This is a genomic window from Paraeggerthella sp. (genome assembly GCF_048427265.1).
GTDB classification, from domain to species: Bacteria; Actinomycetota; Coriobacteriia; order Coriobacteriales; family Eggerthellaceae; genus Paraeggerthella; species Paraeggerthella hominis.
In genome coordinates this window covers 1-45,771 of sequence record NZ_DBFOSR010000117.1, presented here as the reverse complement: position 1 = coordinate 45,771, position 45,771 = coordinate 1, and the positions used below count along the sequence as shown (strand labels likewise).

Here is a 45,771-nt window from a genome sequence, read left to right as displayed (position 1 = left end):
GTGTCGTACAGGCAGTACTCGCCCCGTCGCGCCACGATGCGCAGCTTGCGGGCGCTGACCATGTTGTTGATCTCGTCGGAGAACACGCCGGCAGCGTTCACCACCGCGCGCGCTGCCATCGTCAGCCCGCCAGCGGTGCTCACGCGGTACCGATACGGAGCAGCGCTTCGGCGCACCTGCCCGCGCCGCTCGGCAACGCGCTCCGCCGCTGCTTGCTCCTCAGCGGTCAAGCGATCGAGGCCCGTCACGCTCTGCTCGAACAGAAAGGCAGCGCCATGCAGAGCCGCCTGCTCGGCAGCGAACAGCGCCACCTCGTAGGGATCGCATATAGCGCCCGTTTCGGCAAGCAAGCCGCCGCGAACCTGCGACGAGACGGAGGGCTCGAGCGCGCGCACGGCAGCCGCATCGAGCTCGCGCACCCCTTCGATGCCGTTTCGGGCAGCCCGCTCAACCAGCTGACGCACCGCGGCCAGTTCCTCGTCGGAGAACGCGAGCACCATCGACCCGTTCCGACGATACGAAAATCCCAATTCATCGGCCCAGCGGGAGAACAGTTGCGAACCCCGTGCATTGAACCGCGCCTTGAGCGTACCGGGAGCAGGATCGTAGCCGGCATGCACGATCCCCGAATTCGCGCGCGTTGCACCGCACGCCACATCGTTTCCCGCTTCGAGAACCGTGACGCGAACCCGCCAGCGAACAAGTTCGCGCGCCACGCAAGCGCCCGCCACGCCCGCACCGATAATCGCAACGTCCGTTGTGAGAAAAGATTCAGTATCCATGTCGTTCAGCTTACTATTTATCCCCGTTGGGCGAAAGAGCGAACTTGGCTTGCGCGAATAACGGTATCGTAGGCGCAACGAATCGAAGAAAGGAACGAGATGCGCATAGCCGTGGCTAGCGAAGGCCTGAAGGTATCTCCCGTGTTCGGGAAGTGTGCCAGCTTCACCTGCTACAGAATCGAGCGCGGCGTCATCGTTGAATGTCAGAACATGCCGAACCCACTCTTTCCCCCGAACCGTCTTGCCTCCCTTCTGCACGAGCTTGACGTCCGGGTGCTCATAACCGGAACGATCGAGCGCGAAGCCGCGGAAGCGCTGCGCGCCGTCGACATCGAAGTGGTGCCCAACAGGGGCGGTACCGCGCGCCATGCGGCCGAAGTCTACCTGGCGCGCACCTTGATCGGCTCGGACGAAAGCGATGAAGAGGAACTTGACGTCGTAGAGGCGTAAACCGCGCAAGGCGACCGCAAGGGTCGACCCCGTTGCAGCTTCGCACCCCGTCTCAGGCATGCTGTTCGACACGGGAACGGAAAGACCCGCACGGTTTCCCTTTATCCTCGAAACGAACGAAAGGCCCCGCTCCGGGGCCTTTCGTTCGTGCAGGGCGCAAGCGCACCTCATCGGTTGCGGCGCTAGAACACAAGAAGCCCCCGAGCGATCGGGGGCTTCTCAGCATTAAGCCGTTTCGCCGACCGGTAGGTCGGCGAAACTAAAAGCTACAGGGCCTTCTTGGCAACCTCGACCACGGCGGCAAACGCCTCGGGATCGTTGATGGCCATATCGGAAAGCACCTTGCGGTCCAGCTGCACGCCAGCCTTCTTGAGGCCGTTCATCAGCACCGAGTAGCTCAGGCCGTTCAGGCGAGCGGCCGCGTTGATGCGGGTGATCCACAGACGACGGATCTCGCGCTTCTTGTTACGACGGTCGCGGTACATGTACTGCAGCGAATGCTGCACCTGTTCCTTCGCGGCACGATAAGAACGGGACTTTGCACCGTAATAGCCCTTGGCACGATTAAGGACGGTACGACGCTTCTTGTGGGCGCTGACTGCGCGCTTAACACGAGGCATGTTGTATCACTGCTCCTTTTAGACTAGCGAAGGCCGAGATTACGCGCGATAACCTTGTTATCGGCCTTGGCCACTTCGGTCTCATGACGGAAATTACGCTTACGCTTCTGGCTCTTCTTCGTCATGATGTGGCTCTTGAAAGCCTTGGAGCGCATGATCTTGCCGGAGCCGGTAACGCGGAAACGCTTCGCGGTGCCGCGATGGGTCTTCATCTTAGGCATTGCCTTCGTCCTTCCCTTCTTCTTTCTTCTCGTTCTCTTTCTTTTTCTTCGCCAACGTCGCTGCAGGCAACGGGGCGATGAGCATGTGCATGTTGCGGCCTTCCATCTTAGGCTGGGTCTCGATGACCGCTACGTCCTTCAGATCGTCGGCCAGCCGCTCCAGGATGGTGAGGCCCTGCTCCGGGTGCGCCATTTCGCGGCCGCGGAACATGATGGTGATCTTGACCTTGTTGCCGCCGTCGAGGAAGCGCAGAACGTGCTTCTTCTTCGTGGTGTAGTCGCCCACGTCGATCTTCGGGCGGAACTTCATTTCCTTGGTCTCGATCTTGCTCTGGTTCTTGCGAGCCTGCTTCGCCTTGATGGCCTGGTCGTACTTGAACTTGCCGTAATCCATGATGCGGCACACGGGCGGGTCGGCGTTCGGGGCGATCTCGACCAAGTCAAGGCCCTCGTTATCGGCGATTCGCTGGGCCTCAGATGTGACGTAAATACCCATCTGCGTCCCGTCGAACCCGATCAACCGGCACTCGCGCACGTTGATTTGTTCGTTGAGCCGAGGCTCCTGAGCAGCTATCGCGCTCACCTCCCTTTCTAGCGCGCTTTCGCGCGTCAATAAAAAACCCGCAGCTCCGAGAGCTTGCGGGTTTCGCTTTTCGATCAGGCTGTGAAGCCGAATATTCGAGCGACCCGTCAGCTGCCGAAGCGCCGAAACAGGTGGAGGGTTTCCCCTCGCTTGTGTAAACAGCCTGTATATAATAGCACAGCGCAAGCCAAATACAATATGCGACTTGCAACTTTTTTTGCGTATCCCCTTCTTCGTTCGGGACGACGCATTTCCCAGATCCTGGCCGACCGACAGAATAAAAGAAGCGCCCGAAAAACACCAGGAGATTCATAGAGGTTATGGACCCCTGGGGTAAAACCCCGTATGCGGCGCACGTCATGTTTGCTATACTCGCGGCATCGAATAAGCCTCCCGCCCTTTGGCGAGCACATCGTTCGACGGAAGGAACCCATGAGCCGCTTGACCCGAATCCTCATGCTCGCCGGAGCCTGGATCGCCTGCATCCTGGGTTGCGTCGGCGTGTTCATCCCCGTGCTTCCCACCACGCCCCTGCTTCTGCTGGCCACGTTCCTGTTCGCCAAGTCTTCTCCGCGCTGCCATGCGTGGATCGTTTCGACGAGGGTCTACAAATCCTATGTTGCGGCGTTCAAGGAAGCCGGCGGCATACCGGCCGCAACCAAGGTCCGCATCCTCACGGTATCGTTCGTCGTTATGGGCGCGAGCGCGCTTCTGGTTCAAAAGCCCCTCGTCTGGGGCATCCTGGGGTGCGTGGCGGCATTTCTGGTCTACCTCATGTTCGTGCGCATTCCCACCATATCGCTGGAAAGCGTGCAAACCGTCCGTCAGGCCGAAGAAGCCGAATAGCGAACCGCGCTCGGGCAGCGCGCTCCTTTTCGCGCCCCTCCCAAAAAAAGAAAAGCCCGGTCTTCGCTGCTGCGAGGACCGGGCTCGACGCTAGTTCTTATCTTCGTACAGCTCGATGACGGCGCCGTCCATCTCGACAAACGCAAGGCGAACCCCCGGACCCGCATCCATAGGCCCGCAGATAGCACGATCGGCCTGCTCGACGTAGCGGTCCAGATCGTCCACCGCGTAAGCAACGTGCCAGCGACGGTGCAGCTCTTCGGGGAAAGGCGTGCCCTCCTCGAACTTCAGGTACTCGATCTTCATGTCGTAATCGTCCACGTTGGACACCCAGAACTTCATGTCCTCGTTGTAGGTCATGTTCGGCTTTTTCTCCGTGATGGGAATGCCGATGTGCATATAGGTTGCAGTCATCCTGGTTTCCTCTCGTCTCGGGTCGTTCGCAGCGTCAGGCCGACGGAGCCATGGAGAACATGTCCATGGCGGCCTCGGCATCGGCTTGCATGGCCTTCGTTGCCGCATTGGCCAATGCATGGAAGTACTTGGGGTGCGATTCGGCGATGAGCGCCTCCACGGCACGCACGCCCGCATTGCTCATGTAGCTGAAATAGTTGATCTTGCGAATGCCGGCCGCAATGGCCGCGCGCGTGTCCTCGCGCGAAAGCCCGCTGCCGCCGTGCATGACGAGCGGGACGCCGCAGACGCGCTTGAGCTCGGCTATGCGATCGAGGTCAAGCTGCGGATCAGCCTGATAGAAGCCGTGCACGGTGCCTACGCTGGCAGCCAGCGCATCGATGCCCGTATCGGCCACGAAGCGAGCGGCCTGCGCAGGATCGGTGTACACGTTCTCGCGGTCGTCGTCGGCATCTTCAAGCCCTTCGTGGCCCGTGGTGAACCCGATCTCGGCCTCTACGTCGGCCCCGTACCGGCGCGCCAGTTCCACCGCCGCCCGCGTGAGCGCGACGTTTTCCTGGTACGGCAGCTGCGATCCATCGATCATGATGGCAGAAAATCCCAGATCGAGCGCACGTTTCACATAGTCGAGGTCTTCGCCGTGATCAAGCATGACGCACACGGGCACCCGCGCGGCCTTGGCGCGCGCAACCATAACGGGCCCGATCACGTCGATGGACGTCTCGTGCTCGTGCAGTTGAGCGTGCTGGATGATGACCGGCTCGTTGCGGGCCTCGGCAGCCGCGATGGCCGCCAGCAAAAGCTCGAGGTTCGGCGTGTCGAACGCCGCCGCCGCGCAACCGCGCTCCTCCGCCCAATCAAGGACGGCACTCATGGAAGTGAGCATACCGGCCCCTACTTCTTGAGGTACGGCGTGTTGCAGGGGGCGTTCCATAGACGCAGCAGCTCGTCGTCCATGCGGGCCATGAACATCTGGAAGCCGGCCTGCTCCTGAACGGTCAGCATCTCGCCGACGAAGTTCGCGACCACCTCGATATCCTGCTTCGCCAGCTCCTTGACCGCGGCGCGGTACACGATAAGCTGCTCCATGAGCGTCGTAGCGCCCGAGCCGTTGATGATCAGCATGACGCGCTCGCCCGGCTTGATGCCGATGTCGTTTACCAGCGCGTTCACCATGATGGCCGCGGTTTCGTCGGCGGACTTCATCGGCTGACGGCCGCCGCCTTCCTCGCCATGCTGACCCATGCCGATTTCCATCTCGTCGTCCTCGAGCTCGGCAAGCAGCGTTCCCGTCTGAGGATGGGTGGCACCGCGCACGGCCACCGCCAGCGTGGCCATGTTGTCGGCGAAGCGCTGCGCGACGGCGGCCACCTCTTCCAAGCTCATGCCCTCGGCGGCTGCGGCTCCTGCGATCTTGTACGTGGGGATGCATCCCACCAGGCCGCGGCGATCGTCGCCGTTTTCGCGCGGGGCGTTGGCGATGTCTTCCTGCGTGACCACCTTCACCACGTTCAAGCCCTGCTTCTTGCACTGCTTCATGGTCATGTTGCCCGTCAGCATGTCGCCCGCATGGTTGAGCACGATGTAGAGCACGCCCTTGCCCTTGTCGGCCAGCTTGATGGCGTCGACGCACGCCTGCGGGCCGGGCGCGGCGAAGATGTCGCCCACCACGTCGATGTCGACCATGCCCTCGCCCACGAAGCCCTCGATAGCCGGCTCGTGTCCGCTTCCGCCCTGCGTGACGATGGTCACGCGGTCGGCTTCGGCCAGCTTCTTGTTGATCACCATGTTATCCTCGCCCAGTTCGAGGATGTCGGAATTGGCCAAGGCCAGGCCTTCGAGCAGTTCCGCGGTAAGATCCTCGGGGTCGTTGATGAACTTCTTCATGCTCATAGTGCTCCTCCTTGCAAGATGGACGATGGAAAAGAAAGGCCCGCTGCGCTCGGCAGCAGGCCCGATTCCTGAATCAGTGCGACACGCCCCCGGCGAGACCGCGCAAGAACAACGAAGTTGAGACGGCGCCCGCGTCGGGCGTGCCGATAGTCTGATCACCGTAACTGCGCGCGCGACCGAATTTGGAAGCGAAGCCCTCGCTCGCCTTCGCGCCGGCCTCGGCCGCCTCGGCCGCCGCAGCGAACACCGCAGCCGGATCGTCCGAAGCGCACGTCTGCGCCGCCTCGACCGCAGGAATGAGCGCGTCCATCATGGTCTTGTCCCCCACCTGGGCATTCGTGATATCCTGCATCTCGGCCAAGCAGCCGGCGAACATTCGGCGCGCTGCATCCGCATCGATAGCGCTCTCGTCGTCGGCAAGATGGACGCCCAAGCCGCCGATCATCGTGCCGTAAAGCGGGCCGGCCGATCCCCCGCGCACCGCCATGGCGGCCATGCCCAGATCATCGAGGAAGTCTTTGATCGACTGGTCGGGATCCCACCCCGCAACCTGCTCTTGGACGAGCTTGGCTATCTTGGTGATGGTGATGCCGTGATCCCCGTCGCCGAATTTGGAATCGATGTCGCTTAGCACCTCGGCGTTCTCCAGCAGCAAGCGGGCGCTTTCGTCCAGCATGCGCCCAAACGCGTCGCGATCGATCATAGGACCCCTTTCCCGATGAAAGTCGATTGCCCTAACTCTAACGGTAAGCGTAGACGAAATCAATGAGAGAACGAAAAACGCCGCCTCGAAGCGGCGGCGTTTTCGCAGAGTCCGTCCTTGTCGTCGCAGGGCGAGTTCTTACGCGTTGATGTACACGTAGATGATGCGGATGGTGTCGGCCAAGTTGCCCGAGGTGTTCGCCGTCGAGTAGTTGTACAGAAGAACGCTCGACCACTGATGGGGCGCGCCGCCGAACTCCACGGTGCCCGAGAAGGAGCACGTTTCCTTCACGAGCGTCGTGCCGTCGCTGGCGTACTCGGAGTACGTCGACTTGTCGGACGGCAGCTCCACGGAACCCTCCGGCACGCTCACGCCGGCCTCCTGCAGCGTTTTCTCTACAATGTGCTCGTTTTTCACAGCATCGACGAAGCTCAGCGAGCCGTAGCCAAGCGATGCGGTGGCCGCCGAGTAGCCGGCTTGAATGACCTTGCCCTCTTCGTTCAGGCCCAGGTACACCGTAGGCGTGCCCGAACGCGTATCGGCAGGCTCGTCGGTAAGCGCCACCGTTACGTTGGTCTTGACGGGGTTGCCCTCCTCGTTGACCTCCTTGGAGCTGGTTTCGGTCGCGCCGCGCTTGAGCGCCGTCACGGCCTCGTCCTTCGTCATGCCAAGCAGCGACGTGAGCGAGGGGACCTGCGTCTTCTTCGCCACGGTGGTGCTGGCGTCCTTGGTTTCGCTCTGGCTTTGCTGCATAGCGCCGACTTCCTGGGCGCTTTGCTGCTCTTGAGCTTGCTGAGCGGCCACCAGCCTGCTCTCCTCGAACCACTGCCACACGAAAAAGCACAGCGCGCCCATGAGCAGGATCAGCAGGATGACAATGGCGATGAGAATCTTGCGCATGCGACGGGACTTGCGCTGATGGGGCGGAACGAAGGGCTTATCCTTCTTGCCGTGCTTGCCCTTGGCCGGTTCGGGCTGGACCGCAACGGGATCGTCCCCGAACAGCAAGGGAGGCGCCTCCACGGGCTCAAGGCTCTCGAAGGCGTCGGGGTATTCGTCGGCGTTGTCCCCGCGGTAGCTGAAGCCGCCTGCGTGGGCGCCGTCAGCCACGGGAGCGAACGCCTCGGTCAGGCCGATTCGCCCCTCTTCGTCAGAGCGGTCCTCTGTAGGATCGACCGCCGCGCTCACCGGGGAGAACGCCTCGGTCAGGCCGATCCGCTCATCGGAGGCGAAATCGTCTTTGTGGCTCGAAGTGCCGTTGGGTTCGTTTGCAGCGTGTTTGGGCATCGAAGCACCTTCCTACTGGGCGCAGGCGCATTCGCTAGCGCATAAAGAGTACATAGTACGCAATGAAGCCGACGATGGCCAGAAGCGCCACCGCGATGATGATCTTCTGCATCGCGGACATCGGTTCGACCTCAAGGTCTTCCGCGGTCGTCTCGCGGTAGCCCTTCTTCGAACTCTTCGAGCCTGCGCTCGAAGGCCTCGCGTCGTCGGCCGCCGACGCCTCCCGCTCGTCCTCGGTCGAAGAAGGCGCGTCGAAAGAGGGCTCGGACGGCACCGCGCCGTCCGTTTGGGCGGGCTCGGGGGCAGGCGCGGACGGGCGAAGGCCCGCCTGGATCACGAAATCGTCATCGTCGTCAGCGTTAACGGTGATATGGGAGAATTTGGTATCGCCAGAAGCCACGGAGCCGTCCTTTCACGTCAGCAAGATTATAGAGGATTATCGGGACGTATTCCCTTGTCCAAATAATATCCATCGGGCGCGAAACGCTTGCGATACGTGAGAAAGCAGGCCGAAACGATGGCCACCGTATTGGCCGCCGACAGCATGAGCATGACCACGATCTGGTATTTCGCCGCCGCCAGAGGATCGGCTCCCGCCAAAAGCTGGCCGGACATCATGCCGGGGATGGCAACGATCCCGGCGGCCGACATGGTGGCCAGCACCGGCGTCATGCCCGCGCCGATAGCGGCCTTGATCGACGGGAACGCCGCTTCTTTCGGCGTAGCGCCAAGCGCCACGAGCGCGAACATCTCGTTGGAGCGCGAATCCATGTCCGCGAACAGCCGGTCGATGGCAACCGCGATGGCCGACATCGCGTTTCCGATGATCATGCCCGCAATGGGAATGAGCTGCCGCGCGTTGTACCAAGGATCGGCGTGCATGACCCCTTCCACCACCACGAAGCCCACGGCGATCGACGACGAGAACAGCGACGCGAACACCGCCGCGCGAAGCCCCGGCACCGAGCTTTTCACGCGCGAGGTTGCAATCTGCGTGGCCGCCGTCACCATCACGGCCAGCGCCAAGAGGACGATCCACCAGGTCTGGTGCTCGAACAGGTACATGAGCACGAATCCCGCCGCCAGAAGCTGCGCGAACATGCGCGCGGCGGAAACGGCGATGCGCCGCGTCTGCCCCAGCTCGAGCTTCCACGACACCAGGCCCGCCACCAGCATGAGCGCGCTCGCGGCGAACAGCTCCACGTACCCGATATCCACCACGCCGCTCACGAACGACCCCCGCTTCCCGCCGCAACGTAGGACAGCGCGCCGTCCTCGAGCGTATAGGTTCCCGCAGCGTACCCGTCGGCCGACCGATGCCGAATGCGCAAGCACGTTGCATCGGAGCCGACGTAATCCCTTGTCAAACGACTGATCGCCTGCGAGGAAGCGGAATCGAGCGCCGCGTCCACCTCGTCGAGCAGAAAGACCTTCGGCTTCGTGGCGAACGAGCGCAGCAAGGCCACGCGCGCCTGCTGCCCGCCCGACAGGCGCGACGCGTCCCGCGAAAGCTCCACCTCTTCAAGGCCGGCAAGGCACAGCAAGCGAGCAAGCTCGCCGTCGCTCGGAGGCTGGGACGCGGCGTTCACCTTGAGGTGCCACGGCAACACGAGGTTGTCCCGCACCGTCCCCGCAACAAGAGCGGGTTGCTGCGGCACGAGGCACACCTGCCGCCGCCATTCCTGCGGCCCGAACCCGTCCGAAGACCGCCCCTGCAAGTACAGGCTGCCGGCGTCTCGGGCGATCATGAGCGCGCACGCGCGCAAAAGCGTGGACTTGCCCGACCCGGAAGCGCCCGTCAAGTCGTAGATGAGCCCGCCTTCCAAGCGCAAGCACGCATCGTGGAACAGCGGCACGGCCCGCCCGTCGCGAACATGGGAGACCGAGATATGGTCGGCATGAAAAAGAGTCATGCCGACCATGGTACCATCGAGCGGCCGCCAGCGCCACGGCGCGCGCTACAGCCCCTCGATGCGCGGTATGCTGGCGAAGCCGATGGCCAGCTCCTCGTCGGTGGGCTCGTAATCGCCCAGCACGCCCTTGTTGTAAGCGTCGTACGCCTTCATATCGAAGTAGCCGGTTCCGGTTAAGCAGAACAGGATGGTCTTCTCCTCGTTAGTCTCCCTGCACGCCTTCGCTTCCTCCATGGCCTGGTAGATGGCGTGCGCGCTCTCGGGCGCGGGCAGGATGGTCTCAAGCCGCGCGAACTCCACGGCAGCGGCGAACACATCGGTCTGCTTCACGGCGACCGCATCCAAAAAGCCGTCGTGCTTGAGCTTCGACACGATGGGGCTCATGCCGTGATAGCGCAGCCCTCCGGCGTGGTCGGGGCTGGGGAGGAATCCGTTTCCCAGCGTGTACATCTTCGCCATCGGGCAGGTGCGGCCCGTGTCGGCGAAGTCGTAGGCGAAGCGCCCGCGCGTCAAGCTGGGGCAGCTTGCAGGCTCTACGGCCACGAAACGCGTATCGGGCCTGCTTCCGCGCAGCTTGTCGCGCATGAACGGCGCGATCAGCCCGGCCAGGTTCGACCCGCCGCCCGCGCAGCCGACGACCACGTCCGGGTACTCCCCCAGCTCTTGAAGCGCAGCGTAGCTTTCCAGCCCGATGACGGATTGGTGCAGCGCAACCTGGTTGAGCACGCTTCCCAAAGTGTAGCGGCCCTTGTTCTGCGGAATGTTGAGCGCGCGCTCCACCGCCTCGGAAATGGCGGTGCCCAGCGAGCCGGACGAATCGGGGCGCTCGGAGAGCATCCTGCGGCCGATTTCGGTGGTGTCGGAAGGAGAGGGCGTCACGTTCGCGCCGAACGTCTCCATGATGTTGCGGCGAAACGGCTTCTGCTCGTAGGAGCACTTCACCATGAACACGTCGAGGTTCAGACCGAAATGCGCCGAGGCCTCCGCAAGCGCCGTGCCCCACTGCCCCGCGCCTGTTTCGGTGGTGATACCGTCGAGATCCTGAGCCTTCGCGTAGTACGCCTGCGCGATGGCGGAGTTCAGCTTGTGCGAGCCCGACGTGTTGTTGCCCTCGAACTTGTAGTAGATCTTCGCGGGCGTGCCCAACGCGCGCTCCAGGTTGTAGGCGCGGCACAGCGGCGAAGGCCGGTAGATGCGGTACATCTCCCGAACGGGATCGGGAATGTCGAAGCAAGGCGTGGCGTCGTCGAGCTCTTGGCGCACCAGCTCGTCGCAGAACACGGGCGCCAGGTCGGCGGCTTCGGCCACGCGACCGTCGGGCAGGCGCAAAGGCTCGGGCTTTTCCGGCATGTCGGCCCGCAGGTTGTACCATTGGGTCGGGATCTGGTCTTCGCGCAGGTACAGGCGGTAAGGGGCTTGCTCGGTCATGCTGGTTCCTTTCCTGGAATGGGTTCCTGCTCAAACGCCGCAGGGAAAACGAATGCTTGCTGGACGCGCAAAAAAGAGCCCCCGGATCTCCGAGGGCTCTTCTGATGACTGGTATGCGAGAACAGAAGCCTATGAGACCCGGGATCGATTTCTTCCGTTCCACCACCATGCGCAAGCGAACGCCGTCGCAGAAGCGACGGTGGCAAGAAGCGCGTTGCAAGCGGTCGTGGTCAAAAGACGCCTTTCGTGATAGGACGTTCCGGGTACGCGGCAAGTCTAACCCTCCCGGCGCGGTTTGTGAAGGGGGCAATCGCCGGCTGGCGCAGCAAGGCGAAACGCGCGGCGCGCACGGCGAAAGGAGCAGCGGACGGCTCGTCGGGCAGCGCAGGGGGGCCGCTCGGACGGCGGCGGGCGCGACAATTTGCGAAAGCGGTGAACGCGCCGCGCAAGCCGAACGCGCGCGAAGCGTTGTGCGACAATGTGAGGAAACCTTCAACGAAAGGCGGAAACGAGCCATGGACCTTGCCAAAGACCAGAAGCTGCACGGCTTCACCGTGCGCACGTGCGAACCGCTGCCGGAACTAGACGGCGACGCCTACACGCTCGTGCATGAAAAGAGCGGCGCGAAGCTGCTGTACCTGAAAAACGAGGACGCCAACAAGTCGTTCTCCATCGCGTTCAAGACCCCGCCCGCCGACGACACGGGCGTGTTCCACATTCTGGAGCACTCGGTGCTGTGCGGATCCGAGAAGTTCCCGGTGAAGGAACCGTTCGTCAACCTGCTGAAAAGCAGCATGCAAACGTTCCTGAACGCCATGACCTTCCCCGATAAGACCCTGTACCCCGTAGCCAGCACGAACGACCAGGATCTTCTGAACCTGGCCGACGTGTACTTGGACGCGGTGCTGCATCCGATGATCTACCGCAAGCGCGCCATCTTCGAACAGGAGGGCTGGCACTACGAGCTTGCCGGCGGCGCGGATCGAAACGGCGAAGCGACCGACCCCGTCGACGGCGCGCCCGAGCTTGCGCTCAACGGCGTGGTGTACAACGAGATGAAAGGCGCGCTGTCCGATCCGAACTCGGTGCTTTACGACGAGCTGCAAGCGGCGCTCTTCCCCGACACGGCCTATCGCTTCGAGTCGGGCGGCACGCCGCGCGCCATTCCCGACCTGACTTACGAGCAGTTCCTCGACGAGCACGCCCGCCACTACCGTCTGAGCAACAGCTACCTCACGCTGTACGGCAACCTCGACCTCGAGGCCATGCTGGCGTTTTTGGACGAGCGCTACCTCTCCCCCGTTGCCGACGAGGAAGCCGCCCGCGACGAGGCGCGCCTTTCGGCCGGCGATACGCCGCTCGAACCGCACGAACTGCGCGAACAGGCGCCCGTGGAAGCGCTCGGCATACGTCGCACGATGGCGACCGCGCCCGAAAACGCATGCATGGGGCTTGGATACGTGATCGGCAACGTCAGGGAACGCACGCGCATGGTGGCCGTGGACATCCTCATCGACGCCATCGCCGGCAGCAACGAAGCCCCGCTGAAGCGCGCGCTGCTCGACGCGGGCCTGGCCGACGACGTGCAGGCGTTCTTCGCCGATTCGCTGCTGCAGCCCTTCGCCGTGATCCAGCTCAAGGGGCTGGCGGACGACGCCCCCGCGCGCTTCAGGGCCGTTGCGGAAGGCGCGTTGCAGTCGCTGGCCGACGGGGGCTTGGATCGAAACCTGGTGGAAGCCTCGCTCTCGCGCGCCGAATTCGTCATGCGCGAGCGCGACTTCGGCATGGCCGACGGCGTGGCGCTGTCCATAGCCGCGCTGGCCGGCTGGCTCTACGACGACGAGCTGGCAACGTCGTACCTGCGATACGAGGACGACTTCGCGTTTTTGCGGACCGCCCTGAACGAAGGCTATTTCGAGCAGCTCATCCGCGACGTGTTCCTGGCCAACAACCACCGAGTCGAAGTGGAGATCGTGCCCGTCGACGAGAACGAGGACGCCTGCGAGGCCGAGCGCCTGGCAAACGTCGCCACGCGCATGGAGCCCGAGGACTTCGCCCGCGTAGCCGATGAAGAAGCGGAGCTTCGCCGCCTGCAGGAAGAGCCCGACTCCCCGGAGGCGCTGGCCACCTTGCCGCGCTTGTCCGTGTCCGACATCGGGGCCGCGCCGGACGAGCCGGCCTACGGCCTGGAGGAAGGCGCGCCTGTCCCGTGCCTTCGCCACCGCGCCGCCGCGCACGGCATCGCCTACGCCTACCGCTACTTCGACCTCAAGGGCGTGCGCTTCGAGGACCTTCCCTACGTGACCGTCCTGAGCATGGTGCTGGGAAAGCTGGACACGGCAACCCGCACCGCATCGCAGCTGGACACGCTCACGAACGGCAAGCTGGGCAACCTGTCCTTCTTCTCGGAAATCTACGAGGACGAGCACGACCCGCGCGCAATCCGCCCGATGTTCGTGGTAAGCGCAAGCTCGCTGTCCGAGAACGTGGAGCACCTGGCTGCCCTTCCGCGCGAAATCCTGCTGACGACCGACTTCTCCGACACGGGCAAGATCAAAGACGTGCTGCAGCAGCGCCGCATCGCCATGGAGCAGGGCTTCGCCTCCGCAGGCCACGCCAGCGCCATGGCTCGGCTGGCATCGTACTACCTGCCCGCCGGCGTCGTGCGCGAGCAGCTTGGCGGCGTGGAGTTCTACCGTTTCTTGAAAGACCTGCTGGCCTCCTACGACGAGCGCGCGCACGACCTTTCGCAGCGCTTGGGCGATCTTGCGGCACGCCTGTTCGTCGACGACGGATGCCTGGTCAGCTTCACGGGAGACGAGGACGACTACCGCCGCTTCTGGGATTGCGGCGCCGCGCTCGGGCGCGCGAGGGGCGCGCAGGAAGAACGGCTGCAGGTTCCCGATCCCGTCGTGCGCAACGAGGCGTTCATCGTGCCCACCGACGTGTGCTATGCAGCGCTCGGATTCGATCGACGCTCGTTCGGCGCAAGCTACACGGGAGCCTGGCAGGTAGCTGCGAAAGCGCTTTCGTTCGACTACCTGTGGAACGAGGTGCGCGTCAAGGGCGGTGCGTACGGCGCGGGCTTTCAGGCGGCGCGCACCGGAAACCTGCGGTTCTACTCCTATCGCGACCCGCACCTCGACGAAACGCTCGAGCGCTTCGCAGGAGCCTCCGCATGGCTGGCCGCGTTCGAGCCGACCGACGACGAAATGGAGGGCTACGTGGTGAGCACGGTGGCCGGGTTCGACACGCCGCTCAAAACGCGTCAGCTCGTGCGCCGTCAAGACGGCGACTGGATTGCCGGCAGAACGCCGCAAGCCCGTCGCGAAACGCGCGATCAGATGATCTCGTCCGATGCGCGCGCCGTGCGCGAGCTGGCCGGGACCGTGGCCCACGCTGCCGAAGCCGGAGCTTTCTGCGCCTTCGGTAATAAAGACCTTCTGGAAGGATCCTCTGCAGGATTTCAGGTAATCGACCTGCTGAACGAATAGCGCAAACCCCTCAGATCCAACCGCTTCGCACGCCCCCGCCTGCATCGGCAAGCGGGGGCGTATTCGCTTTTCGATGACATTCCCGCCGCTCGCAAAGCTATTTCAAGCTAGAATAAACCGTTGGGAACCAGAGCGCGCACCACGGCGGTTTTGCGCGCTGCCGGCCTTGACGAGATCCGGCTTAAATGATAGTAATAGAGTATCATTTAGACGAGAAGAGACGGAGAAGCGCATCATGCTGGAACTGAAGAACCTTACGTTCGAGGTGCCCTTGCAGGAAGGGTCCAAAGAAACCAAGCGCATCATCGACGACCTGTCGCTTTGCATCCCCGACGACCGCTTCACGGTCATCACGGGCCCGAACGGCGGAGGAAAGTCGACGCTTGCCAAGCTTATCATGGGCATCGAACAGCCCACCTCCGGACAGATCCTGCTCGACGGCGAAGACATCACGAACCTGCCCATCTCCGAGCGCGCCAAGCGGGGAATCGGCTACGGGTTCCAACAGCCCGCCCGCTTCAAGGGCATGAAAGTCAAGAAGCTCCTCGACATCGCAGCAGGCAAGAAGCTGCCGATGCTCGCTTGCAACGAATACCTGGCCAAAGTGGGCCTGTGCTCCGCGAACTACCTCACGCGCGAAGTGGACAAGAACCTGTCCGGCGGCGAGGTGAAGCGCATCGAGATCGCCACCATCCTGGCGCGCGACCCGAAGCTGGCCATCTACGACGAGCCGGAAGCCGGCATCGACCTGTGGAGCTTCGACCGCCTGACTGAAACGTTCCGCGACATCCATGAAGCGCGCGACGGGCGCTCTATCGTGATCATCTCCCACCAGGAGCGCATCATTCAGCTTGCCGACGAGATCGTGCTGCTGAAAAACGGCAAGGTCGCCCAAACCGGCAAGCCCGAGGATCTTATGCCCACGCTCGGCTTCGTGGCGAAGGGCGTTCCCGGCTGCAAGCTGAGCACCCCCACCGAGCTGCATATCACGGAGATCCCCACCACCTGCTAACTCAACCGGCGCGCGTCGGGTTTCCATCGCGCGCCGTTCGCACCCGCAAAGGAGGCCATCATGGCTGTTGACCTGTCCCCTATCGACGAGGGCTTGCTCGCCGAAATCGCCAATATACACGGCATGCCGAAAGGCGCCTTCAACATCCGCAAAGACGGGCAGCTCGTCGAGCGCCATTCGTCGGCGAGCATCGAGATCGCCACGAAGACGGACAACCCCGGCATCGACATCCGCATCGCGCCGGGAACCAAAGGCGAGACCGTTTACATCCCCGTCATCGTCACGCAATCGGGCCTGAAAGACGTGGTGTACAACACGTTCTACATCGGGGAAGACTGCGATATCACCATCATCGCCGGATGCGGCATCCACAATGAAAGCCACGCCCCGTCCGAGCACGACGGCATCCACACGTTCCACTGCGGCAAGAACAGCCGCGTGAAGTACGTGGAGAAGCACTACGGGCAGGGCTCGGGCACGGGAGAGCGCATCCTGAACCCCGTCACGAACGTCATCATGGAGGAGAACTCGCACTGCGAGATGGAGCTTGTGCAGCTGCGCGGCGTATCCTCCACGGTGCGCGACACGAACGCCGAGCTGGCTGCAGGCGCGAAGCTCGTGCTGATCGAGAAACTGCTCACGCACGACGAGCAGACGGCCACGTCGAACATGAAGGTGGAGCTGAAGGGCGACGACTCCAGCGTGCAGGTCATTTCGCGCTCGGTCGCGCAGGACAACTCGAAGCAGGTGTTCAATCCGCTGGTCATCGGCGAGGCGGCTTGCCGAGGCCACGTGCAGTGCGACGCCATCATCATGGGGAAGGCCAAGGTCACGGCCATCCCCGGCATCGAAGCTGCCAGCGAAGACGCCATCTTGGTGCACGAGGCGGCCATCGGAAAGATCGCCGGCGACCAGATCACCAAGCTCATGACGCTCGGCCTTACGGAGGAAGAGGCGGAGCAGGAGATCTTGGAGGACTTCCTGAACTAGCATCGCTTCGCCGGCTCCGACCGGGGTGCGCCCTAATCGGAGCCGGCGGATTCTCACGCCTCGAAACGATCCGCGAAGTGCCAGATGAGCGCCGCGGACGTTGGCGTGCAGCGCTCTCCCGGCAGCTTGGAATCGCAAACGGGAATGCCGCGCGCAAGAATGGCGGCCGTAGCCGGCGCGGGAACGGCCAGCTCGCCGTGAGCGCACGCGACCACGCCTTCTCCCGTCTGAACGGTCGTGCAGACGATCTCGTCGGGCGCGACCGCTTCGATCGCAAGGCAAATATGGAGCGCGTTTCTTATTCCGGCAGCATTGCCGACTTCGTGAAAATGCGTCTGATCGACCGTGCACCCATGAGCCGCCGCTTCGGCTTCGGCAAGGATACGGTACACGCTGCGCAGATCCTGCTTCACGCGATCGCTCGCGCAGAGCGCGTCCACCACGGCATGCACCTCGGCCAGATTGTGGCAATGCCCGTCCGGCACGCCCGCCGCGCAGCACCGCTCCTCCACCGCGCCGCGGGCCTCGTCGTCAAGCTGGGAGCAGGTCGCCTCAAGAAGGGCGACGCGCGTAGCGCTCTCCCGTACATTCCAGAACAGCGTCTTCATCACGCACTCGCTTTCGTATGGTTGATCAGGTGCGCTTGGTAGCCAGCACCGAAGCCGTTGTCGATGTTGACCACCGACACGCCGGAAGCGCATGAGTTCAGCATGGCCAGAAGAGCGGCCACCCCGCCGAAGCTGGCGCCGTAGCCCACGCTGGTGGGGACCGCGATGACCGGGCACGATGCAAGCCCTCCCACCACGCTTGCCAAGGCTCCCTCCATGCCGGCGACCGCCACCACCACGCGAGCGGCCGCGATTTCGTCGGCATGCGCCAGCAAGCGGTGCAGGCCGGCCACGCCCACGTCGTACAGACGCGTCACACGATTGCCCAGCATCTCGGACGTAACCGCAGCCTCCTCGGCAACGGGCAGGTCGCTCGTGCCCGCGGCGGCCACGACCACGCTCCCGTTGCCATCGGGTTCCGGAAAGTCGCCCAGAATACCCAAGCGGGGCAGCTCTCGATAGGCGAACGCCAACGCATCGCAGCCGCCCTCCCTTGCCAGGCTGTCGCGAACCTCCGAAGCCTTCTCGGCGTCCAAGCGCGTGATCAGCACGCGCTGCTGGCCGCCCTCGACAAGGGCACGGCACACGCCCGTTATCTGCTGGGCGGTCTTTCCCGCGCCGTACACCACCTCCGGCACGCCTTGGCGCACGCCACGATGATGATCGACCTTGGCATAGTCCAAATCCGTGAACGGAGCGATGCGCAGCGCTCGCTCCGCGTCGTCCACCGAAGCCGTCCCCGCCGCCACTCGCTCGAGCAGTTCATGCAAATCGCGTTGATCCATGCGCGCTCCCTTGTCGTTCGATTGCGAAATCCATTGAACCACTTGAAGCCCGGTCAAGGTCAAGTTCTGCACGAAATCTCGAAAAGCGCACGGCCGCACCGGGATCCCGAGCCTCAACCTAAAAACCCCGAGCAGCGGCTCAGCGCTGCTCGGGGCGACAAGGAGCATGATCGCGAAAGGCTACAGATCGCCGCCGGCGATCCAATCAAGGCCCGGGTACTCCAAATGGGCGTTGTGCTTCTCAAGCTCGCGCGCAATGGTGATGCGCTGGATGGTGGGAGACCCCTCCTCCAGCCAAAGCGCGCGGCAGTCGCGGTACAGGCGCTCGGTCGGTCCGTAAGGAGAGTCTTCGAAGTAGCCGTCGCCGCCGAATATCTCGAGCATTTCGTCGGACACGAGCTTGACCGCATCGATCGAGAACAGCTTGCACATGGCCGCTTTCTCGGCGATGTAGGGGTTGCGATGGTCCAGGTCGTAATCTTCGGCGAAATCGATCACCATGGTGCGAAGCGCATGGGTCATCGTAGCCATGTTCGCAAGCTTCATCTTGATGGCCTGGCGCGTGTTGATGGTCTTGCCGAACGTCACGCGATCACGGGCGCGCGCAAGCGACATGTCCAGCATGCGCTGGCACATTCCCAGGTTCGAATCGGCAATGTGCACGCGCGAAATGGCAAGCGAGTGCATGGCGACTTCCATGCCCTGGCCCTCTTCGCCCAGCAGGTACTTCGGCTCCAGCTTCACATCGGTGAACTTCAAGCCCGCGTGCCCGGCGCCGCGGCAGCCCATCATGTGAGGCATGGGAACCAGCTCGAATCCGGGAGCGTCCATCGGCACGAAGAAAGCGGACAGGCGCTCGTCGCCGGTCTTCTCGGGATCGGTGACGGCGATGACGTAGGCGAACTGCGACACGTCGGTGTGCGAGATCAGCCACTTCTCGCCATTCAAGATGTAGTTGCCGTCGGCATCCTTGACCGCCGTGGAATGCACGTCGGCGCCGGTACCGCCGGTCTGCTCGGTCAGGGCAAAGCAGGTGAACACGCTTTTGTCGCAGAACTTGTGCATGTACTCGGCTTTGAGCTCAGGGCAACCGTAATCGTCGAGAATGCGCCAGTTGAGGTCGGCCGCGTAATGCAGGTGCATGCGCATGCCGCCGGGGCCGCGAGAGAATTCCTCTTGGACTTGCAGGATCTCCTTCTCGGTAAAGCCCCATCCGCCGTACTCCACCGGAAGAGCGTAGCGATACAGGTTGTTGTCACGCGCGAGGTCGATGAACTCCTGCGGGAACTTGTTCGTGACCTCGACCTCCTTCTGCATTTCTTCAAAAGGCCCCTCGGCGAGCTCGCGGCAGGTCTTGAGGAAGCCCTTGAATTCCTCCTGCGTCAATGTGCCCATACGTCCTCCTTAGCCTCTGCATGCAACGTCTCGGCTGCGATATCCGCGAAACGCGGCGCGTCATAATAGTCCCAGTGTGCCCCAGGTGCAGCAAGGGTGTCCAATAGGAAATGACCGGGGTTTCGTTGCGATCTATAGGAAATTCCGATAGGTTTTCTCAAAATTGAGCAGGACCCGCATTGACTACAGTATTTCCCCAGATCAAGGCATCGTTGAAACGAACGTGACCCGCTGGTTCAGCCGACGCCGACCGCACGCGCAAAACCAGCAAACGCCTACGTTTGACCAGTGACAAAAAAACCGCCTGGAACTTCGAAGCTCCAGGCGGTTCAGGCCGTACTCAGCGCAAGGCGAAACGCTACGCGCTCGCATTCGAAGGCGACACGGAGTTCGAACCCGCCTGGCCCGTCGAAACGTTCGTCGTGGACGAAGACGCCGGCGTGGTTCCATTCGTCTTGCTGGAAGAGGACGCCTCGGCGCCGGCAGTCAGCGGAATGCTGGACAGGTCGAGCGCAGAGCCCAGCCACTTCTTTTCGATAACCGAGATCACGCCGTTGCCTTCAAGCGTGGCCAGCGCGTCGGAAATCGCCTGCTTCAAATCGGAGTTCCCATCGAGCACGCCCGCCGCGTACCCGCTCGGCTGCTGCATGAGCGCTACGATCTTCACGTCGTCGCCCGCGTTATGCGCCGCGTACGTGCCGATGATGGCGTCGGCCGCAACGTACTGCACCTGGCCGGACGCAAGAGCGGCGAACGCGCTCTTCAGATCCTCGGTCGTGGTGATGGTTCCCTGATCGAACTCGTTCGTAACCGCCCACGCGCTCTTAGAGGACACCTGAGCCGCGATTTTCGGCTGGGAATCGTTGGTAGGAACCGCTGTGTTGGAAGGAGCGGAGAACAGGGCCACCGCGGTAGGCAGGTACGCATCCGAAGTCCAGAAGGAATTGCCGGTGTCGGACTTATCGACGTCCATGACCACGTCGACCTTGCCCTCGGTCAAAGCGCCTTCCGGATCGGTTCCCACGTCTACGACCTCAAGCTTCAGGCCAAGGCTGTCGGCCAAAGCGGCCGCCACGTCCACGGCTATGCCGACGATCTTCGTGGAATTCTGGGGCGTCCCCGCAAGCGGGACGTTACTGGTGTTCACGCCCACGCGCAGCACGCCTTCTTTAGCGATCGTCGGAGACGAGAGCTTCGGCGTTGCCTCGGGCGGCGTATAGGTTTGCTGCGATGTGCAGCCCGTCATACAGGCGACCAGGGCCGCCATGCAAGCGACGACGAAACCGCGCGTCGCAAGCGTTTTCAAACGCTTCATAACCGAAGAGCCTCCATCCACTGCATCTCTCATGATAGCTTCTTCCGACTGACCTAGTCTTTGCCCCCACACTCGCGCACTGGAACCGAGCTTGCGCCATTGTCCTCTCGCCCGCCGCGACGGTATGCCGCGTATAGACGGGCGGTGCGTCTTACCTCTAGGATACGCCATGATCGTCGCGCGCTGCGCACGCGGCTTACGTGGGTCCTTTCGACCGCATCTGCCGTGGACTGAGGTTTTCACCCGCAACTACAGACTCGAAAGAAGCATCCGCTAGTGTATCAGATGATGAATTGAGCCGGAAGCACGCCCGCAGAATCTGCGGGAAACCGTTGCGCACGATTCGACGATACGACGCGGTTGCAGTTTCAAGAAAGGCACGGGGCCTCCCGCGCTCCCCGTGCTGGATCGGCGCAAAGCACCTGCTGGATCTGCGCTAGGTTTTCGCTGGGTTTGCGCTGGATCCACGTTGGAAAGAGACTGGAAACACGTGCGGAAACGTGCAGATTCGCGCTAGAGAGCACATGGTACGATCCAACCATGATGGCATGGAACGCAGCAGAGACGCCCCTGTACGGCGCAGGCAACGCGCCCGAGGCGCAGCGCCTTGCGAAGCGGACGGCTGGCATGCAGGAGCGGGTCCTGCACGTCGCAGCCGCGTACGGACGCGGCGCGGCCGAGGCTCTTGCGGAAACGCTCTGGCCTACGCGCTGCGCAGTGTGCGACAAGCCGGGAGAAGCCCTTTGCGATCGCTGCCGGCTGAACCTTTCCTACATAGACTGGTGGCGCGCCTGCCCTCGATGCGGCGCGCCGTACGGGTTTGCGCAATGCACCGAATGCAACGCGGTGACGTTGAGCGCGCTCGGAAGAGCAGAGCCCGCGCACGACGGCTGCGTCAGCGCCGTCGCCTACGACGACGCCGCCGCGCGCATCGTGCGAACCTGGAAAGACGCCGGGGAGCGGCGTCTCGCGCGCACCATGGCCCTGATCATGGCGCGAACGGTCCCTCCCGCGTGGCTGGCCGAGAATCCCATGGTGGTCGGCGTCCCCGCAACGTCGGCGGCGCGTCGAAGGCGAGGCTTCGACCACGGCGACGACTTGGCGCGCGAAGTGGCAGCGCAGCTGTCCTTGAGCGTCGCTCCCGTGCTAGCGCGCCCCCGCAGCCGGGATCAGAGAACGCTCGCGCGACGCGGGCGCCTCGAGAACATGGATGGAAGGCTTCGTCCCTTGCCCGGCGCAAGCGTTCCAACTGCGGCGCTGGTGGTAGACGACGTATGCACCACCGGGGCCACGCTGTTCTCCGCCGCCGATGCCGTGCGCGAAGCGGGCGCCTCGCATGCCCGATGCCTCACCTTCGCGCGCGTCTGGTAAGGGGCCGCGAGCCCGGCGCTTGCTCCTTGGAGCTGGTTGCCGATGCTGCAGGCTACAGGGAGCGCTCGCGCTTCTGCGCCGCCGCAGCGTCGGAGAACTCGGTCACGTCCACCGAGATGCTGTGCTGAATGGGCTTCCACTTGCACTTCTTCACCAGGGCCACCAAAGCAATGGGAATGTAGGTGAGCATGAACAACGGGAAGGTGAACATATAGAGGACCTTCTTGCCCGTGGTCGACCGGATGGAGTCCCACTCCACGAACGTGGTCAGCACGCCGAACATGAACATGAACACCAGATAGTTCATCAGGCAGAAGAAGATCGAGGACAGCGACGAAGCCACCATGATGCCCGTGGACATAAGCCCCATCGTGGACAAAACGATGATGATCGCGTTGAACGTCACCGAGACGATGGTCAAAAGCATGCCGGGCGCAATGGTCATGAGCATGTCGTAGCACGCGAAGCGCGACCCCTTGGGGTTGGCGACGACGCCCTTCGCCAAACGCGCGCCGTAATGCCAGAACACCTGGTAAAAACCCTTCGCCCAGCGGAAACGCTGGTTCCAGGAATCGCGAAACGTCGTGGGCTGCTCGTCATAGAGAATAGCCGTGGGGCAATAGCTGATGCGCTGCCCCTCCAGAATGCTGTTCGCGGAGAACTCGATGTCCTCGGTCAGCAGGTGCCACTTCCAACCGCCATGGCGCTCGATCACGTCGGCGGCGATGAAGAAGCCCGTGCCCGACACGGCGCAACTCGTGTTGAGCGTGAGGCGCGCCTGGTTCAGGAACTTCGCTTCGCGCAAAAACCATACGGCGTAGCCGGCGGAAATCCAGTTCGAATCGTAGTTCTTCGAGTTGCGGTAGCTGGTGGACGCCTTCGCGCCGTTGTCGAAGGTCTTGTTCATCTCGCGGAAGTAGTTCACGTCAAGAACGTTGTCCGCATCGAACACGAAGTACGCTTCGTAACCGCGGTCGGCGTATTGCTCGCGAATAACCTGGAAGCCGTAATCGAGCGCGTAGCCCTTCCCCACTTCCTTGTCGTTGGTACGCGGGAACACGATGGCGCCGGCCTCGCGCGCTACCTGAGCGGTGTTGTCCGTGCAGTTGTCGGCGATAACGAACACGTCGATGAGCTCGGACGGATAGTTCTGCACCTTGATCGAATGGATGAGGTCGCCGATGACCGCGCTTTCGTTGCGCGCCGAAATGACGGCTGCGAACTTGTGGTTCTTTTTGGCCGTCAGCTCCTTGGGCTTGCGCGTAAGCACGACGAACACGTAGTACAGCTGATACGTGTAGCAGATCGTGAACGTGATGAACACGCAGAAGTTGAACACGTCGACGAACGAGATCTGCGAAAAAAACTGGTCTAGCACCTTAGCTCCTTATTCGGCTCCCCCCAGTGGAAGCGCACGCCAAATGCGGCCCAAAGGGCACACAGCAAACTTTTGAAAGTATAGCGACTGCAAAGCCCTTTGGGGCAGCACTGAGTCCGTTCGTTACCGTTTCTTTCGGTTTCGACTCAATAAATCACCGGTCTTCACACAGGTTCTGCATACGAACTTCACAAACGCACCCGCAGCGTGCGGTTCGTCCGTTTTATGAAACGCGCTTCAAGGGCCCCTTCCCCTGCAGCGTGTGATACGCTTACCCACGCAATCAAACGAACCATCGCACGAGCATCGGGAGGCAAATCCTTGAATCACGACATCAAAGACATCGCACTGGCGGACGACGGGTTGGCGCGCATCGAATGGGCCGATCGCGACATGCCCGTGCTGGCATCTATCCGCGAGCGTTTCGAGCGCGAAAAGCCTTTGGAAGGCGTGCGCATCGGCGCGTGCATGCACGTGACCACCGAAACGGCCAACCTCATGCGCGCGCTCGTGGCTTCCGGCGCGCACGTCGCGCTGTGCGCCTCCAACCCGCTGTCCACGCAAGACGACACCGCCGCCTCGCTTGTGCGCGACTTCGGCGTGAGCGTGCACGCCGTGGCCGGCGAGGACATGGAAACCTACGAGAAGCACCTCGAGGCGGTCATCGCCACCAACCCGCAGATCATCATGGACGACGGCGCGGACCTCGACACGGCGCTGCACACCACGTTCACCGACAAGCTGCAGCACGTCATAGGCGGCACCGAGGAAACCACCACGGGCGTCGTTCGACTCATGTCCATGGCGGCTGAAGGCACGCTCGCCTATCCCGTGTTCAACATCAACGACGCCAACACGAAGCACTGCTTCGACAACCACTACGGTACCGGCCAGTCCACCCTCGACGGCATCGTCCGCGCCACGAACCGCCTGCTGTGCGGGCGCACCATCGTGATCTCGGGCTACGGCTACTGCGGCAGCGGCCTTGCCCTGCGCGCCCGCGGCATGGGCATGAACGTCATCGTATGCGAAATCGATCCGCTCAAGGCGCTCGAAGCCCACATGGAAGGCCTCCAGGTCATGAAGGCGGAGGACGCCGCGCGCTTTGCCGACGTATGGGTAACGGTCACGGGCAACTGCAAGGTGGTCGACGGCCCCGCGTTCGAGAACATGAAGGACGGCGCCATCGTATGCAACTCCGGTCACTTCGACTCCGAGATCAACTTGGAATGGCTCGAGCAGCATGCGGTCAAGAAAGAGGAGATCAAACCGCTGGTCGAGGAGTACACGCTGGCGGACGGTCGCACGGTGATCGTGCTGGCGCAGGGACGCCTGGTGAACCTCGCATGCGCAGAAGGACACCCCGCGTCGGTCATGGACATGAGCTTCGCCAACCAGGCGCTAGCTGCCGAGTACCTGTACCTGCACGCCGGCGAGCTTGAGAACAAGGTCTACGACGTGCCCGCGAGCATTGACGACGGCGTTGCCCGCGTCAAGCTGGAAACGCTCGGCATCGAGATCGACACGCTGACCGAAGAGCAGATCAAGTACATGGGTTCCTGGAACTTCGCGACCCTGTAGCCCAATCATGTACCCCTACTCGGACCTGCATACGGACCTGCGCGACTACGCCGTGGGCGTCGCGCTGTTCGACAGCTATCGCTTGGTGGATACGAAGACGAACCTCGTCCATTCGTACTCCGCGTGCAGCGAAAGCGACGTCCCCGTGTGCAGCGAGGACCTATGCTACCGCGTTTGGGGTCGCAAGAGGCCTTGCGAAAACTGCACGTCCCAAGCTTGCCTGGATAAGCAGGAGCAGGTCATCAAGATGGAGCAGCTCAACGGCCGCGTGCTGCTGATAAGCAGCCTCCCCACGGTAATCGCGGGGAGGCCCTACGCGCTCGAGTTGGTCAAAGACGTAACGAGCAGCCTCATGGTAACCGATGAGATAGCCCATGAGAACATAGAGATCACCAGCATGATCGACCGATTCAATACGCTGGCCGTGCGAGATGCGTTCACCATGCTGTACAACAAGACGTTCATCCACAGCGAATTGGAAACGCTGGCGAGCCAAGCCGAAGACCAGCTGGCCGAAGACGGCCGTCCCGCAGCGCTCGTGGCCATCGACGTCGACCTGTTCAAAGAGATCAACGACAATCACGGGCACAGCACCGGCGACGACGTGCTGCTCCACCTTGCCCAGCAATTCAAGAAGGTCGCCCGTTCGCTCGAAGACGGATGGGCCGGTCGCTTCGGGGGCGACGAGTTCTTCCTCTGCGCCCCCCACGGCCTCGATCGCAAGGATTTGGAGTTTCTGGAAACGACGATCGCCGATGCCGAACGACATCGCTTCGAAAACGGATCCCTGCCGTTCGGCATCACCGTAAGCTACGGGATCGCGTACTTGCAGGCGGGCGACACGCGCCGATCGTTCATGGAGCGCGCCGACGAGGCCATGTACGCAGCCAAGCGAGAACGCCATCGCAGACAGCAAGGCTGACGGACGAAACATCGACCCCGACCCTCGCCTCGCCCTTCGTCTTATCCGCAAGTCCAAGAATGCAGTATCATAGACTCTCACGAGCGGAATCCATCACCGGGCATTCCGCAAGCAACGCCGAGCAACGCGCCGTCGCGCGTGCTCCGTACGGTTTGGAGATGCGGTTTGAGCGCAACGTTTCAAGACCTCGGCTTGTCCGAGACCACGCTGGCAGCTGTTCGCAAGATGGGGTTCGCCACGCCCACCGAAGTGCAGGAGCAGGCCATACCCCTTGCCCTGGAAGGCCGCGACGTTGTGGCGGCGGCAACCACCGGCACCGGCAAGACCGCAGCGTTCGCGCTGCCCATGATCGAGCGCATCGGTCGCGCCAAGCGCCCCGGACGGCCGCGCGGGCTTGTGGTCAGCCCGACGCGCGAGCTCGCCCAGCAGATTGACGCCGCCTGCGTCGAGCTTGCGAAGGGATCGGGGCGACGCATGGTTACCGTCGTAGGGGGCGTTCCGTACAAAAAGCAGCTCGGCAAGCTCGAACGCGGCGTGGACGTTCTTGTGGCTACGCCGGGCAGGCTCCACGACCTTATGGAGCGCGGCGTCGTCAAGCTTGACGACGTGGAAGTACTCGTGCTCGACGAGGCCGATCGCATGCTCGACATGGGTTTTTGGCCGACCATGAAAAAGATCGTCGCCGCAACGCCAGCTCGCCGTCAAACGCTGCTCTTCTCGGCCACGCTCGACCGACGGATCATGGACAACGTCGCGCAAATGCTTCGCGATCCCGCGTTCGTGGAAATCGCCCACAAGGGCGAAACGGCAGAGACCATCGATCAGTTCATCGTCCCCATCGGGCAGATGCAAAAGCCCGCATTGCTCCTTGCCCTGCTCGAAGAGCGCGGCAGCAAGCGCGTCATCGTGTTCACCGGAACGAAAACGCGTGCGGAAATCTGCATGAACCAACTGGTCAGGGCTGGTTATCGCGCGGATTCCATACATTCCGACAAAACGCAGGCGCAGCGCAAGCGCGCGCTCGACGCATTCAGCAAGGGAACGGTCGACGTGCTCGTCGCCACCGACGTCCTGGCGCGCGGCATCGACGTGTCGAGCATCGCCTACGTGGTCAACTACGACCTGCCCGAATCTCCCGAAGACTACGTGCACCGTATCGGGCGCACGGGACGCGCCGGCAAAACCGGTTGCGCGATCTCGTTCGTAAGCCCCGAAGCGAAGCCTGAGCTTTTGGAGATCGAGAAGCTGCTCGGCAAGAAGATTCCCGCAACCACGCTGGAAAGCTACGATAATTCGGAAGCGGTAACCGCACTTGAGAATCGCTTCGTGCCCAAAACGGCGGCCCGAAGCGCAGCAGCGTTCTCGCGGTCCATGCGCACCCGAGGCCGCGGCTGGAGATAGCGCATCGCCGCGAACGCGCTTACACCGTTTCCGCCAGGCGTTCCGCGTGCCACACGTCCATCGCGGCGTACAGCACGCGGAACAAAGCGGTGGCCGAAGCGGCGACGATCGCGAACAGCACGGCCATCTCGAACGTGAACGGCTCGATCCCGAACAGGCCGGAAAACAACGTGGCGCCCAGCGTCGTGCCGCCCACCACAACCGCCAACAGCGCGGCGCGCAACGGAGTGAACGGCACGGACAGCTTCACGATCAGCAGCATGCCCACCCAGGCGGTCAAGAGCACGCACAGGGTGGAAACCTGCGTGTAGCCGATGTGCAAAAGCCCGTACCCCGCAACGTTCGCAGCCAGAACCGAAAGCACCGCGCACACGGCGCTCGGCACCGACCGCACGATCACGTTCTCGAGGAATCGCCCTCTGATGCGGTCCTTGTTCGGCTCGAGCGCCAGCACGAACGACGGAATGCCGATAGTGAACGCGCTGATGAGCGTCATCTGGATGGGCTGGAACGGATACTGCCACGGCAATAAGATGAACAGCACCGCAAGCGTCATGGACAGCAGCGTTTTCACCAGGAACAGCGAAGCGGACCGCTGCAGGTTGTTGATGGAGCGTCGCCCCTCTGCCACCACCTTCGGCATGGCGGCGAAATCGTTGTCCACCAGCACCAGCTGCGCCACGTTGCGCGCAGCATCCGACCCGGCAGCCATAGCCACGCTGCAATCCGATTGCTTGAGCGCAAGCGTATCGTTCACGCCGTCCCCGGTCATGGCCACAACGTGGCCGCGCTCCTGCAAGGCCAGCACGAACGCCTTTTTCTGTTCGGGTTTCACACGGCCGAACACGCTGTAGCGCTCGATGGCGGCAGCTATGGAGGCATCGTCGGTCAACGAAGCGGCGTCCACGTACTCGTCCGCACGCGGAACGCCCACCTTGCGCGCGATGCCCGAAACCGTGCGCGGGTCATCGCCGGACAGCACTTTAAGATCGACGCCCTGCTCTTTGAAGTAGCCGATGGTCTGCGCCGCCGTCGCGCGAATTTGATCGTGGATGGCCACGAAGCCGATGGCAACGGGCGAACCGAGGATTGCCCCCTCGTCGTCAAAGCCGTCGACGCGCGCCAGCAAGAGGACGCGCGCATCGCCCGCAAGCGCATTCTGCTGCGCCTCCACCTGGGAAAACGCATCGCCTAAAACGAACTGGCCCGCGCCCATCACGTACGAACGGCCGTCGGCGAACGTGGCTCCCGACCATTTCTTGTCGGAGGAAAACGGTATCGCACGTGTCGAGGCGTAGGACTTCACGGCAGATCCCGCGTAATGGTCCAGAATGGCCAACGCCGTATCGTTCGGATCTTCGTCGGCGCGCGCAAGGGAGGCAAACGCCGCATCCGCTTCGGCCTCGTCAGCCCCGGGGACGCATTCTACGGCCACGACCTCCATCTTTCCCGTCGTGATAGTGCCCGTCTTGTCCAGGCACAGGGTGTCAACACGGGCAAGCGTTTCGATGCAGTACAGCTGCTGAACCAGCACGCGGCTTTTGGACAGGCGCACGACCGCCACGGCCAAGACCGTGGAGGTGAGCAAGATAAGACCCTCGGGAATCATGCCCACCAGCGCCGACACGGTGGACAGAACAGCGCTGTTGAACTCGGTTCCCGACAGAAGATGCTCGCGCGCGAACAAGAGCGCGCCCAGCGGGAAGATGACGAAGCTCACGAACCTGATAATGCCGTTCAGGCTGTTCATGATCTCGGAGTTCACGGCTTTCCGCCGCTTCGCCTCGGCGCTGATCTTCGCAGCGTAGTTCTCGGCCCCCACATGCACCACGCGCGCCCACGCAACGCCGGCGTTCACGAACGATCCGCTCATAAGCTCGTCGCCCACCGTCTTTTTGACGAGCTTGCTCTCGCCGGTCAGAAGGCTTTCGTTCGCATCGCACGCGCCCGACACCACCACGGCGTCGGCGGGAACCTGATCGCCGCGGCCCAGCTCTATGACGTCGTCGCGCACAAGCTGATCGAGGGGAAGCTCCACCCGAACGCCGTCGCGCAACACCGTGGCTTTCGAACTGGCCACGATGGACAGGGCGTCGGTGGTCTTCTTCGAACGAACCTCCTGCACGATGCCGATCAAGGTGTTGCACACGATAACGCCCATGAACAGCATGTTCTTGTACGACCCGGTGATCAGCACGAACAACGCCAGCACCACGTTGATGAGGTTGAACAGCGTGCAAACGTTTTCCACGACGATCTGCCTGACGGAGCGCGTCTTCACGCCGGCGTCAACGTTGACCGCCCCTTCGGCAACGCGGAGGGCCACGTCCTCTGCGGTCAGTCCAAGCCGCTCCTCGCTCATCCCGCTGTCTCCTAGCCTTTGACGTTCACGCCGAGGCGCCGGGCGATGCCCGCCGCTTGGAACAGGTCCATCGAGCATCCGCGCAACTCGCTCATGGTGTCCGACAACACGATGTCCGATAGCTGGCACGTCGAGAAGTCGACGCCGTCCAAGCTTGCCCGGAAAAAGCTCGTCCCCGCAAAGCGCGCATCATCGAACGAAACGCGCTTCTGACGCGCTTCGGAAAAATCGGATTGAGAGAAATCCGTCGAAACCGCAAGAAAATCCGCCAGTCGAGCCTTCGCGAACGACGCGTAAGCGAACGTGCAGTCGCGCAGCTCAACCCGCACGAGCACGGATTCCGACAGGTCGGCTCCAGTGAACTTGCACGAAGCAAACGTGCAGCGCGTGAAATTAGCCTCCGAAAACGAGCTGTTGGAAAAGTCGCAGTTCGAAAACGCCACGTCCGAAAACGTGGAGCGCGCGAAGTCGCACCCTATGCAGGAGCACCCTTCGACGCGCGATCCCGAAAGATCAAGCAACCCGAAATCTTCCCCGACCGAACCGTCCCCTGTTACACGCACGTGAGAAATCTGCAGATCGCCGTCTGCATCTTCAATCCACGAAGACAAGCTGGCAACGTCGACAAGCTCACCGGGGATACCGGGGTTGGCGGAACGCAGGCGCTGCGCGGTTTCGGGCATACAGTCTCCTTCCGATCACGTTCATTCTACCTGATGCCCGCAGAGGCTCCGCTCATGCAACCCGAAAGCACAAGACGAAAAGGAAGCGGACCGCCGCCGGCCGCCGCCGGGCTGAGCCCGGCGTGGACGAGATGCCGCCCTCCCGTCCGCCCCGCCCGCTCAAGACGGCACCCCAACCGGCGAACGATCGCGGCAGACGGCTCTCGGCAACGCTTAGTCGAGGCTCATGCGAAGCAGCGGGAACGGGCGACCCGCATCGTCTACGGCAGAGCGCTCGGACACCGTGAAACCCTCGTGCCGGTAGAAGCCGACGGCCTGGGGATTCTGCTCGTTCACGTCGAGCCGCGTCGCTCCGTGCAGCTCGACCGCGCGCGCAAGAAGCACCTTTCCCACACCGCGGCCGCGCGCCGGGGGCGCCACGAACAGCATCTCCAGCTTGCCGCCCTGCACACCCGAGAAGCCGCACGGCTCACCGTCCAAGCAGGCGACTTCAAGAACCTCCACTCCCGCAAGCCCTGAACGCACTTCGGGGCGAAGGGCTACAACGTCTTCCTCCGTCAGGAAGTCGTGCGTCGCACGAACCGAAGCCTCCCATATCGACGCAAGCGCGGAAATCACATCGTCCGATCGCTCTTCCGGCACTGCTATGCTCAGTCGCTCATCCATAGAAACCCTTTCTCGCACCGCGCATTCTACCCGAATCCGCAAAAAGCGTGCGGCGGTCCGCCGCGAACACCTCAAGCTCCCCAGACGTCCCAGGCATCCGTCCCGCACGCGAGTCCATCCTCCTCGCGCGCAGAAGACGCCTCTTCCGGCACGATCTCCTCCACGAACCAGCGAGGCCCCTCGAAAAACAGGCAGGTGGTTCGTGAGCCGATGCGCACGATGAAACGCGTGCCCATGCCGCCCACTTTGAGGGAGGCGGCTTGACGCACGTCCAGCACGCGATCGATCGCGAACACGCGCCCGTCGTCCCACGCGATGGTCAAAGGAACCAGCTTGCCGTCCTCAAAATGACGGGCGACCACTTCCACGTAGCGTTTTCGCCTGCCGCGCCCATCGCGCGGCGGCGCCTTCCGCATTGTCGTCTGCATCATGACGTTCTCTAACGATGCAGTACGCCGACGGGATGCACGGTGTTCTCGTCTTTGATGTCGGTGCCGGCAAGCGTCTCGTCGGCCAACTCCGCCCCGCGCACAACGCACGTGTTGCCGTAGCGACGCCGCAAGTCGTCAATCGCGAAATCAAGATCCTCCAGATGCGCACGCCCGTCGTCGACGAACGAGAGCTGCACGGGCTCGCGCATCGACGAGAGGTCGGAGGCACGCACGTGCAGCGCGCGCACCGGATGCCCTTCATCGAGCGCTTCGTTGGCTCGCAGCAGTCCCCAGGCCGCCTGCGCGATCTCGAGCGTGGCCGCCGTGGGACGGCGCAGCTTCGCCTGCCGCCCGTAACCGGACAGATCAAGGCCGCTGCGAACGCCGATGCTCACCGTTCTCGCGCGCACGCCGTCTTCGCGCAAACGTTGCGCCACCGACTCCGACAGCAGCCAGATGAGAGCCTTCGCATCCCGCTCGCATACGATATCGTGCGGCGCGGTCAGCCCGTTGCCGTAGCTCTTGACCGTGCGATCGACGTCGCGCCGGTCCGGATCGTACGGCTTGACGGGAGTATCGTCTTCACCGCGCGCGTACGTGCGCAGCATGAACCCGATCTTGCCGAACCGCCGCTGCAAATAAGCATCGGACGCGTGGGCCAAGTCCCCTATGGTGAGGATGCCCGAACCGTGCAGCTTGCGCTCGGTTGCCGGCCCCACGTACAAAAGCGAGCGAACGGGCGCCGTCCACACCACGTCACGGTAGTTCGCGCGGTCGATAACGGTGATCGCATCGGGCTTTCTGTAGTCGCTGCCGAATTTCGCGAACACTTTGTTCCAGCTCACCCCGATCGACACCGTCACGCCCAGCTCCTCTTTCATACGGCTGCCGATCTCCTGGGCGACCTCGTACGCATCCCATCCGCGCCGTCGCATCGAACCGGTGATATCGAGCCAACTTTCATCTAAGCCGAACGGTTCGACCAAGTCGGTGTACTGATTGTACACGGCGCGCGCCATTTCCGAATACGCTCGATACAGCTTGTAGCGCGGAGGAAGCACGACGAGGTCCGGGCATTTCTTGCGCGCCTGCCACAACGTCTCGGCCGTCCTGATGCCGTACGCCTTCGCCTCTTCGCTCTTCGTGAGCACGATGCCGTGCCGCAATTCCTCCTTGCCCGCAACCACCACGGGCCTGCCGCGCAGCTCGGGCCGCTGCGCCTGCTCCACGCTGGCGTAGAAGGAATTCATGTCGCTGTGCAGAATAATGCGCTCCAATGGTTCTCGACGCCCCCTTGACTCTTTTGCACCTCTCGTCGTATTATACGAACTAATGTTCGCATGATAGGCTTCAAAAGTCAATCGAACAAAGCGTGAAAATCTCTCGGAAGGCATCCGGTTCCGAACCCGCGCCCGTTCGACGGAAATCGAAACCAGCATGTCGGCATCGTCGTTGATCGCCAGTCGCGCAAAGCCTAGGAGCCGCCGCCCCGCCCGCTTCGCGCACCGAAAGAAAGGGAGCTTATGAAACGTCTTTTCCTGTCCTCCTCGTTCGAGGACGTTGCGCACATCTTCGACGACTTCGCGGCCGAAGACCTGCAAGGCAAGCGCGTCGCGTTCATCCCCACGGCAGCGCTGCACGAAAGCGTCGATTTCTACGTAGAGGCAGGAAGGGCGGCCCTGGCGAAGCGCGGCCTCGTCATCAGCGAGCTGGAGCTTTCAACGGCTACCGCTTCGGAAGCGGCGGCTGCGCTCGAAAACAGCGATTGCATCTACGTTTCGGGAGGAAACGCGTTTTTCCTGCTTCAGGAGATGCGGCGAACCGGAGCCGACAAGATGATAGCCGCACAGATAGAGTCAGGCAAACTCTATATCGGGGAATCGGCAGGGTCGATGATCCTATCGCCGAATATCGAGTACGCCCAAGCTATGGACAACCGCGAAGAGGCGCCCGATCTACCCGACTTCGAAGCGCTGAACGCCATCGACTTCTATCCCTTGCCCCATTACGCAAGCGCGCCGTTCGAGACGGCGACCGAAAGCATCGTCGCTTCGTACGGAACAAGCCTTGCGCTCATGCCCATCGGCAACGCTCAAGCCGTCACCGTGCACGGCGACGTGGCCACTATGAGAGAATAGACCCCGCCGAACACCGTTTCAGCGCACGGCCACCGAAGGAGGACGGAGCCATCAACGCCATCGACAACGCGCGTGTACGATCGTACCGACTGCGCGCCCATCACCTGGATCGGAAAGTTTCCATCGATCAGCTGCTGCAAGCTGCCGGAGCCTGCGGACTGCAGAACACGCCGCCCGGAGCGTGGGAAACCGCGCTGTTCAACCGCGTAGAAGGGTGCACCCTGACCCACCTGCGCGAGCAGCTGTACGAGCGGAAAACCCTGGTACAGGCATGGAGCTTTCGCGGGGCGCCCGTCGTGTTCCCCGCAGACGAACGCGACGCGTTCCTAACAGCGCTCGTCGCCGAGCCCGACGAGGAGCCTTGGATCTACACGCGCGGCGCATCGGGCGCGCTCGATCATGTGGGCATGTCGTTCGGCGATCTGCTGCCTCTGGTGGAAAAGGCCGCGAAACTGCTCGACGACCGAACGATCGAAGGCAAAGATTCCCTCGACCGCGCAATTGCGGACGCGATCGAGGCCGACCTGCCGCAAGGCGCGCTCGGTCCATGGCGCGATCCGTCCATGTACGGCAATCCCGACAAGCAGACCGTCGGTCAGGCCGCCGTTTCGTTTCTGCTGCGCCCATGCTCGTTCAAATCGCTCGTCGTCTTCGGCAGACGCGAAGGGTCCATCCCTTCGTTCTCATCGTACCGAGCATGGACGGGGCGGCGGGATGCACCCGCACCCTCCCCCGCTGCAGGGAAGCAGCTTGCTCGGAAGTTCCTCCATTGCTACGGACCGACCACGCTCGGCTCCTTCGCCGCATGGCTCGGCAGCTCCAAGGCTCAAGCCAAACGGCTCTGGTCGTCCATCGAAGACGAGCTTTTCGCCGTATCCGTTGACGGAAAGAAGCGTTTCATCCACGCTCTCGATATCGACAACCTGCGACAAGCCGAACGGCCCGCCGCACGCCTATTGTTGCTAGGGGCGCATGATCCCTACCTTGACCTGCGAGATCGCGAAATCATCCTGCCCGATCCCCAGCGACGAAGGCTCGCATGGAAAACCGTGGGCAATCCAGGCGTCGTGCTCGACGAGGGCCGCATCATCGGGGTATGGAACGCAAGGACGGCGAAGAGCTCCCTTGACGTCTCGATACGCCTATGGGAACCCCTCGAGCCCGCAAGGCAGGCTCAGCTCGAACGGCTTGCCGAAGAGCATGCCACGTTTCGCCAACTCGCCCTGAAAACCTGCACCGTGGAAAGCGAATGAATACCATGTCGAACATCACCGTCAGCCACGCCACCGAAGGAACGCTTGCCGACGTCTGCCTGGACATTCCGAAGCGCGCCCTGACGGTGTTCACCGGACTTTCCGGTTCGGGAAAGTCGACGCTTCTCGTAGACGTGCTGTTCAACGAATGCCAGCGCCAGTATTTGGAAGCGATGGGAATGGAAGGCATTCGAAAGCCGCGCGTCGAACGCATAACGGGGGCCTCCCCTGCCGTTCTGGTAACGCAGTCCGACGTCAACAGAAACCCCCGTTCCACCGTAGGCACCGCAACCGATATCTACACCGATCTGCGCATGGTGTTCGAAAAGCTGCATGTGCGCGCATGCCCATGCTGCGGTGAAGAGATCTGCGCAGCCAATTGCCAGGAAGAAACCGAACGAGACGGCGACGAGTTCTTGGTGTTCATGCGCTGCAGCCTATGCGGGCACCGCATGCGCAAGATCACGCGCACCGAGTTCTCGTTCAACACGAAAGAAGGCGCCTGCCCCGTATGCGAAGGAATCGGCAAGACGCTCGCCATCGACTGGAGCCGAGTCCTGCACGAGGATCGGTCGGTGGAAGACGGAGCGGTCGACGCCTGGAACCATCGATACCAAGCCTACCAAGCCGATGCACTGCAGCGCGCATTTCGCCACTACGGTCTGCCCGACGCAAAGAGCCTGCCCGTCGCCCAGTTCGACAGCCTGCAGAGAGAAATCCTGCTGCAAGGCACGGAAAGCCCTGCGCTCTCGCAGGCGCTTCCAAACGTCGAGCCGCCGAAAACCGTTGCCGCAGGCCGGTTCGAGGGCGTAGAACCCCTGCTCATGCGCCGTCTTGCCGAACGAGAGGGCGCCGCGCGCGACGATCTTGCGCAAGCGTACTTCGCCTCCGCGGAATGCCCCGCATGCAATGGAGAGCGGCTGGGAACAGCCGGCAGGCAGGCGCATATCGACGGCATGCGCCTGCCGGAATTGGCGAGCGCGACGCTCGACGAACTGCAATCCTGGGTCGCAGACCTGGCGGGCGCGCTTTCTTGCGAGCATCGACCGCTCGTCGAGGACCACCTGCGCGACATCGAAACGAAACTGAACCGTCTTCGATCGCTTGGCTTGGATTACCTTTCGCTCGACCGCCAAACCGTTACGCTTTCGGGCGGCGAACTGCAGCGCATGCGCCTGGCCGCCGTGCTCGATTCGGAGTTGACCGACGTCGTGTACATCATGGACGAGCCGACGGCGGGCCTGCATCCGCGAGACACCGCAGGCATGACGGCAACGTTGAAACAGCTCCGCGACAAGGGCAACACGGTGCTCGTCATCGAGCACGACCCCGACGTGATGCGCGAAGCGGATTTCATCGTGGACATGGGACCGGGCGCGGGACGCCGCGGCGGGCGCGTCGTAGCACAGGGAACCGTTGAGGAGATAGAGCGCTCCGGCGCTTCCGTCACGGGTTCCTGGCTGAAAGCCCCTCGACCGGGAAAAACCACGTTTCGCCCCTTCGCAAGCACGGCGCTGGAAGTGCGCAACGCCCGCGTGCACAACCTGCAGGGCATCGACGTGCGAATACCCGAGCAATGCCTGGTCACCGTATGCGGGCCATCGGGGTCGGGAAAGTCGACGCTCGTGTTCGACCTGATAGCTCAAGGAGACCGTCCCGGCACGCAAAACGCCGTTGCGGGCCTGGATCGTTTCGACCGGATAATCCAAGTCGACCAAACGCCCCTTGCCCGCATGAAGCGCTCAAATGTGGCCACGTACGCAGGCGTCTACGAAGGCATCCGCAAAGCCTTCTCCGCCACCGCGCAGGCGAAGGCCGCCGGGCTGACAGCGCGCAGCTTCTCGTTCAACTCCCCGGGCGGGCGATGCGAGCGCTGCGAAGGGCTCGGGCGCGTAAGCAGCAACATGCTGTTCTTCCTGGACGTCGAAACAACCTGCCCCGCATGCCACGGTAGGCGATTCTCCGAAGAAGTGCTCGACGTGCGCTATAACGGGCTTTCCATCGACGAGGCGTTGGCCCTCCCCGTCGACGAGGCGTCAAGCGCCTTCGAAGCGCTTCCGAAATCGGCGCGCGCGCTTCGCTTGCTCGAAGACGTGGGCTTGGGCTACGTGCAGCTGGGACAAACCCTCGCAACGCTTTCCGGAGGCGAAGCCCAGCGCTTGAAGCTTGCAAAGGAGCTGATAACGGGTTCGTCGAAGTCGAGTCTGTATCTGCTCGACGAGCCTACGCGAGGTCTGCATCCCCAGGATGTGGAGCACTTCTTGAACCTTGTAGACAGATTGGTGGACGCAGGCGGAACCGCGATCATCGTGGAGCATAACGCGCACGTGATAAAGCGCAGCGACTGGGTCATCGAGCTGGGGCCGGAAGGAGGCCGCAAAGGTGGGTGCATCGTGTTCGAAGGAACTCCCGCCAAGCTGAAGTCAGCCGAAACGGAAACAGCGCGATACCTGCGCCGAAGCTAACGCACGCATTCCGATCCGCGCCGAATCATGCGCGCCATCGTCGCGCAGGCGACGATGGCGGCAGCCACCACCAGCAACGGTTCGGCCAAAAGCGAGGCGAAGCCGCACAAAGACCCAACGATCGCAAGGCCCCCTTCGCCCCACGGTCGCATGCTGCTCGAGCGCAGGCGCACGGCTTCCAAGCCGAAGCTGAGCACGACGGCGGCGTTCAGCGCAACCGCCAGGACCAACGCCGGCGCAACAGGCGCGCCCGCAGGCAACGTAAACGGAACGGTCGCGCACGAGACTGCCGTCACTAAGCAAAACGCCGGCAAGGAGTCGCCCACGAGCAACGCGAGCGTTCCGTAGGGCAGCTGATCGCGCACGAGCCGCACGCGCATATCGTCGCGAAACGCACGCGTGACCTCGCGCGCCGTCGATGCCAGGCCCACCAGCATCGCCAACCAGAATACCGGCCCCGCAACGCCGTACCCGCCGAGCAGCGCGCTCACGCCGAAAGGCGTTATCCCTGCCCCCAGCATCAAAAGCGCCGGCAGGCCCTCGTACTGGCGCACCAGGGAAAGCGCCGCGCGCGCCACGAGCGCAGCAGGACCCGCAGCCTGCGGCAACCGCAAAAACGGACCGCGCCGAGCCAACTTGCAGCGACGGCGGTAATCCCCCACCGTCGTAGAATCAAGCAGCGAGAAAAACCCGAACGAGCACGTATCGGCGTACAGGGCGTTCTCCTCCACCATGCGCACCCTATCGACCCGCTTCGCCAGCAGCAACAACGCCAAGAACCCCGCGACAAGCAGCCCTACGGCAGCAGCAACCGCCTGCACGACGGCGTTCGATTGCGCAAGCGCACCGGGAGCCCAGGCAATCGCAAGCGCTCCATACGCCACAACCGCGGCCAGCGACGCAAGAGCGAGCATCGCGACAGCCTTCCAACGGCGAATCGTGCGCGGCAAGGCGAGGCGCGCCGCTCCCACGACCCTGCCTGCCGCAAGCGGAACCGCCGTCCACAGCGAAGCGATCAGGGCCGTCGTCAAAGGGTCGACAAACCACCCCAAAGCCGCTCGCATCCCAACGGCGAGCAGATAGCCCGCAGGCGCCGCCACGGCCCCTCCCGCGACCATCGTTATTGCAGCGGATACGCCGACGAGCGCCGTCGACCCGATGGGACTTGCGGCAACGTAGGCGATATCGGGATGGGAAAGCTTGACCCACGATGCGCGCAACCCCCGAAACGAGCTCACCGCGAACACGACCGCCGGCACCGCGAACGTAAGCAGAAGAACGCCGAGGGCCAGGTCAGGACCCAATGCGACGAATGCCTCCCGCACCGTATCGAGCAGCCAGAGCCACATCATAGCCAAGCATATCCCTATGAACCCTACGATGTACGCTTGGTAGCTCCGCTCTCCCCACCCGCGATCGTCGACAAGGTCGGAACCCGTAGCGTGCAGCGCCCGCACCAGGAACGTGCGAGCGTGCCGCACGCGCAGCCGCAGAAGCAATCGCACATCGCCCATGCCGATCAGCCTCGCTCGAAGCCGTCGAAAAGATCGCCCGGCCGCACGTCGCGCACCGTCGACAGCCGCTCGCCCTCAAGATGCAGCAACAGGTCGGGATTCAAATCAGGGACGTTGTGGTGGCAGCTGACCAGCACCGCCGCACCGTCGGCGCGAGCAGCCGACAGCAAAGCGCTCAACCGTCGCGACGCATCTCGGTCAAGCGGTCCGTACGGCTCGTCCAGCAACAGCAGACGCGGCTTGCGCATGAAGGCCAGCACGAGCGCCAGCTTCAATCGCATGCCGCGAGAATACGACGAAGGGAACCGATCCGCATGCGCCGCGAGCCCCAGGTCGTCCAGCAATCGCCGAGCCTCGTCGGCGGCATCGGGCACGCGGTTCGCATCGAGTACGAAGCGAATATGCTCAGCGGCGGTTAAATCGTCGTAAAAGGACGGCACGTCGGGCACAAAGGCGATCTCTCGACGCACAGCGCGATCCGAACCGTCGAACGGCCGCCCGAACACCTCGACCGTCCCTTCGCTCGGCATGCTCCATCCCGCCAAGCATCTGAGCAGCGTGGATTTCCCCGACCCGTTCGGGCCGGTCAGAAAAACAATCTGACCAGGATTGATCCGAAAAGCCACATCGCTCCACACCTCGCTTCGCGCATAGCGAAACGAAAGACCCTCCGCCCGCAGCGCCGGCGTCTTCTCCACTGCCTCGACATCCATGCTCTCACGCTCCTTCGCGACGCATCATAGCGCTTTCAGTCGGGCAAGCAAGCCCGAGAAACGCGGCGAGCGCTCGAGACCATCCAGCACGCCGTCGCGCAGGACGCCGTCTCGAACCTGACCCTTCAACCCCGCTTTTCCGAACAGGGCTTGAGCCATGCGCGGCGTCGACGGATCCTGCCCTCTCGCGCCGGAAAGCCGATCGAAAAGAACATCGGACGGCGGCTTCGGCATCGCATCCTCGTCCATGCCTTCCAAAAGGAGGACGAACCGCTCGAGACACGCTGAAGCGCGGTCCTCGTCGCCCGCGCGCAGAAACGCCGCGAACGCGTCTCCCCAGAACATGCCCACCATCATCGGATTGTCGTCCTCGAAGGCGAACCCTCGGACCATCGCTTCGCCCGCCCGCACCAGCGCCTCGACGCGCTGGCGGTCCTCCTCGATCGACAGCTGGAAAACAATGCTGTTGAACGCGCCGGTAGATCCGCAATACAGCGACTCTTGAAGCAGGCGCAAGCAAGACTCCCGGTCGCCCTTCATGTCGTACAACCCGGCCAGCATGTCGTCGATCGGGGCGCACCGATCGGGCTTGAGCGCTTCCAAAAGACGGATCGCGGCTTCCACGTCGCCCGATACCGTCATCATCGAAGCGCGCATGATCTTCACGTTCCTGATCAGCTCAAGGTCCTCCGCGCAAGCTTCCACGCGATCGAACAGCGCGCCGGCGCGCCGCACGTTCTCTTCCCGACGCTCTTCGTCCGCCGTCGCTCGAAGGACGTAGAGCATCCCTATATGCACGAGCAAATCCCAGCACGCATAATACGACGCCGCAAGATCCTCCATACGCTCGTACGCAGCATCGGGATCATCGCCGAACTGCTCGAGCAGCTCGGCGTACAGCTCGCGCACGCGTTCCTTGCTCACCTGAGGACGATAGTCGAACAGCTCGTCGAGCGTAAGATCGAAGTACGCCGCGATGCGCGGCAGCAGGGTCGTGTCGGGCAGGCTTTGCCCCAGCTCCCACTTCGACACGGCAGCCTTCGTCACGCCCATGTGCGCAGCCAGGTCCTCTTGCGTCACGCCGATCGCTCGACGCTCTCGTGCAATAACGTTTCCAATGTTGATATCGTTCATGGTCGGTCTTTCTGAAGATTGCGACGGCTGTACGGCCCAAGCGCATGCGCGGGCTTGAACTCAGTATGAGAGAACACCGCCGCTTGACGCAAGCGAGGGCTTGTTGACCGCAGGCCGCTTCAGTCAACCCCTCGCAACCGAAACGGCCTGCTATCCTTGACCAAACGACTCCCATGATCGGAGGATCCATGAACGCAACGTTCACGCTACCGCCCTCATCTGGTCGCAACCGCAATCTACCCCTGACGGCGGGCCTGCTTGCATGCCTTGCCCTTTACACGATCGACGCGGTTTGCCTTGCGTTCGTTCCGAACGAAGGACGCACCCTCGCTGCCAACATCGCCGTGCCTTTCGATCTGATGGTGTGCGTGCCCGCAGCTTTCTACTTGCTGGTGATCAAGCCCCGCAAGCTATCGCCCGTAGCCGCGATCCCCATCGTATACGCAGGCTTCGTCGTGTCGATGCTGGTCATGCAGCCCGGATCGTTTTCCCTGCTGACCGTGCTGCTTCCGATGATGCTCGCCGTGGAAGCGATCATCCTTGTACGCGAGATCGCCCGCTTCTTGCGCGTTTTTCGCGCGGCGCGAAAAGAATCCACCCGCCCGATAGTATGGTTCGAAAAGCCGTTTTTCGAGCTCAGCCGCAACGAGACCGCATCGCGCCTCTGCGCGCTCGAATGCTCTATCTGGTATTACGTGCTTGCCTCATGGCGCTCGAAGGCCGACGTGCCCAACGGCGCCCGTCCGTTTTCCTGCCATAAGGAAAGCGGGTACCTGGCGCTTTCAGGAGTGATCATGGCGTTGCTTCCCATCGAGGCCCTGGTCACGCATTTGCTGGTGGCGAAATATTGCGAACCGGCCGCCATCGCGCTGACCGTGCTTACCGCCTACACGCTTGTTTGGTTCATCGGGAATACGAGGGCGGTGGTCCTCAACCCTCTTCTGGTGGACGACACGTCCGTAACGGTGCGCTGGGGAGCCTACTTCAGCGAGCGCGTGCCCTTCGCTTCCATAGCGCGCATCGACCGCCGGGAAGAACCCGACGTTCCCAAGAGCGAGCGACTGAACATGGCCGTCATGGGCGCGCGGCCCTGTTGGATCGTGCTGCACGAACCGCGCATCATGCGGACCCTTCTTGGAAAGCCGCGCGCAGTGCGAGCCATAAACGTCTCGCCCGACAATGCGTCCGATTTCGAGAAATCGATCGCCGCACAGCTGTCGAAACGCTAGCGGTCGGACACGTCGACGAAGCGCACGCGGTTCTTGCCCGCGCGCTTGGCCCGGTACAGCGCGCGATCGGCAACGCGGAACAACCCCTCGTACGTATCGGCGTCCAGCCCCGCAAGCGCGCATCCTGCACTCAACGTCACGGGGCCGTCGAAGCCTTGCAGGCATTCCGCCTTTCGACCCAGTTCGCACGCGAACTCCCAAGCGCGGGAGCGATCGGCATCGGGCAGGAACACCGCGAACTCGTCGCCGCCCACACGCGCGGCCGTCCGTGCCTCGCCCTCCAGGGTCGACTCCATCGCCTGCGCGACGTGCACAAGCAGGTCGTCTCCCACCGGATGCCCGAACGTATCGTTGACCAGCTTGAAATCGTCCACGTCGAACACGAGCAGCGCCCCGCAGCCGTTCGTCAGGCAAGCGGGCAAGGCCCGATCGACCAAGCTCGATACCGTTCCCTGGTTGAACAGCTTCGTAAGCGGGTCGCGCCGCGCCTGGTCCACCAGATCGTCGATCAAGCGACGCTCGTCGGTAATGTCTTTCCAGCTTCCCACCGTTTTCGCCACGCTGCCGTTCCGGTCGCGAAGAAGCGTGACGTGTATGCGAACCCATCGCCATTCGCCCCCGTGTATCGGCACCACGTGGCGAACCTCCATAACAGCCGAATCCTCTGACTGCAGCGCCTCGGAAAGCCGAGCGTAATCTTCCGTGCGCATGCGCGTTCCCTTTTTGATCATATCCGAGTAGCAGGGGAAGCGCCGCTCCTCGCTGGACAGCTCTTCGCCCGAACCGGAGATTCGCTCGTATTCGACCAAAACATCTTGCACGTTGTCGTACTCGAACAGAACGTCCGTCACGCTGCGCAGCGCGATTCGATACCGCTCCCGTTCCAATTCAAGGGTTTGAGTCTTCTCGCGCAGCAGCCGCTGCAAGTACTCGTAGCTTTGAGCGCCCGCCTCGAACGGAAAGTACAACTCGTCTTTCATCGCCTGGTAGGGATTGGACACATGCACATGGCGGATGAGCAACCGTCCGTCGGATTCGACCAGATAATAGCTGCACCTTTGGTGCTCCTCGAGAACCATGCCCGTGCTCTCATCCGTGCGAACGCGATAACGACCCATGACCAGGCACGTTTCGCTCGTAGTGCTTGCCAAGCAGAATTCCTCGTCGGAAACCACGCAGGCGGGAGTGAGCGGCGCCTGTTCGACGAAGTACGCCACGATGGCGGCCTTGTCCGTGAAAAACTCAACCTCGCCTGCGCCTATCCACGAAAAATCGTCCGTAAAGCGAGAGAGCACGACGTCGATCGCCGTGCCGGAATAAAACAGCCGAACGGTATCGGCCACGAATTCGATCGCTTGCCCAAAGAGCGGATTCATCGGCCCTCCTCCCCCGCATGCCTTGCCTGCGCGTGCACGCGCATAAAACTCTCTCGGGGAGTATACAACCTCGACCGCTCCTCGGGGGAGACAACGAGCAAAAACGTAGCAGGAAGATCAGCTATTGGCAATGAACACGAGGCCGATAAAGCCAACGACAAGAAACGTGCAGCACAGGCCCACCGTATTGCAGACGCGCCGCGCGCGGGCATCCGACCCCGCGATTCTTCGCGTCACCGCGTACAATCCCAAACCAACCGCGGCGCCAAGCGTGTTGGCAATCAGATCGGTCGCATCCGACGCTCCCGCCGCAAAAGCAAACTGCAGCACCTCGAACGCCAAGCTGGTCGCCGCCGCAAACGCCAAGCCGATCGCGAGCGGTCGCTTTCCCAACAGCATTCCCATGTACAGGCCGAACGGAACGAAGACCACTAGGTTCTGCACGACTTCGGAATAATCAGGCTCGCCGTTCACAACCAGCGCGCCCGCCAAGGGCACCACGTTCACGCTGCGCATCGTACCGAACACGTCCAACGAAACCTGCATCTTGAACAGGATCGCCCACACGAGCACCACTGCGTAAATCGCGAACAGCGCCCCTGAGATTCCGCGGCTCCCCAGCACGGACCGCCCGCCCGCCGATACCTCGCCCATGACCTTCGACCCCTTCCCCGGCGGCCGCGCAGACCCCCGATCTTTCCGTTGCCAGCCCATGGTAGCCAAGCAGGCGAAACGGCACGACGAAAGGTCAGCTTTCGTTTCCGCAGGTTAAGAAAAATTAAGAGAGCTTTAAGGGACTTCGGGAACACGAGCCTTTTCGTTTTAAGCACCCGAATTCGCGGGGCGCTGCGGGGTATCGTGCCCCCAACGCACAAAAAAGCCGAGCGCTGCATGCGCCCGGCCTGGTGTTTCGTGGAGCCAGTGACAGGACTCGAACCTGCAACCCACAGTTTACAAAACTGTTGCGCTACCATTGCGCCACACTGGCCCGTTGCGAAAACGTGCCCGAGTATTGTACGACATCGCTCGCGATTCGCAAAGCGCCCGCAAGAAATGCATGATAAGCCGAACCGATTCTTCGCACCTCGAGGCTCTGCGCAGCGCACGCCAACGCACGCACCGCGCCCCGCAGCGCGCCGCAAGCCGAGCGAAGCCCCTCCTACTGAGACGACCCGGGCTCTTCCACCCGCAACGCGCGATACAGGCGATCGGGCACCAAGCTGACCAGGTCGTCGGTCCAGCGCACCAGGTCGGTCGGCGCATCGGATCGGAACCAATCGTTGAGCACCTCGCACTCCAGCTTCGAGAAAATCTCCACGATGAAGCGCATGTTGTCGTTCACGGTAACGTGGCGGTACTTTTCAAGCGTTTCCAGCAGAACCGTCTTACGGTTCTCGGGCATGACCGTCTGGCCGAAAGGCGTGTTGATGCTGTACTGGATCGACTTGCGGTAGAAATCGCGCTCCTGATCGATCAAGCGTAGATGGTGGTAGTACCCCGTTTTCCAGTCGACGGTTCTCCCGATCTCGTTCAGGTAGAACTGTCGACAGAAGATGGAGTGCCACCAGGGAATGTCGTACTTGCTTTGGAAATGGCGGTAGAACGTCTGGCGCGAGATGCCGGCATTCTCGCATATCTCGGCAATCGTGATGCGATCGAGCGACTTGTCGACAGCATGCAGTATCTTCATTTTCGTTCGCAACTCCGGCGACCCGAAAATATCCTGGCCATGCGCAAGATCCGGCAGCATGCAAAGCCTCCTCTTTGAACGTTCCCTTACCCAGTCCCCTGCAAGAAATCTGTCCACCGAATTAAACATACCCCACAAAAACGCCTGACAGCACGTTACATTCTTGCACAATCGTCCGGTCTAGTTTACATGCATCCCCTTTGATTCCGCAACACGGACATACTGCGGGCCTTGTGCAAACCCCCCACGACACCCGCCGCGCCACGACCTTTGAACAGCCGCGCGGCGGCCATCACAATATCTTCACAGAGGTGGACATGCCACCCGAAAACCTTGGCGGCAACGCAGGATGCGCTGCCGGAGAAAGGAGACTGTCATGGCGAAGATAGTCAATTCTTGGAACGACTGGGATCCGTTGAAGCGCGTCATCATCGGCCGCTGCGACAACTCGATGATCCCGCCCGAGGAGCCCGCGACCTCCGAGAAGGTTCCCGTCGACTCCGAGATGCGCGGCATGTGGGGCCTTCGCCCGCTGCGCACGGTCGAGGTCGGCAACGCCTGCCTCGAGAACCTCGTCAAGGCCGTCGAGGAGCGCGGCGTGGTCGTCGACCGCCCGACGCCCCTGCAGTGGAACCAGGCCATCGGCACGCCCGACTTCCGCAACGACTCCATGATGACCTGCATGCCGCCCCGCGACATCCTGCTCACCATCGGCAACGAGATCA

43 protein-coding genes, 1 tRNA gene and 1 pseudogene are annotated in these 45,771 nt (G+C 62.6%); 15 read left to right on the top strand and 30 right to left on the bottom strand.

Annotation, left to right across the window (positions count from 1 at the left end):
- On the bottom strand, positions 1-782 hold a 782-nt coding region (locus tag ACMNI9_RS10345; RefSeq protein WP_418831970.1), incomplete at its 3' end, for an NAD(P)/FAD-dependent oxidoreductase.
- 99 nt (positions 783-881) lie between these two features.
- Between ACMNI9_RS10345 and ACMNI9_RS10340 the strand changes: the two genes are divergently transcribed.
- Positions 882-1,232, top strand: coding sequence for a NifB/NifX family molybdenum-iron cluster-binding protein (locus ACMNI9_RS10340; protein ID WP_114567439.1), 351 nt, complete (start codon positions 882-884; stop codon positions 1,230-1,232).
- Positions 1,233-1,498: 266 nt separating this feature from the next.
- Here the strand turns inward: ACMNI9_RS10340 and rplT are convergent, their stop codons facing one another.
- From rplT to infC, 3 genes are read right to left on the bottom strand one after another with little or no spacing between them, the layout of a single operon-like run.
- On the bottom strand, positions 1,499-1,852 hold the full coding sequence (gene rplT / locus ACMNI9_RS10335; protein WP_114567440.1) for a 50S ribosomal protein L20: 354 nt from the start codon (positions 1,850-1,852) through the stop codon (positions 1,499-1,501).
- Between the two features lie 23 nt (positions 1,853-1,875).
- A complete protein-coding gene (gene rpmI, locus ACMNI9_RS10330) occupies positions 1,876-2,073 on the bottom strand; it encodes a 50S ribosomal protein L35 (RefSeq protein ID WP_114567441.1) in 198 nt (65 codons plus the stop codon).
- Complete coding sequence (gene infC / locus ACMNI9_RS10325) at positions 2,066-2,656, bottom strand: translation initiation factor IF-3 (protein ID WP_181792600.1); 591 nt, start codon at positions 2,654-2,656, stop codon at positions 2,066-2,068. The genes rpmI and infC overlap by 8 nt, the downstream gene beginning before the upstream one ends.
- Positions 2,657-3,088: 432 nt before the next feature.
- Here infC and ACMNI9_RS10320 point away from each other — a divergent pair, with 432 nt between their 5' ends.
- Positions 3,089-3,502, top strand: coding sequence for a YbaN family protein (locus ACMNI9_RS10320; RefSeq protein WP_216529877.1), 414 nt, complete (start codon positions 3,089-3,091; stop codon positions 3,500-3,502).
- Positions 3,503-3,592: 90 nt separating this feature from the next.
- Here ACMNI9_RS10320 and ACMNI9_RS10315 read toward each other — a convergent pair whose 3' ends face one another.
- From ACMNI9_RS10315 to ACMNI9_RS10275, 9 genes are all read right to left on the bottom strand, one after another.
- Positions 3,593-3,916: a VOC family protein gene (locus ACMNI9_RS10315; RefSeq protein WP_114567444.1), complete on the bottom strand. Its 324-nt coding sequence runs from the start codon at positions 3,914-3,916 to the stop codon at positions 3,593-3,595.
- A 34-nt stretch (positions 3,917-3,950) separates the two neighbouring features.
- On the bottom strand, positions 3,951-4,802 hold the full coding sequence (locus ACMNI9_RS10310) for a class II fructose-bisphosphate aldolase (RefSeq protein WP_418831966.1): 852 nt from the start codon (positions 4,800-4,802) through the stop codon (positions 3,951-3,953).
- A gap of 8 nt (positions 4,803-4,810) precedes the next feature.
- Positions 4,811-5,809, bottom strand: a complete 999-nt coding sequence (locus tag ACMNI9_RS10305; protein ID WP_114567446.1) for a dihydroxyacetone kinase subunit DhaK — start codon at positions 5,807-5,809, stop codon at positions 4,811-4,813.
- A 73-nt stretch (positions 5,810-5,882) separates the two neighbouring features.
- Positions 5,883-6,512, bottom strand: a complete 630-nt coding sequence (locus ACMNI9_RS10300) for a DAK2 domain-containing protein (RefSeq protein WP_418831964.1) — start codon at positions 6,510-6,512, stop codon at positions 5,883-5,885.
- 138 nt (positions 6,513-6,650) lie between these two features.
- The gene (locus tag ACMNI9_RS10295; protein WP_418831963.1) at positions 6,651-7,799 is read right to left on the bottom strand and encodes a histone-lysine N-methyltransferase; all 1,149 of its coding nucleotides are present in this window, start codon (positions 7,797-7,799) and stop codon (positions 6,651-6,653) included.
- A 34-nt stretch (positions 7,800-7,833) separates the two neighbouring features.
- Entirely contained in the window at positions 7,834-8,199 is a 366-nt protein-coding gene (locus ACMNI9_RS10290; RefSeq protein WP_216529873.1) for an SURF2 Surfeit locus protein 2, read from the bottom strand.
- 26 nt (positions 8,200-8,225) lie between these two features.
- Entirely contained in the window at positions 8,226-9,029 is an 804-nt protein-coding gene (locus ACMNI9_RS10285; RefSeq protein ID WP_418831961.1) for an ABC transporter permease, read from the bottom strand.
- The gene (locus ACMNI9_RS10280; RefSeq protein WP_418831959.1) at positions 9,026-9,712 is read right to left on the bottom strand and encodes an ABC transporter ATP-binding protein; all 687 of its coding nucleotides are present in this window, start codon (positions 9,710-9,712) and stop codon (positions 9,026-9,028) included. Before ACMNI9_RS10280 ends, ACMNI9_RS10285 begins: the two co-directional genes overlap by 4 nt.
- 45 nt (positions 9,713-9,757) lie before the next feature.
- A complete protein-coding gene (locus ACMNI9_RS10275; RefSeq protein ID WP_418831958.1) occupies positions 9,758-11,140 on the bottom strand; it encodes a TrpB-like pyridoxal phosphate-dependent enzyme in 1,383 nt (460 codons plus the stop codon).
- Here ACMNI9_RS10275 and ACMNI9_RS10270 point away from each other — a divergent pair.
- The 4 genes from ACMNI9_RS10270 to ACMNI9_RS10255 all read left to right on the top strand — a co-directional run bounded on the left by ACMNI9_RS10270 (position 11,139) and on the right by ACMNI9_RS10255 (position 16,636).
- A complete protein-coding gene (locus ACMNI9_RS10270; protein WP_418831956.1) occupies positions 11,139-11,390 on the top strand; it encodes a hypothetical protein in 252 nt (83 codons plus the stop codon). The genes ACMNI9_RS10275 and ACMNI9_RS10270 overlap by 2 nt on opposite strands.
- Positions 11,391-11,655: 265 nt before the next feature.
- Positions 11,656-14,634, top strand: coding sequence for an insulinase family protein (locus ACMNI9_RS10265; protein ID WP_418831954.1), 2,979 nt, complete (start codon positions 11,656-11,658; stop codon positions 14,632-14,634).
- A gap of 235 nt (positions 14,635-14,869) precedes the next feature.
- Positions 14,870-15,646: an ABC transporter ATP-binding protein gene (locus tag ACMNI9_RS10260; RefSeq protein ID WP_114567454.1), complete on the top strand. Its 777-nt coding sequence runs from the start codon at positions 14,870-14,872 to the stop codon at positions 15,644-15,646.
- Between the two features lie 60 nt (positions 15,647-15,706).
- The gene (locus ACMNI9_RS10255; RefSeq protein WP_114567455.1) at positions 15,707-16,636 is read left to right on the top strand and encodes a SufB/SufD family protein; all 930 of its coding nucleotides are present in this window, start codon (positions 15,707-15,709) and stop codon (positions 16,634-16,636) included.
- Between the two features lie 53 nt (positions 16,637-16,689).
- Here ACMNI9_RS10255 and larC read toward each other — a convergent pair whose 3' ends face one another.
- From larC to ACMNI9_RS10235, 4 genes are all read right to left on the bottom strand, one after another.
- Complete coding sequence (gene larC / locus ACMNI9_RS10250; RefSeq protein ID WP_418831976.1) at positions 16,690-17,244, bottom strand: nickel insertion protein; 555 nt, start codon at positions 17,242-17,244, stop codon at positions 16,690-16,692.
- Positions 17,244-18,029, bottom strand: a complete 786-nt coding sequence (gene larB / locus ACMNI9_RS10245) for a nickel pincer cofactor biosynthesis protein LarB (protein ID WP_418831952.1) — start codon at positions 18,027-18,029, stop codon at positions 17,244-17,246. Before larB ends, larC begins: the two co-directional genes overlap by 1 nt.
- A gap of 180 nt (positions 18,030-18,209) precedes the next feature.
- The gene (locus tag ACMNI9_RS10240) at positions 18,210-19,424 is read right to left on the bottom strand and encodes an acyl-CoA dehydrogenase family protein (protein ID WP_216529867.1); all 1,215 of its coding nucleotides are present in this window, start codon (positions 19,422-19,424) and stop codon (positions 18,210-18,212) included.
- 358 nt (positions 19,425-19,782) lie between these two features.
- Positions 19,783-20,772: a substrate-binding periplasmic protein gene (locus ACMNI9_RS10235; RefSeq protein ID WP_418831950.1), complete on the bottom strand. Its 990-nt coding sequence runs from the start codon at positions 20,770-20,772 to the stop codon at positions 19,783-19,785.
- Positions 20,773-21,279: 507 nt separating this feature from the next.
- Here ACMNI9_RS10235 and ACMNI9_RS10230 point away from each other — a divergent pair.
- A complete protein-coding gene (locus ACMNI9_RS10230) occupies positions 21,280-22,110 on the top strand; it encodes a ComF family protein (protein ID WP_418831949.1) in 831 nt (276 codons plus the stop codon).
- 52 nt (positions 22,111-22,162) lie between these two features.
- On the opposite strand, the gene ACMNI9_RS10225 is transcribed toward ACMNI9_RS10230, so the two are convergent.
- Complete coding sequence (locus ACMNI9_RS10225) at positions 22,163-23,488, bottom strand: glycosyltransferase family 2 protein (protein WP_418831948.1); 1,326 nt, start codon at positions 23,486-23,488, stop codon at positions 22,163-22,165.
- Positions 23,489-23,809: 321 nt separating this feature from the next.
- Here ACMNI9_RS10225 and ahcY point away from each other — a divergent pair, with 321 nt between their 5' ends.
- The 3 genes from ahcY to ACMNI9_RS10210 all read left to right on the top strand — a co-directional run bounded on the left by ahcY (position 23,810) and on the right by ACMNI9_RS10210 (position 27,392).
- A complete protein-coding gene (gene ahcY / locus ACMNI9_RS10220; RefSeq protein ID WP_418831946.1) occupies positions 23,810-25,069 on the top strand; it encodes an adenosylhomocysteinase in 1,260 nt (419 codons plus the stop codon).
- Between the two features lie 7 nt (positions 25,070-25,076).
- Positions 25,077-25,991, top strand: coding sequence for a GGDEF domain-containing protein (locus tag ACMNI9_RS10215; RefSeq protein WP_114567462.1), 915 nt, complete (start codon positions 25,077-25,079; stop codon positions 25,989-25,991).
- Between the two features lie 165 nt (positions 25,992-26,156).
- Complete coding sequence (locus ACMNI9_RS10210; protein ID WP_370632876.1) at positions 26,157-27,392, top strand: DEAD/DEAH box helicase; 1,236 nt, start codon at positions 26,157-26,159, stop codon at positions 27,390-27,392.
- Positions 27,393-27,411: 19 nt separating this feature from the next.
- Here ACMNI9_RS10210 and ACMNI9_RS10205 read toward each other — a convergent pair whose 3' ends face one another.
- From ACMNI9_RS10205 to ACMNI9_RS10185, 5 genes are all read right to left on the bottom strand, one after another.
- A complete protein-coding gene (locus ACMNI9_RS10205; RefSeq protein ID WP_418831944.1) occupies positions 27,412-29,754 on the bottom strand; it encodes an HAD-IC family P-type ATPase in 2,343 nt (780 codons plus the stop codon).
- Between the two features lie 11 nt (positions 29,755-29,765).
- Positions 29,766-30,437, bottom strand: a complete 672-nt coding sequence (locus ACMNI9_RS10200) for a pentapeptide repeat-containing protein (protein ID WP_418831942.1) — start codon at positions 30,435-30,437, stop codon at positions 29,766-29,768.
- A gap of 213 nt (positions 30,438-30,650) precedes the next feature.
- Positions 30,651-31,103, bottom strand: a complete 453-nt coding sequence (locus ACMNI9_RS10195) for a GNAT family N-acetyltransferase (protein ID WP_181792602.1) — start codon at positions 31,101-31,103, stop codon at positions 30,651-30,653.
- A 71-nt stretch (positions 31,104-31,174) separates the two neighbouring features.
- Positions 31,175-31,534, bottom strand: coding sequence for a hypothetical protein (locus tag ACMNI9_RS10190; protein WP_370632877.1), 360 nt, complete (start codon positions 31,532-31,534; stop codon positions 31,175-31,177).
- A gap of 8 nt (positions 31,535-31,542) precedes the next feature.
- Entirely contained in the window at positions 31,543-32,811 is a 1,269-nt protein-coding gene (locus ACMNI9_RS10185; RefSeq protein ID WP_225749372.1) for a DNA polymerase thumb domain-containing protein, read from the bottom strand.
- 246 nt (positions 32,812-33,057) lie between these two features.
- On the opposite strand from ACMNI9_RS10185, the gene ACMNI9_RS10180 reads away from it, so the two are divergent.
- Genes ACMNI9_RS10180 through ACMNI9_RS10170 form a run of 3 tightly spaced genes read left to right on the top strand, consistent with a single transcriptional unit; the run spans position 33,058 to position 37,390 of the window.
- On the top strand, positions 33,058-33,672 hold the full coding sequence (locus ACMNI9_RS10180; RefSeq protein ID WP_225749373.1) for a Type 1 glutamine amidotransferase-like domain-containing protein: 615 nt from the start codon (positions 33,058-33,060) through the stop codon (positions 33,670-33,672).
- The gene (locus tag ACMNI9_RS10175) at positions 33,669-34,925 is read left to right on the top strand and encodes a winged helix DNA-binding domain-containing protein (protein WP_418831973.1); all 1,257 of its coding nucleotides are present in this window, start codon (positions 33,669-33,671) and stop codon (positions 34,923-34,925) included. Before ACMNI9_RS10180 ends, ACMNI9_RS10175 begins: the two co-directional genes overlap by 4 nt.
- Positions 34,926-34,930: 5 nt before the next feature.
- Complete coding sequence (locus ACMNI9_RS10170; RefSeq protein WP_418831940.1) at positions 34,931-37,390, top strand: ATP-binding cassette domain-containing protein; 2,460 nt, start codon at positions 34,931-34,933, stop codon at positions 37,388-37,390.
- Here the strand turns inward: ACMNI9_RS10170 and ACMNI9_RS10165 are convergent.
- Genes ACMNI9_RS10165 through ACMNI9_RS10155 form a run of 3 tightly spaced genes read right to left on the bottom strand, consistent with a single transcriptional unit; the run spans position 37,387 to position 40,751 of the window.
- Positions 37,387-38,904: a hypothetical protein gene (locus tag ACMNI9_RS10165; RefSeq protein WP_418831939.1), complete on the bottom strand. Its 1,518-nt coding sequence runs from the start codon at positions 38,902-38,904 to the stop codon at positions 37,387-37,389. The genes ACMNI9_RS10170 and ACMNI9_RS10165 overlap by 4 nt on opposite strands.
- Positions 38,905-38,909: 5 nt before the next feature.
- On the bottom strand, positions 38,910-39,617 hold the full coding sequence (locus ACMNI9_RS10160) for an ABC transporter ATP-binding protein (RefSeq protein ID WP_114567468.1): 708 nt from the start codon (positions 39,615-39,617) through the stop codon (positions 38,910-38,912).
- Positions 39,618-39,641: 24 nt separating this feature from the next.
- Positions 39,642-40,751, bottom strand: coding sequence for a helix-turn-helix domain-containing protein (locus ACMNI9_RS10155; protein ID WP_418831937.1), 1,110 nt, complete (start codon positions 40,749-40,751; stop codon positions 39,642-39,644).
- Positions 40,752-40,924: 173 nt separating this feature from the next.
- Between ACMNI9_RS10155 and ACMNI9_RS10150 the strand changes: the two genes are divergently transcribed.
- Entirely contained in the window at positions 40,925-41,980 is a 1,056-nt protein-coding gene (locus ACMNI9_RS10150; RefSeq protein ID WP_418831935.1) for a hypothetical protein, read from the top strand.
- Here the strand turns inward: ACMNI9_RS10150 and ACMNI9_RS10145 are convergent.
- The 4 genes from ACMNI9_RS10145 to ACMNI9_RS10130 form a co-directional block, all read right to left on the bottom strand.
- Positions 41,977-43,356 (bottom strand): sensor domain-containing diguanylate cyclase, encoded by a 1,380-nt coding sequence (locus ACMNI9_RS10145; RefSeq protein ID WP_225749379.1) that lies wholly within the window; start codon positions 43,354-43,356, stop codon positions 41,977-41,979. The genes ACMNI9_RS10150 and ACMNI9_RS10145 overlap by 4 nt on opposite strands.
- A 117-nt stretch (positions 43,357-43,473) precedes the next feature.
- A complete protein-coding gene (locus ACMNI9_RS10140) occupies positions 43,474-44,010 on the bottom strand; it encodes a VanZ family protein (RefSeq protein ID WP_225749380.1) in 537 nt (178 codons plus the stop codon).
- A 259-nt stretch (positions 44,011-44,269) separates the two neighbouring features.
- Positions 44,270-44,344 (bottom strand) — tRNA-Thr (locus tag ACMNI9_RS10135).
- 171 nt (positions 44,345-44,515) lie between these two features.
- A complete protein-coding gene (locus ACMNI9_RS10130) occupies positions 44,516-45,106 on the bottom strand; it encodes a TetR family transcriptional regulator (RefSeq protein ID WP_114567474.1) in 591 nt (196 codons plus the stop codon).
- 316 nt (positions 45,107-45,422) lie between these two features.
- Here ACMNI9_RS10130 and ACMNI9_RS10125 point away from each other — a divergent pair.
- Positions 45,423-45,771, top strand: a pseudogene (locus tag ACMNI9_RS10125) (serine/threonine protein kinase); the annotation flags it as partial.

Bases quoted from the DNA above. Each gene is read 5' to 3' on its own strand.
- ACMNI9_RS10130 (WP_114567474.1), bottom strand. From the start codon at position 45,106: ATGCTGCCGGATCTTGCGCATGGCCAGGATATTTTCGGGTCGCCGGAG.
- ACMNI9_RS10300 (WP_418831964.1), bottom strand. From the start codon at position 6,512: ATGATCGATCGCGACGCGTTTGGGCGCATGCTGGACGAAAGCGCCCGC.
- ACMNI9_RS10280 (WP_418831959.1), bottom strand. From the start codon at position 9,712: ATGACTCTTTTTCATGCCGACCATATCTCGGTCTCCCATGTTCGCGAC.
- ACMNI9_RS10295 (WP_418831963.1), bottom strand. From the start codon at position 7,799: ATGCCCAAACACGCTGCAAACGAACCCAACGGCACTTCGAGCCACAAA.
- ACMNI9_RS10200 (WP_418831942.1), bottom strand. From the start codon at position 30,437: ATGCCCGAAACCGCGCAGCGCCTGCGTTCCGCCAACCCCGGTATCCCC.
- ACMNI9_RS10305 (WP_114567446.1), bottom strand. From the start codon at position 5,809: ATGAGCATGAAGAAGTTCATCAACGACCCCGAGGATCTTACCGCGGAA.
- ACMNI9_RS10310 (WP_418831966.1), bottom strand. From the start codon at position 4,802: ATGCTCACTTCCATGAGTGCCGTCCTTGATTGGGCGGAGGAGCGCGGT.
- ACMNI9_RS10150 (WP_418831935.1), top strand. From the start codon at position 40,925: ATGATCGGAGGATCCATGAACGCAACGTTCACGCTACCGCCCTCATCT.
- rpmI (WP_114567441.1), bottom strand. From the start codon at position 2,073: ATGCCTAAGATGAAGACCCATCGCGGCACCGCGAAGCGTTTCCGCGTT.
- rplT (WP_114567440.1), bottom strand. From the start codon at position 1,852: ATGCCTCGTGTTAAGCGCGCAGTCAGCGCCCACAAGAAGCGTCGTACC.
- ACMNI9_RS10180 (WP_225749373.1), top strand. From the start codon at position 33,058: ATGAAACGTCTTTTCCTGTCCTCCTCGTTCGAGGACGTTGCGCACATC.
- larC (WP_418831976.1), bottom strand. From the start codon at position 17,244: ATGAAGACGCTGTTCTGGAATGTACGGGAGAGCGCTACGCGCGTCGCC.
- ACMNI9_RS10170 (WP_418831940.1), top strand. From the start codon at position 34,931: ATGTCGAACATCACCGTCAGCCACGCCACCGAAGGAACGCTTGCCGAC.
- ACMNI9_RS10255 (WP_114567455.1), top strand. From the start codon at position 15,707: ATGGCTGTTGACCTGTCCCCTATCGACGAGGGCTTGCTCGCCGAAATC.
- ACMNI9_RS10205 (WP_418831944.1), bottom strand. From the start codon at position 29,754: ATGAGCGAGGAGCGGCTTGGACTGACCGCAGAGGACGTGGCCCTCCGC.
- ACMNI9_RS10145 (WP_225749379.1), bottom strand. From the start codon at position 43,356: ATGAATCCGCTCTTTGGGCAAGCGATCGAATTCGTGGCCGATACCGTT.
- ACMNI9_RS10155 (WP_418831937.1), bottom strand. From the start codon at position 40,751: ATGAACGATATCAACATTGGAAACGTTATTGCACGAGAGCGTCGAGCG.
- ACMNI9_RS10230 (WP_418831949.1), top strand. From the start codon at position 21,280: ATGATGGCATGGAACGCAGCAGAGACGCCCCTGTACGGCGCAGGCAAC.
- ACMNI9_RS10265 (WP_418831954.1), top strand. From the start codon at position 11,656: ATGGACCTTGCCAAAGACCAGAAGCTGCACGGCTTCACCGTGCGCACG.
- ACMNI9_RS10270 (WP_418831956.1), top strand. From the start codon at position 11,139: ATGCTGGTTCCTTTCCTGGAATGGGTTCCTGCTCAAACGCCGCAGGGA.
- ACMNI9_RS10215 (WP_114567462.1), top strand. From the start codon at position 25,077: ATGTACCCCTACTCGGACCTGCATACGGACCTGCGCGACTACGCCGTG.
- ACMNI9_RS10320 (WP_216529877.1), top strand. From the start codon at position 3,089: ATGAGCCGCTTGACCCGAATCCTCATGCTCGCCGGAGCCTGGATCGCC.
- ACMNI9_RS10240 (WP_216529867.1), bottom strand. From the start codon at position 19,424: ATGGGCACATTGACGCAGGAGGAATTCAAGGGCTTCCTCAAGACCTGC.
- larB (WP_418831952.1), bottom strand. From the start codon at position 18,029: ATGGATCAACGCGATTTGCATGAACTGCTCGAGCGAGTGGCGGCGGGG.
- ACMNI9_RS10195 (WP_181792602.1), bottom strand. From the start codon at position 31,103: ATGGATGAGCGACTGAGCATAGCAGTGCCGGAAGAGCGATCGGACGAT.
- ACMNI9_RS10260 (WP_114567454.1), top strand. From the start codon at position 14,870: ATGCTGGAACTGAAGAACCTTACGTTCGAGGTGCCCTTGCAGGAAGGG.
- ACMNI9_RS10140 (WP_225749380.1), bottom strand. From the start codon at position 44,010: ATGGGCGAGGTATCGGCGGGCGGGCGGTCCGTGCTGGGGAGCCGCGGA.
- ACMNI9_RS10235 (WP_418831950.1), bottom strand. From the start codon at position 20,772: ATGAGAGATGCAGTGGATGGAGGCTCTTCGGTTATGAAGCGTTTGAAA.
- ACMNI9_RS10275 (WP_418831958.1), bottom strand. From the start codon at position 11,140: ATGACCGAGCAAGCCCCTTACCGCCTGTACCTGCGCGAAGACCAGATC.
- ACMNI9_RS10160 (WP_114567468.1), bottom strand. From the start codon at position 39,617: ATGGATGTCGAGGCAGTGGAGAAGACGCCGGCGCTGCGGGCGGAGGGT.
- ACMNI9_RS10340 (WP_114567439.1), top strand. From the start codon at position 882: ATGCGCATAGCCGTGGCTAGCGAAGGCCTGAAGGTATCTCCCGTGTTC.
- ACMNI9_RS10165 (WP_418831939.1), bottom strand. From the start codon at position 38,904: ATGGGCGATGTGCGATTGCTTCTGCGGCTGCGCGTGCGGCACGCTCGC.
- ACMNI9_RS10190 (WP_370632877.1), bottom strand. From the start codon at position 31,534: ATGATGCAGACGACAATGCGGAAGGCGCCGCCGCGCGATGGGCGCGGC.
- ACMNI9_RS10315 (WP_114567444.1), bottom strand. From the start codon at position 3,916: ATGACTGCAACCTATATGCACATCGGCATTCCCATCACGGAGAAAAAG.